General features: G+C 62.1%; 48 protein-coding genes and 2 tRNA genes (2 of these 50 cut by a window edge). 19 read left to right on the plus strand and 31 right to left on the minus strand.

Annotation, left to right across the window (positions count from 1 at the left end; genetic code table 11):
• The 5 genes from atpA to Q0X85_RS18350 form a co-directional block, all read right to left on the minus strand.
• Nucleotides 1-800: the 5' portion of a F0F1 ATP synthase subunit alpha gene (gene atpA, locus Q0X85_RS18330; RefSeq protein WP_297774441.1), read on the minus strand. 739 nt of this gene lie to the left of the window's left edge; the window shows 800 of its 1,539 coding nt (coding positions 1-800); its start codon is at nucleotides 798-800; the stop codon falls past the left edge of the window.
• The gene (locus Q0X85_RS18335; RefSeq protein ID WP_297774443.1) at nucleotides 801-1,367 is read right to left on the minus strand and encodes a F0F1 ATP synthase subunit delta; all 567 of its coding nucleotides are present in this window, start codon (nucleotides 1,365-1,367) and stop codon (nucleotides 801-803) included.
• Between the two features lie 308 nt (nucleotides 1,368-1,675).
• A complete protein-coding gene (locus Q0X85_RS18340) occupies nucleotides 1,676-2,338 on the minus strand; it encodes an NnrU family protein (protein WP_297774445.1) in 663 nt (220 codons plus the stop codon).
• Nucleotides 2,339-2,435: 97 nt separating this feature from the next.
• A complete protein-coding gene (locus tag Q0X85_RS18345; protein ID WP_297774446.1) occupies nucleotides 2,436-3,647 on the minus strand; it encodes an NnrS family protein in 1,212 nt (403 codons plus the stop codon).
• On the minus strand, nucleotides 3,644-4,339 hold the full coding sequence (locus Q0X85_RS18350; protein ID WP_297774447.1) for a 5-formyltetrahydrofolate cyclo-ligase: 696 nt from the start codon (nucleotides 4,337-4,339) through the stop codon (nucleotides 3,644-3,646). Before Q0X85_RS18350 ends, Q0X85_RS18345 begins: the two co-directional genes overlap by 4 nt.
• 114 nt (nucleotides 4,340-4,453) lie before the next feature.
• Here Q0X85_RS18350 and Q0X85_RS18355 point away from each other — a divergent pair, with 114 nt between their 5' ends.
• On the plus strand, nucleotides 4,454-4,864 hold the full coding sequence (locus tag Q0X85_RS18355; protein ID WP_297774448.1) for an Rrf2 family transcriptional regulator: 411 nt from the start codon (nucleotides 4,454-4,456) through the stop codon (nucleotides 4,862-4,864).
• Nucleotides 4,865-4,882: 18 nt separating this feature from the next.
• Here the strand turns inward: Q0X85_RS18355 and Q0X85_RS18360 are convergent, their stop codons facing one another.
• Nucleotides 4,883-5,623, minus strand: a complete 741-nt coding sequence (locus Q0X85_RS18360; protein WP_297774516.1) for a hypothetical protein — start codon at nucleotides 5,621-5,623, stop codon at nucleotides 4,883-4,885.
• A 63-nt stretch (nucleotides 5,624-5,686) separates the two neighbouring features.
• Here Q0X85_RS18360 and gloB point away from each other — a divergent pair, with 63 nt between their 5' ends.
• From gloB to Q0X85_RS18375, 3 genes are all read left to right on the plus strand, one after another.
• Nucleotides 5,687-6,454 carry a hydroxyacylglutathione hydrolase gene (gene gloB, locus Q0X85_RS18365; protein ID WP_297774450.1) on the plus strand — a complete coding sequence of 256 codons (768 nt, stop codon included), beginning with the start codon at nucleotides 5,687-5,689 and terminating at the stop codon, nucleotides 6,452-6,454.
• 154 nt (nucleotides 6,455-6,608) lie between these two features.
• Entirely contained in the window at nucleotides 6,609-8,945 is a 2,337-nt protein-coding gene (gene clpA / locus Q0X85_RS18370; protein ID WP_297774451.1) for an ATP-dependent Clp protease ATP-binding subunit ClpA, read from the plus strand.
• A 50-nt stretch (nucleotides 8,946-8,995) separates the two neighbouring features.
• On the plus strand, nucleotides 8,996-9,922 hold the full coding sequence (locus tag Q0X85_RS18375; RefSeq protein WP_297774453.1) for a M23 family metallopeptidase: 927 nt from the start codon (nucleotides 8,996-8,998) through the stop codon (nucleotides 9,920-9,922).
• Nucleotides 9,923-9,932: 10 nt separating this feature from the next.
• On the opposite strand, the gene Q0X85_RS18380 is transcribed toward Q0X85_RS18375, so the two are convergent.
• From Q0X85_RS18380 to Q0X85_RS18390, 3 genes are all read right to left on the minus strand, one after another.
• Nucleotides 9,933-11,954, minus strand: coding sequence for a peptidoglycan -binding protein (locus Q0X85_RS18380; RefSeq protein ID WP_297774455.1), 2,022 nt, complete (start codon nucleotides 11,952-11,954; stop codon nucleotides 9,933-9,935).
• Between the two features lie 2 nt (nucleotides 11,955-11,956).
• Nucleotides 11,957-13,186, minus strand: coding sequence for a biopolymer transporter ExbB (locus Q0X85_RS18385; RefSeq protein ID WP_297774457.1), 1,230 nt, complete (start codon nucleotides 13,184-13,186; stop codon nucleotides 11,957-11,959).
• Nucleotides 13,187-13,253: 67 nt separating this feature from the next.
• A complete protein-coding gene (locus Q0X85_RS18390; RefSeq protein ID WP_297774459.1) occupies nucleotides 13,254-13,778 on the minus strand; it encodes a gamma-glutamylcyclotransferase in 525 nt (174 codons plus the stop codon).
• 72 nt (nucleotides 13,779-13,850) lie between these two features.
• Here Q0X85_RS18390 and Q0X85_RS18395 point away from each other — a divergent pair, with 72 nt between their 5' ends.
• Nucleotides 13,851-14,852: a DUF2125 domain-containing protein gene (locus Q0X85_RS18395; RefSeq protein WP_297774461.1), complete on the plus strand. Its 1,002-nt coding sequence runs from the start codon at nucleotides 13,851-13,853 to the stop codon at nucleotides 14,850-14,852.
• A gap of 1 nt (nucleotide 14,853) precedes the next feature.
• On the opposite strand, the gene Q0X85_RS18400 is transcribed toward Q0X85_RS18395, so the two are convergent.
• Genes Q0X85_RS18400 through cobU form a run of 3 tightly spaced genes read right to left on the minus strand, consistent with a single transcriptional unit; the run spans nucleotide 14,854 to nucleotide 16,887 of the window.
• The gene (locus Q0X85_RS18400; protein ID WP_297774462.1) at nucleotides 14,854-15,738 is read right to left on the minus strand and encodes a glutathione S-transferase; all 885 of its coding nucleotides are present in this window, start codon (nucleotides 15,736-15,738) and stop codon (nucleotides 14,854-14,856) included.
• A 58-nt stretch (nucleotides 15,739-15,796) separates the two neighbouring features.
• Entirely contained in the window at nucleotides 15,797-16,369 is a 573-nt protein-coding gene (locus Q0X85_RS18405) for a histidine phosphatase family protein (RefSeq protein WP_297774463.1), read from the minus strand.
• On the minus strand, nucleotides 16,366-16,887 hold the full coding sequence (gene cobU / locus Q0X85_RS18410) for a bifunctional adenosylcobinamide kinase/adenosylcobinamide-phosphate guanylyltransferase (protein ID WP_297774464.1): 522 nt from the start codon (nucleotides 16,885-16,887) through the stop codon (nucleotides 16,366-16,368). The genes Q0X85_RS18405 and cobU overlap by 4 nt, the downstream gene beginning before the upstream one ends.
• Before the next feature lie 108 nt (nucleotides 16,888-16,995).
• Here cobU and Q0X85_RS18415 point away from each other — a divergent pair, with 108 nt between their 5' ends.
• From Q0X85_RS18415 to Q0X85_RS18440, 6 genes are all read left to right on the plus strand, one after another.
• Entirely contained in the window at nucleotides 16,996-17,874 is an 879-nt protein-coding gene (locus Q0X85_RS18415; RefSeq protein WP_297774466.1) for an RNA polymerase factor sigma-32, read from the plus strand.
• A complete protein-coding gene (locus tag Q0X85_RS18420) occupies nucleotides 17,871-18,641 on the plus strand; it encodes a ChaN family lipoprotein (RefSeq protein ID WP_297774467.1) in 771 nt (256 codons plus the stop codon). The genes Q0X85_RS18415 and Q0X85_RS18420 overlap by 4 nt, the downstream gene beginning before the upstream one ends.
• A gap of 66 nt (nucleotides 18,642-18,707) precedes the next feature.
• Nucleotides 18,708-19,901 carry a bifunctional phosphopantothenoylcysteine decarboxylase/phosphopantothenate--cysteine ligase CoaBC gene (gene coaBC / locus Q0X85_RS18425; RefSeq protein WP_297774469.1) on the plus strand — a complete coding sequence of 398 codons (1,194 nt, stop codon included), beginning with the start codon at nucleotides 18,708-18,710 and terminating at the stop codon, nucleotides 19,899-19,901.
• A 40-nt stretch (nucleotides 19,902-19,941) separates the two neighbouring features.
• Nucleotides 19,942-20,397: a dUTP diphosphatase gene (dut, locus tag Q0X85_RS18430; RefSeq protein WP_297774470.1), complete on the plus strand. Its 456-nt coding sequence runs from the start codon at nucleotides 19,942-19,944 to the stop codon at nucleotides 20,395-20,397.
• The gene (locus Q0X85_RS18435) at nucleotides 20,397-21,476 is read left to right on the plus strand and encodes a HesA/MoeB/ThiF family protein (protein ID WP_297774471.1); all 1,080 of its coding nucleotides are present in this window, start codon (nucleotides 20,397-20,399) and stop codon (nucleotides 21,474-21,476) included. The genes dut and Q0X85_RS18435 overlap by 1 nt, the downstream gene beginning before the upstream one ends.
• Nucleotides 21,454-23,466 (plus strand): M3 family metallopeptidase, encoded by a 2,013-nt coding sequence (locus Q0X85_RS18440; protein ID WP_297774472.1) that lies wholly within the window; start codon nucleotides 21,454-21,456, stop codon nucleotides 23,464-23,466. The genes Q0X85_RS18435 and Q0X85_RS18440 overlap by 23 nt, the downstream gene beginning before the upstream one ends.
• A 57-nt stretch (nucleotides 23,467-23,523) precedes the next feature.
• Here Q0X85_RS18440 and Q0X85_RS18445 read toward each other — a convergent pair whose 3' ends face one another.
• From Q0X85_RS18445 to Q0X85_RS18455, 3 genes are all read right to left on the minus strand, one after another.
• Nucleotides 23,524-25,020: a phosphomannomutase/phosphoglucomutase gene (locus Q0X85_RS18445; RefSeq protein ID WP_297774474.1), complete on the minus strand. Its 1,497-nt coding sequence runs from the start codon at nucleotides 25,018-25,020 to the stop codon at nucleotides 23,524-23,526.
• A gap of 97 nt (nucleotides 25,021-25,117) precedes the next feature.
• The gene (locus tag Q0X85_RS18450) at nucleotides 25,118-26,770 is read right to left on the minus strand and encodes a capsule biosynthesis protein (RefSeq protein ID WP_297774476.1); all 1,653 of its coding nucleotides are present in this window, start codon (nucleotides 26,768-26,770) and stop codon (nucleotides 25,118-25,120) included.
• Entirely contained in the window at nucleotides 26,748-27,407 is a 660-nt protein-coding gene (locus tag Q0X85_RS18455; RefSeq protein WP_297774477.1) for an ATP-binding cassette domain-containing protein, read from the minus strand. Before Q0X85_RS18455 ends, Q0X85_RS18450 begins: the two co-directional genes overlap by 23 nt.
• A 274-nt stretch (nucleotides 27,408-27,681) precedes the next feature.
• On the opposite strand from Q0X85_RS18455, the gene Q0X85_RS18460 reads away from it, so the two are divergent.
• The 6 genes from Q0X85_RS18460 to Q0X85_RS18485 all read left to right on the plus strand — a co-directional run bounded on the left by Q0X85_RS18460 (nucleotide 27,682) and on the right by Q0X85_RS18485 (nucleotide 31,796).
• Nucleotides 27,682-28,161 carry a UPF0262 family protein gene (locus Q0X85_RS18460; protein WP_297774479.1) on the plus strand — a complete coding sequence of 160 codons (480 nt, stop codon included), beginning with the start codon at nucleotides 27,682-27,684 and terminating at the stop codon, nucleotides 28,159-28,161.
• Nucleotides 28,162-28,164: 3 nt separating this feature from the next.
• Nucleotides 28,165-28,626 (plus strand): low molecular weight phosphatase family protein, encoded by a 462-nt coding sequence (locus tag Q0X85_RS18465; protein WP_297774481.1) that lies wholly within the window; start codon nucleotides 28,165-28,167, stop codon nucleotides 28,624-28,626.
• The gene (locus tag Q0X85_RS18470) at nucleotides 28,623-29,018 is read left to right on the plus strand and encodes a ketosteroid isomerase-related protein (protein ID WP_297774482.1); all 396 of its coding nucleotides are present in this window, start codon (nucleotides 28,623-28,625) and stop codon (nucleotides 29,016-29,018) included. Before Q0X85_RS18465 ends, Q0X85_RS18470 begins: the two co-directional genes overlap by 4 nt.
• A complete protein-coding gene (locus tag Q0X85_RS18475; RefSeq protein ID WP_297774484.1) occupies nucleotides 29,015-29,599 on the plus strand; it encodes a GNAT family N-acetyltransferase in 585 nt (194 codons plus the stop codon). The genes Q0X85_RS18470 and Q0X85_RS18475 overlap by 4 nt, the downstream gene beginning before the upstream one ends.
• Nucleotides 29,600-29,720: 121 nt before the next feature.
• Entirely contained in the window at nucleotides 29,721-30,644 is a 924-nt protein-coding gene (locus Q0X85_RS18480) for a lipid A-modifier LpxR family protein (protein WP_297774485.1), read from the plus strand.
• An 87-nt stretch (nucleotides 30,645-30,731) separates the two neighbouring features.
• Nucleotides 30,732-31,796, plus strand: a complete 1,065-nt coding sequence (locus Q0X85_RS18485) for a Hint domain-containing protein (RefSeq protein ID WP_297774487.1) — start codon at nucleotides 30,732-30,734, stop codon at nucleotides 31,794-31,796.
• Nucleotides 31,797-31,990: 194 nt separating this feature from the next.
• Here Q0X85_RS18485 and Q0X85_RS18490 read toward each other — a convergent pair whose 3' ends face one another.
• From Q0X85_RS18490 to Q0X85_RS18520, 7 genes are all read right to left on the minus strand, one after another.
• Nucleotides 31,991-32,602, minus strand: coding sequence for an extensin family protein (locus Q0X85_RS18490; protein WP_297774489.1), 612 nt, complete (start codon nucleotides 32,600-32,602; stop codon nucleotides 31,991-31,993).
• A complete protein-coding gene (locus Q0X85_RS18495; protein WP_297774490.1) occupies nucleotides 32,599-33,516 on the minus strand; it encodes a prephenate/arogenate dehydrogenase family protein in 918 nt (305 codons plus the stop codon). Before Q0X85_RS18495 ends, Q0X85_RS18490 begins: the two co-directional genes overlap by 4 nt.
• Complete coding sequence (gene hisC / locus Q0X85_RS18500; protein WP_297774491.1) at nucleotides 33,513-34,598, minus strand: histidinol-phosphate transaminase; 1,086 nt, start codon at nucleotides 34,596-34,598, stop codon at nucleotides 33,513-33,515. Before hisC ends, Q0X85_RS18495 begins: the two co-directional genes overlap by 4 nt.
• A gap of 116 nt (nucleotides 34,599-34,714) precedes the next feature.
• Entirely contained in the window at nucleotides 34,715-35,335 is a 621-nt protein-coding gene (rpsD, locus tag Q0X85_RS18505; RefSeq protein ID WP_297774493.1) for a 30S ribosomal protein S4, read from the minus strand.
• A 171-nt stretch (nucleotides 35,336-35,506) separates the two neighbouring features.
• A complete protein-coding gene (locus Q0X85_RS18510; RefSeq protein ID WP_297774494.1) occupies nucleotides 35,507-37,105 on the minus strand; it encodes a phosphoenolpyruvate carboxykinase in 1,599 nt (532 codons plus the stop codon).
• Nucleotides 37,106-37,323: 218 nt separating this feature from the next.
• Nucleotides 37,324-37,400: transfer RNA gene (locus Q0X85_RS18515), tRNA-Asp, on the minus strand.
• A gap of 130 nt (nucleotides 37,401-37,530) precedes the next feature.
• Nucleotides 37,531-37,607 (minus strand) — tRNA-Asp (locus tag Q0X85_RS18520).
• Between the two features lie 199 nt (nucleotides 37,608-37,806).
• Here Q0X85_RS18520 and Q0X85_RS18525 point away from each other — a divergent pair.
• Nucleotides 37,807-39,285 carry an ABC transporter substrate-binding protein gene (locus tag Q0X85_RS18525; protein ID WP_297774495.1) on the plus strand — a complete coding sequence of 493 codons (1,479 nt, stop codon included), beginning with the start codon at nucleotides 37,807-37,809 and terminating at the stop codon, nucleotides 39,283-39,285.
• Here the strand turns inward: Q0X85_RS18525 and Q0X85_RS18530 are convergent.
• The 5 genes from Q0X85_RS18530 to Q0X85_RS18550 all read right to left on the minus strand — a co-directional run bounded on the left by Q0X85_RS18530 (nucleotide 39,269) and on the right by Q0X85_RS18550 (nucleotide 49,356).
• Nucleotides 39,269-40,279 (minus strand): Ldh family oxidoreductase, encoded by a 1,011-nt coding sequence (locus Q0X85_RS18530; RefSeq protein ID WP_297774497.1) that lies wholly within the window; start codon nucleotides 40,277-40,279, stop codon nucleotides 39,269-39,271. The two genes, Q0X85_RS18525 and Q0X85_RS18530, sit on opposite strands and share 17 nt — an antisense overlap.
• A gap of 101 nt (nucleotides 40,280-40,380) precedes the next feature.
• Entirely contained in the window at nucleotides 40,381-41,064 is a 684-nt protein-coding gene (locus Q0X85_RS18535) for an ABC transporter ATP-binding protein (RefSeq protein ID WP_297774499.1), read from the minus strand.
• Entirely contained in the window at nucleotides 41,057-42,346 is a 1,290-nt protein-coding gene (locus tag Q0X85_RS18540) for a lipoprotein-releasing ABC transporter permease subunit (protein WP_297774501.1), read from the minus strand. The genes Q0X85_RS18535 and Q0X85_RS18540 overlap by 8 nt, the downstream gene beginning before the upstream one ends.
• A gap of 328 nt (nucleotides 42,347-42,674) precedes the next feature.
• The gene (gene proS / locus Q0X85_RS18545) at nucleotides 42,675-44,030 is read right to left on the minus strand and encodes a proline--tRNA ligase (protein ID WP_297774503.1); all 1,356 of its coding nucleotides are present in this window, start codon (nucleotides 44,028-44,030) and stop codon (nucleotides 42,675-42,677) included.
• 118 nt (nucleotides 44,031-44,148) lie between these two features.
• Nucleotides 44,149-49,356, minus strand: coding sequence for a calcium-binding protein (locus Q0X85_RS18550; protein WP_297774505.1), 5,208 nt, complete (start codon nucleotides 49,354-49,356; stop codon nucleotides 44,149-44,151).
• Between the two features lie 381 nt (nucleotides 49,357-49,737).
• Here Q0X85_RS18550 and Q0X85_RS18555 point away from each other — a divergent pair, with 381 nt between their 5' ends.
• Nucleotides 49,738-52,107 (plus strand): DUF6851 domain-containing protein, encoded by a 2,370-nt coding sequence (locus Q0X85_RS18555; RefSeq protein ID WP_297774506.1) that lies wholly within the window; start codon nucleotides 49,738-49,740, stop codon nucleotides 52,105-52,107.
• A gap of 261 nt (nucleotides 52,108-52,368) precedes the next feature.
• Here Q0X85_RS18555 and Q0X85_RS18560 read toward each other — a convergent pair whose 3' ends face one another.
• From Q0X85_RS18560 to Q0X85_RS18575, 4 genes are all read right to left on the minus strand, one after another.
• Nucleotides 52,369-54,471, minus strand: a complete 2,103-nt coding sequence (locus tag Q0X85_RS18560) for a N,N-dimethylformamidase beta subunit family domain-containing protein (RefSeq protein WP_297774507.1) — start codon at nucleotides 54,469-54,471, stop codon at nucleotides 52,369-52,371.
• 4 nt (nucleotides 54,472-54,475) lie between these two features.
• Nucleotides 54,476-55,771, minus strand: a complete 1,296-nt coding sequence (locus tag Q0X85_RS18565; protein WP_297774508.1) for a TRAP transporter large permease — start codon at nucleotides 55,769-55,771, stop codon at nucleotides 54,476-54,478.
• Nucleotides 55,768-56,250 carry a TRAP transporter small permease gene (locus Q0X85_RS18570; RefSeq protein ID WP_297774510.1) on the minus strand — a complete coding sequence of 161 codons (483 nt, stop codon included), beginning with the start codon at nucleotides 56,248-56,250 and terminating at the stop codon, nucleotides 55,768-55,770. Before Q0X85_RS18570 ends, Q0X85_RS18565 begins: the two co-directional genes overlap by 4 nt.
• A 70-nt stretch (nucleotides 56,251-56,320) precedes the next feature.
• A protein-coding gene (locus Q0X85_RS18575) for a TRAP transporter substrate-binding protein (protein WP_297774512.1) crosses the window boundary here: on the minus strand, nucleotides 56,321-57,277 show its 3' portion. It continues 42 nt past the right edge of the window; only the last 957 of its 999 coding nucleotides appear in the window; its start codon lies beyond the right edge, outside the window — the gene reads right to left on this strand; its stop codon occupies nucleotides 56,321-56,323.

Raw genomic sequence — 57,277 nt, forward strand, 5'->3', positions numbered from 1 at the left:
AGCGCGTGACGGCCATTGTCGCGGAAATGCTCTGCCATCGCGGTCGCCGAATAGGGCGCGAGGAACTGCATCGGCGCCGGGTCGGATGCGGTGGCGGCCACGACGATGGAATATTCGATGGCGCCGCTCTCTTCGAGCTTCTTCACCAGCTGTGCCACGGTCGAACGCTTTTGACCCACGGCCACGTAGACGCAATAGAGTTTCTTGCTCTCGTCGTCGCCTGCGGCCTCGTTGTAGATCTTCTGGTTGAGGATCGCGTCGAGCGCCACGGCGGTCTTGCCGGTCTGACGGTCGCCAATAATCAGCTCGCGCTGGCCACGGCCGATCGGGATCATCGCGTCCACCGACTTGAGGCCGGTCGCCATCGGCTCGTGCACCGATTTACGCGGGATGATGCCGGGGGCTTTCACATCGGCCAGACCACGGGTTTTCGTCTTGATCGGGCCCTTGCCGTCGAGCGGGTTGCCGAGGCCGTCCACGACGCGGCCCAACAGTTCGTCGCCGATTGGCACGTCGACGATGGACTTGGTGCGCTTGACGGTGTCGCCTTCCTTGATGTCACGGTCGGAACCGAAAATCACGACGCCGACATTGTCCGCCTCGAGGTTCAGCGCCATGCCCATGATCGAGCCCGGAAACTCGACAAGCTCACCGGCCTGAACATTGTCCAGCCCGTGAACCCGTGCGATCCCGTCACCCACTGAGAGAACCCGGCCAATCTCAGCGACTTCGGCGTCTTGGCCGAAATTCTTGATCTGGTCCTTCAGGATCGCAGAAATCTCTGCTGCTTGGATACCCATTTATCCGACCTCTTTCATTGCATTCTGGAGGGAATCGAGCTTGGAGCGGATCGACGTGTCGATCATCTTCGAGCCCATCTTGACGACAAGACCGCCGATGAGACTTTCATCAACGGTCGCATTTATTTTCACATCCTTGCCGACGCGCGCCTTGAGCGTCTTGGCCAATTTGTCGGCCTGTGCCTTGGTCAAGGCCTTGGCAGTGGTCACATTCGCGCTGACCTCGCCCTTATCTTCGGCGATCATCGCGTCGAGCTGCGCAATCATCTGCGGCAACACGAAAAGCCGCCGCTTTTGAGCCATGAGCGCCAGACCGTTCTGCAGTTCGGTGCAGAGTTGCATCTTTGTTGCCACGGCATTGATCGCAGCGCCCTGCTCGTTGCGGCTAAGCACCGGAGAGGCGATCACCGCCGCGAGATCGTCGCTCTCGTGCAGTGCTTGCGACAAGTCAGTGAGATTGGATTCGAGCTTGGCCAAACCCTTGGCCTCTTTCGAAAGCTCAAAAATCGCAGTGGCATAGCGCGCGGCAATGCCAGAAGAGATCGAAGCTGGTTCGGACACGTCCACCCTTCCGATAATCTGGCCCCGGTTCGTTCGAGGTGACGCAGGGTCACATCCGGGGGCGTTGATACACGATGAAACTCTCGAAACACCGAAATTCGGCTGGGGTGTAGCAGAGCCTTCCCGAGCGGGCAAGCCGCTTGAGAACTATTGTATACTATTGAATACCATACCTTTTCAACAGCTTACCCAAAGTGCGACGGAATGCGCGCCTTTTACAGCGCAAAAAACATCACGTTTTCTTACGAAATTGCGATTCCCCGCACGCACCCCACGCATATCGAGGCGGCAAAGACCATGACCGCGCCGCCTCATCAACCAAGCGGTGCGACACCAAAAACATAGGGATGCGCACCCAGCAAAAGCATGAAGAGCGCAACTCCAAGCGTCAACCGCAGGACAGCCACAAGAGGCCGGGCGGGCGATGGTCCCTGCGCGCGGACGGCCTTGTCGAGCCGCAGCCATTCGGCCCCCATTTCTCGCCGCTTGCGGCGATCAATGAGCACCCTGCCCAGCACCGCAAATCCTGCAAAACTGCCGAACAGGATAACATGCGCCAGGTCGCCATTCGGGATCATGTGGCCAAAGGCCCAAAGCGCCAGCGCAAGCAACATGGGATGCCGCGTGATGCGCACCAGTCCGGGACGTTCCGGGTCAAACAGGTGGTTGCGCGCCCCGCCAAATGAAAATGGATTGGGCCTGCCAATCGCCAGACCCAGGATCAGGCAGACCGCCAGCATCAGCGTCAGTGTCACGTGCGGCTGCCACGTTGCCCACCCCCAAACCGGCACAAAGGGCGCACGACCCGCCGCTGCGATCACCCAGCCCAGCACCGCCAGCGACAGCACTGAATAGGCCAGCGTAAACCCCCGTTGCCCCAGCCGGTCCACGAGGTGCGCCCTGACCGATGGCCGGACCGGCACCGAGTGGCTCAGGAAAAACACGCCAAACGCGACAATGAATTCGCCCCACCCCATACTCTCAGGCCACCGCTCGGCGCGCATTATGGCACGGCAGGGGCGGCCGGCGGCGGGGAGGAAGAAGGGGTGCGGTTTCAGACATGTCTTCCTCCGCTCACCCGGGTATTGTCTTGGCAGGACGCTGCCGCACCAAAAGCGGGCCGTAGAGTACAGCAAAGCCGCCAAAGCCCCCGATCCAGGCCGCACCAGAGGCCGCATGCAGCAAGTCTGCGTGCGCCGGCCAGATACCGGCCGCAAGACGCGCGATCACCGCCGCGAGAACCAGCAGGTAGAGTAGGGTCGTTCCCACCCCGGCCGTGAGAGTGCGGCCCGAATGTCCAAGGCTCGCCCGCGTCATCACCGCCAGCGTCATAAGCCCGGTGGCCCCCGCCATCCAGAGATGCTGTGCCGCAGCGGCCCCCATCAGACCGGGGCGCAACACCTCCAACCCCATACAGATCGCGCCGATGGGGACAAACGCATAGGCCACGTGCAGCACCACGACCAACGGCTCTGCAAAGGTGCGCTCACCGGCCCACCGCGCAAGCCGCACGACATGAAGGGCACCTGCCCCGATCAACGCTGCGCCCGTGACCTGTGCCATCGGGGCGGAAACCCATAGCAGACAGGTTGCCAGAAGCGCCAGAAGCGCCGCCTTGTCGAAGCGTTGCATAGGCGGCACCGGCAGCCGTCCGGCGCCACGCCGCGCCAGCCAGTTGCGGGTAAACGAGGGCACGATGCGCCCTCCTACGAGCGCGATCATCATGATCACTGCCCCCAGACCCAACCGAAGGCCATAGCCTTGCGCGGCATACTCCCCTTGCGCCGCCTCCCAATGAAACACGGCATTGCCGAGCGTGAACACAGCCAGCATCGCAAGCACCATGAGGTTGCGCCAATTCTTGCCCGCGACGATTTCGCGTAGCATCACAACGGCCAGAACCACAGGCATCGCCAGATCCAGAAAAGCCACCGCCACCGGCGGCACCCCAAAAGAGACCATGACCGCCACGCGCCCGATCAGCCAGAGCGCGGCCAACCCGCCCAATGGCCAGCCCAGAATCGGCAGGCGTCCCGTCCAGTTGGGCACGGCTGTCAGCAAGAAGCCCGCGATCACGGCCGAGAGGTAGCCAAACAGAAACTCATGCGCGTGCCAACTGATCGGATCGAACGCTGTGGGTAGCGTCACCATTCCTGACAACATCGGAATCCAGAGCGCCATGATCGCTGCGGCCCATACCCCCGCACCAAGGAAAAACGGCCGAAAGCCAAAACTCAGGAGCGCGGGCCCCCTCCATGCGCGCATCTGGGCTGCCGTGCTGCTCATGATTTGTTCCTTTCCGCACAAAGCCCTGTCTCGGTCAAAATGAAATCAAGCGGAATGTCGTGCGGCTGCGGATAGATCGTCTTGAGGCGGGCCGTGCTGAGCCCGATGCCGATCGTGGGCGGCTGCGGGGACAGCACGGCCAGCGTCCGGTCAAAATATCCCCCGCCATAGCCCAACCGAAAACAATCATCAGTCCAGCCGATGACAGGCGCGAGCGCGATGTCGGGGGACAGGCGGTCGGCCTCTTGTGGGGGGACAGGAATGTTCCAGTCGCCCCGCACCATCTGCGTTTCGGGCGTCCAGCGGCGAAAGACCAGAGGCGCGGCGCGGGTCTCAACCACCGGTAAGGCAATGATGACTCCATCTGCGTGCAGGTCCGCCAACAGCGGGCGCAGGTCCGGTTCGCCTTTGATTGGCCAGTAAGCGGACAGCACGCGTCCCGTTGCGCCGCCAAACCTACCCTGCAGAAAACTGCCAAGGCGATCAGACAGCGCGCGGCTGATCTCTTGCCGATCCGACACACTCAGCATGTCCCGCTCTGTCCTGAGAAATTCGCGCGTCGCCTTGCGCCATCTTGCAACGTCGCGCGCCTGTTCTTGATCGGTTGACAGCGGATCGAAATAGGCCGGGTTCACCTCCTGCGCCATGCAGGGCGGAGAGGCGTACCCACCGGGCTTGCGAGCTTCAGACATCATGCGTCCTTTCTGCCGCGCGAGGTGGATAAGATGGCCAGCCCCGCTTTGCATCTCGGTCTAGCCCTGCTAATAGGTATTGTAAATACCTATTAAAAAGGATCACCAGCGACCATGCGCCTCACCGCTTTCACCGATTTCGGCCTGCGTATGCTGATGCGCATGGCGAGCGCCCCCGAGCGGGCCTATTCCACCGCCGAGCTGGCCGAGGAATTCAACCTGTCGCGCAACCATCTCGCCAAGATCATGCAGAGCCTTTCAAAGGCAGGTTTGATCGAGACGCGGCGCGGCGGCGGCGGGGGTGCGGTGCTGGCCCACCCGCCAGAGGCCATCCGTCTCGGCGACATCGTCCGACATCTTGAGTCCGGGCAACCATTGGTCGCCTGTTTCTCGGCGGAGAGAAATGATTGCTCGCTCGATGGGCGCTGTCGGCTTAAGGCGCGTTTGCGGTCCGCCGAGAGGAGCTTTCTCGAAGACTTGAATCACAGCACGCTGGCCGATATCGCCCTTGCACCGACGCTTTGACGCGCGGCGCACGCACAATCAGACCGGCTTGGCCTCGGGCTGCGGACGCAAGACTCCCAACGGCTTGCGCACGGTGTCGCGCAACCCCGGCCCGCTCGGGGCCTGCACCCGCTTGGTCGCCTCGACCATCAGCACACCACCCGCAGCCACAAATGACAGCTTCGTGCCCATGCGCTCCCACATACCTGCGGTCTTACGCCAGAACGGGCGCTCTGACGGGGGCTGATATAGAGCGGTGGCGTGCCGCTCAGGCAGAAAGTTGTGTGTTTTCAACTGATTTTCGAGTTGTGTCTGACTGTATGGTCGTCCGTAGCCAAATGGCGTCCGATCGGATCGGGACCAGAGGCCAGCACGATTCGGCACGATGAAAAGCGCCGACCCGCCCGGTCCCAGAACCCTCAGGCACTCATCGAGCACCGCGCCAGGCAATTCCGATGTCTCCAACCCGTGCACCACGAGCAACTTGTCGACATGCCCGGTTTCCAGCGGCCACAGCGTCTCTTCGCACAGAACAGAGATATTCGGCATGCCCTGCGGCCAACCCACTACGCCTTGCGGTGCGGGCATCAACCCGATCACCCGGCGCGCATCGGCGAGATAAGGGCGCAGGAACGGGACGGCAAACCCATAGCCGACCACGGTCTGCCCCTGCGCCTCGGGCCAGAACGCCGCAACCTGAGCGCGCACAGTCTTTTGAACCGCGCGCCCCAAAGGGCTGCGGTAGTAGAAATTTCGCAGGTCCTGTACATCCAGATGCATTGCAGCCCGGTCCAAGATCGGTCACTCTCAACGTTAACATTAACCGACATTCGGGAGAATACCATGGTTTTGCAAATCGTTACCGTTCCCTGCCTGTCTGACAATTATGCATACCTCGCCCATGACCCCGGCACCGACGAAACCGCGGTGATCGACGTGCCTGAGGCCGGGCCAATCCTGCAAGCACTTGAAAAACAAGGCTGGACAGCATCCAAAGTCTTGCTCACTCACCACCATGCGGACCATGTGCAGGGCTTGGGGGATGTCTTGGCGCGCCATAGCGCACTCGTTGTCGGGGCGGCCGCCGACGCCCACCGTTTGCCCCCGCTCGATCAAGCAGTTGGCGAGGGTGATCAGGTGATGATCGGCACCGAAGCCGGACGGGTCATGGATGTGTCGGGGCATACCGTTGGCCATGTGGCGTTTTATTTTCCGCAAAGCGAGGTTATATTCACGGCAGACAGTCTAATGGCGCTTGGGTGTGGCCGGGTTTTCGAGGGCACCATGCCGCAAATGTTTGATAGCCTGAGCAAGATCGCCGCGCTGCCGCCGGAAACAACGATCTGTTCGGGTCACGAATATACCCGGAACAACGGTAAATTCGCCCTGACCGTTGACCCCGGCAACCCGGCTCTTATATCAAGGATGAAAGAGATCGATGCAGCCAGATCCGCCGGTGAGCCAACGGTGCCATCGACCCTGAAAGACGAACTGGCGACCAACCCGTTCCTGCGTGCGGCAGATGGGGCAATTCAGGCGCAGCTAGGAATGTCAGGGGCGTCTCCGGTTGAGGTCTTTGCAGAAATTCGCGCTCGGAAGGACGCCTTTTGAGAGTTGCGTGATCAAAAACGACGCCGGCATAACGAAAAGTGAGCCAGTTTGACGAAAAAATCCTTGAAGCGTGGCCGCGATCGACCAAACTTTAAGACTATGAGGCTAAGGTTCGTGGGCAGCCCGCCCCGGCCAAGATCAGAAGGAGCACAACGTGCCTTCATTCTCGAACACGCTTGAACAGGCAATTCACGCGGCTTTGGCGCTTGCCAACGCCCGCCAACATGAGTTCGCCACCCTTGAACATCTCTTACTCGCGCTCGTAGACGAGCCTGACGCCTCGCGCGTGATGAAAGCGTGCAGCGTGAATACCGAGGATCTGCGAACGACACTGGTAGAATTCATCGACGATGACCTGTCCAATCTCGTGACCGATATCGATGGATCCGAGGCCGTCCCGACAGCGGCATTTCAGCGGGTGATCCAGCGCGCGGCGATTCATGTTCAATCCTCCGGACGCACCGAGGTAACCGGCGCCAATGTGCTGGTCGCTATTTTTGCAGAGCGCGAGTCGAACGCGGCTTATTTTCTGCAAGAACAGGATATGACCCGCTATGATGCGGTGAATTTCATCGCGCATGGCGTCGCCAAGGACCCCGCCTATGGAGAATCAAGGCCGGTGTCGGGGGCGACGAACCTCGATGAAGAGGGAACCACCCATCACGCGGAGTCAGACGCCGTCGAAGCGGGCGACTCGGCCCTCGCGAAATATTGCGTGGATCTCAATGAAAAGGCACGCTCGGGTGACATCGACCCGCTGATCGGGCGCGACTCCGAGGTGGAGCGTTGCATTCAGGTTTTGTGTCGGCGCCGTAAAAACAACCCGCTTCTGGTAGGCGATCCCGGCGTTGGCAAGACTGCGATTGCAGAAGGTCTGGCGCATAAGATCGTGACCGGGGGGACACCGCGTGTGCTGTCGCGTACGACAATCTACTCGCTGGACATGGGCGCGCTGCTGGCCGGCACCCGGTATCGCGGTGACTTCGAGGAACGGCTAAAGGCGGTTGTGACCGAGTTGGAAAAACACCCCGACGCGGTGCTCTTCATCGACGAGATTCACACAGTGATCGGTGCCGGTGCAACATCGGGCGGAGCGATGGACGCGTCGAACCTGCTCAAGCCCGCACTTCAGGGTGGCAAGCTTCGGTGCATGGGATCGACCACGTACAAAGAATTCCGCCAGCACTTTGAAAAGGATCGCGCCTTGTCGCGCCGGTTCCAGAAGATCGACGTGGCGGAACCCACCGTTGAGGACGCGGTCAAGATCCTGAAGGGGCTGAAGCCGTATTTCGAGGATCATCACAGCGTCAAGTATACCAATGACGCCATTCGGACGGCCGTGGATCTTTCTGCGCGGTACATCAACGACCGCAAGTTGCCCGACAAGGCGATCGATGTGATCGACGAGGCAGGCGCGGCACAGCATCTCGTGGCCGCCTCCAAACGACGCAAGAGCATTGGCGTGAAGGAGATCGAAGCGGTGGTCGCGAAAATTGCGCGGATCCCGCCCAAGAACGTCTCCAAAAACGACGCCGAGGTGCTCAAGGATCTCGAAGGCGCGCTCAAGCGCGTTGTGTTTGGCCAGGACGATGCGATCGTGGCGCTCAGCTCGGCGATCAAGCTGGCACGCGCCGGCCTGCGCGAGCCGGAAAAGCCGATCGGCAACTATCTCTTTGCCGGACCCACGGGCGTCGGCAAAACCGAAGTGGCCAAACAGCTGGCAGATACGCTCGGGGTCGAGCTCATGCGCTTCGACATGTCGGAATACATGGAAAAACACGCCGTTTCACGCCTGATCGGGGCGCCTCCGGGCTATGTTGGTTTTGATCAGGGTGGCCTGCTGACCGATGGCATCGACCAGCACCCGCATTGCGTGCTGCTGCTTGACGAGATTGAGAAAGCGCATCCTGACGTCTTCAACATCCTGCTTCAGGTCATGGATCACGGCACCCTGACCGACCACAACGGTCGCAAGGTCGATTTCCGCAATGTCGTATTGATCATGACCTCCAACGCGGGCGCGACAGAGCAGGCGAAGTCGGCCATCGGCTTTGGCCGGGACCGCCGCGAAGGTGAGGACACCGCTGCGATCGAACGGACGTTCACGCCCGAGTTCCGCAATCGTCTGGATGCAGTCATTTCCTTTGGTCCGCTGCCGAAGTCGGTGATCCTCAAGGTCGTTGAAAAATTCGTGCTCCAGCTTGAGGCACAGTTGATGGATCGGGATGTCACGATTGAGTTGACCGAACCCGCCGCTGAATGGCTGGCTGAAAAAGGGTATGATGACAAGATGGGCGCGCGTCCGTTGGCGCGGGTCATTCAGGAGCACATCAAGAAGCCATTGGCCGAGGACCTGCTGTTCGGCAAGCTCGCGAAAGGTGGGTTGGTCCGTGTCGGCGTCAAGGATGGCAAGATCGACCTGAGTGTAGAGGGACCAGTCGCCCGTCGACTGACCGGCAAGAAGAAACCGCCCTTACTCACTGCCGAATGATACGGCACGGCGCTGCGTCGTTTGGGACTTGTCTGGTTGCGGTGGCCACAATGGCCACCGCAGAGGCGCCCAAGCTGGCTTTGCCGGTCGAGTGTACTATCGGACAGACCTGTTTTGTCGAAGACTACGTGGACGCGGATCCCGGCCCCGGACAACGTGACTATACATGCGGCCTCAAGAGCCGAAACGACCACCGGGGAACCGATTTCATGTTGCTCGGGTTCGAGGATATGGCACGCGGCGTGAATGTGATTGCGTCGGCGCCGGGCCGTGTATCGGCCACGCGGGACGGCATGGATGATGTTCCAGTGACCGAAAAAACCCGCGAGGCGATACGTGGCCGGGAATGCGGCAATGCGGTGCGGATTGATCACGGTGACGGTTGGCAAACCCTTTATTGCCATATGAAGAAGAACTCGCTGACAGTCGCCCAAGGCGATACCGTGGTATCGGGTGATATTTTGGGACAGATCGGCCTGAGCGGACTGACCAACGCACCTCACGTGCATCTTGGAGTTCTGCATGAAGGGCTGGTCGTTGATCCTTTCAACCCGACCGACCGTGATACATGTGGCCTGCCCAGCGGAGACAGCCTGTGGGAGAGCACATTTCCCTATGATCGCGCCGGTCTGTTCACAGCCGGGTTTTCCACTGCGGTCCCTACGTTTGACGCAGTCAAATCCGGCGCAGCCCGCGTGTCCAGCGCGCGGTCGGATCAACCGCTTGTGCTCTACGGTCATGTTTTCCACGCCGAGCCCGAGGATCACCTGATCCTCTCTGCCATCGGGCCGGACGGTGAGATATTCCGCAAGGAAGTCACGCTAGAAGACCCAAGCGCGCAACTCTATCGCGCTTATGGACGCAAGGCCCCCTCTGCCGGCTGGCCGGACGGGGCTTATCGCGGATATGTCAGGCTCATGCGCGACAACAAGGTGCTTGCCGTGCGCCACGCCGATATTACGGTCGGCGCACGCTGAACACCACAGGTTACCGCGTCGTCAGTTTCAACTCGATGCGCCGGTTTTGCGCCCGCGCCTCGGGCGTGTCAGCCGGGTTGACCGGCTGGTATTCACCATACCCGTTCGCCGAGAGCCGGTCTGGCGGAAACCCGAGAAAGCCAGTGAGATACCGCACCACCGACAAGGCCCGCGCCTGGCTGAGCGCCCAGTTATCGGCAAACCGTGCGCCTCCGATCAGTGGAACATTATCGGTATGGCCATCAACCTGGAGAATCCAGTCTATTCCCTCGGGGATCTCGTCAATGACATTGCGGAGGATATCGGCCACCTTGGCAATCTCCAATTTCCCCGCTCGTGACAATTGCGCCTCGCCGGGATCAAACAGCACTTCGGAGGAAAAGACAAAGCGATCACCGACGATCTGCACGCCCTCCTGCTGCCCCAGCACCTCGCGCAACCGACCAAAGAACTCCGAGCGGTATTTCTCCAGGTCTTCCTTTTCTTCCTCCAAGAGCCTTGCGCGCTCTTCTTCGGCGATCCGGCGCCGCCGCTCCTCTGCCGCGACACGGGCAAGGGCCGTATTGAGCTGGTTGCCCAATGATTGCAACTGCACTTCGGCCTCGGCTTCACGGGCCTCGGCCTCGTCGAGCAGTGCTTGCAGGCCGGAGAGTTGCTGGCGCAGGGCCGTCACCTGCTGATTAAGCAAGACCCGCTGCTTTTGCGCCTCGCTGACCGCCTCTTGTTCTTCGGCGAGTTCTTCGCGTGCCTTGGCCAAAAGTGTCGCACGCTCCTGCGCCTCGCTCAAGCGCGCCTCGGCCTTCGCCTCAGCAGCGCGACGGGCCGCCAGTGCCGCCATAAGGCGTTCGCGGACCTCTTCAGCATCGAGCGCGGCCCCCTCAAGCGCCCGGTTCTCGGCCATAGCCTGAGCCAGCCGATCCTCGCTCCTGCGCAATTGCACACGAGTGTCGGCAAGTTCCGCACGGGCTTCTTCCAAGGAACCAGAGGTCTGCGCAAGCTCTGCCCGCGTCTCTTCCAAAGAGCCCGAGGTTTCAGCAAGATCCGCACGTGTCCGTTGCAGCGTTCCCGAGGTTTCGGCCGCATCGGTGCGTGCATCGGCAAGCGCTGCCTCGAGACGTGCAATTTCCTCATCGCGTGCATCGGCCCCCTGCTCGGCGTCAAGCAGCGCCTGCGCCAATTGGCTATTGAGGTCCTCGCGCGCCGTTTCGGCAGCCGCGAGCATCGTCAGCGTTTCCTCCGCGCGTTTGCGCTGCTCCTCCAACGCCAGCGTCATGGACGAGAGTTCCGCATCGGCATCTTTCAACCGGTCTCGCAGCGCCTCTGCCGCCGCCGCTTCTGCCAGCCGCGCCTGTTCTTCCTCGCTCAATTGCGCTTCCAGGTTCGCAACCTCCTGAGACAAGGCGGCCTGCGCCTCGCCCGCTTCGGCATTGCGCTGCCGCAGATCTTCGGTCAATGCCTCCAGCGCGGCACTGCGCGCCGCCGCCAGACGGGCCGCTTCGGCCTGTGCGTCGACCTCATCTCGCAGGTCGGCAAGCGCCAGTTGCAATGCCTCCTGTTCGCCGATCAATTCGGCGCGCTCGCCTTCGAGGTCTTCGATCCGGCCCCGCGCCGTCTCGCGGTCTGACAAGAGCCCGGCAACCTGCTCCTCAAAGCTGGCGATCCGACCTTGCGCCGTCTCAAGATCCTCGGCCTGCGCAGCATTCTGCGCGCGAAGGCTGTCTATCAGGGCAGACTGTTCGGCCTGCCGCTCTCGCGCATCGCCCAAAGTCGCGGTCAGGGCACCGACACGATCCTGAAGACTGGCACTGCGATCCTGCTCCAACCCAAGGGCCCGCGACAAGGCTGCGACTTCGGAGGAGAGCGCATCAAGTTGCGTCGCCTGCCCGCTGATTTCTTCACGCAGCACGAATTGAACCATCATGAAAATCGTCAGAACGAACATCAGCACCAGCAAAAGACCGGTCATCGCGTCGACGAAGCCCGGCCAGATCGAGGCCTGAAGCCGTGCGCCCGTGCGCCGCGACAGCGACATGCTCAGCCCTCCCCGCCGCGATCCGGATCACGGCGCGGCACGACCTGACGTACCGTGCGCGGCGACGCATGGGGCCGCTCTTGCCCCAGCACCCGGGTCAATGCGGCCAAATCGGTGCGCAATTCGGTCATCGTCTCCTGCCGGCCGGCGCTGATCTCTTCGAGAATACGCAGCATTTGCACGTCGATAGAGCGCAGGCGCATGCGGCTTTCGGCATCAAGCCCTTCATTCGAGCTGACTTCACGGTTTTCCAATGTCGTGATCAGCCGTTCCTGCCCTTCGGCAAGCCGCATCAGCGCCACCTGTACCGGGTTTTGATCGCTCATCCGGTGGGTCAACCGTTCGATAGAGTCGGCCAGAACGCCCAGCTTCTGATCCACCATAGCGCGGCTCATGTCGGATTCACCGATCATGGTTTGAAGGCTTTCCATCTGCTCTGCCATGTGATCAAGCACATGGGCAACAGCCCCCTGCTCACTCTCGCCATCGCCGTCACCGCTGGCAAAGCCGACCCGCGTGATGGTGGACATCCACTCTTCCAGTTCACGGTAGAACCGGTTCTGCCCATGACCGGCAAACAGCTCCAGCAGACCGACGACAAGCGATCCGGCAAGACCGAGCAGTGACGAGGCGAAGGCAACACCCATGCCACCCAGTTGCGCCTCGAGCCCCGTCATCAGGCGGTTGAACACGGCAAGCCCCTCCTCGCCCTGCTGCGGGGCGAGGCTGCGGATTGTGTCAACTACGGCCGGAACGGTGGTGGCAAGCCCGTAGAACGTGCCGAGCAGCCCGAGAAAAATCAGCAGGCTGACAATGTAGCGCGTGATTTCGCGGGCCTCGTCGATGCGCTGCGCAACAGAATCGAGGATCGAGCGTGCCGAAGTCGATGCAATCTGCATCCGCTTGCCGCGCGAGCGCAGCATCGTTGCAAGGGGGGCCAGCATCGACGGCGGCGATGTGTGTTCGTGCCCCGGTGTCCCGCTCGCAAATCCCTCGATCCAGCGGGCCGAGCCGATGAGCTGAAGCACCTGCCAGAAGGTGGCGATCACACCGATGACGAACACGAAGAAGATGAAGCCGTTGAGCCATGGGTTTGCCTCGAACACCGGCAGCACGCGCGGAAGCGCCAGAAACGCCCCCAGACCGGTGAGCACAAGCACCACCAGCATCAGGACGATCTGGCGATAAGGATATGAAAACTGCGGCTCGACCTCACGGTCCGGCTGGTCCATCTGGACGCTCCCGACACTTGCATTTCTTGCGCCAACCCTACGCGGCTTGGACAGCCAAGCCAAGGTTTTATCCACAGATATGGCGCACCCTGCGCACCAGCCAATCCAGTTCCTTGTCCTGAAGGCCAAGTTGTTTGAGATGGTCCGCGGTATTGTAGAGATATTCGGTGTTCGGGCCACGACCGCCCACAGCGCGAGCAATGATCATGGCCTGCTCTTCAAGGTCCAGCCCGCCGCAATACTGCACATGGTCGGGATCAATGATGTAGGTCACGGCCTCGACGCGGCGACCATCGCTCAACTCGATCTCGAGCATGCGCTCGAGATAGGCCGAGGAAATCAACTCGCGGTCGCGCAGGTAGGTGAGCACGGTCTCGGCGTCTTTTGGATCAGCACGCAGCGCAACCCCGTGGCACTGCGCGTCAGATGATGCGTCCAGCGCCAGAACCAGACCGGGGGTTTCATCGGTACCCCTGTGATGGATGCTGCGCATGCAAAAGCTGCGATGATAGCCCGGCAGCCGCGCGATCACACGCTCCACGGCGTCAAAGCCGGGATTCCAGACCAATGACCCATAGCCGAACACCCACATCTTGATTGCCCCTGTTCCTTGCGCAATGCCCCCTATAAACACCTCTTGAGAGGCATGAAAGGGGCGCGCGCCATGAGATTTTTGCTAGCCGTCATCGTCATTGCGGTCCTTGGCTGGTCCGGCTACTGGTTTGTCGGGCAACGCGGATTGGAGCAGGGTTTTTCAACATGGTTCGAGGCGCGCCGCGCCGAAGGCTGGGTTGCAGAGACATCCAGGCTGAATGTGCAGGGTTTTCCCAACCGATTTGACACCGGGTTTACAGATCTGACGCTCGCCGACCCCGCCACCGGCCTCGCGTGGGAGGCTCCGTTTTTTCAGATCCTCGCGCTGAGCTATCAACCCAATCACGTCATCGCCGTCTGGCCGGACAGCCAGCTTATTGCAACACCACAGGATAAATTTCGCGTCGAAAGCCGCGACATGCGCGCCAGCCTTCGCATTGCGCCGAACACCAGCCTCGCCCCCGAACGCGCCACTCTGACGAGCGAGTCTTTGAAAATTACCCCTTTGGCGCGTCCAGATGAGCAAACCGCACTCACCACCTTGACCCTTGCCGCCGAACGGCAGCAAGGCACAGAGTACCGGCTTGGCCTCACCGCCGAGGGCCTGAGCCTGTCGCCGCCATGGCGCGCGTTGCTCGATCCAAAGGACACTCTGCCAACTCATATCTCCGGGCTGCATGCCGATCTGACAGTGTCCTTCGACAAGGTCTGGGACCGGAGCGCCATCGAGGTCGCCCGCCCGCAACCCACGGCAATCACGATCAAGCTGGCCGATGCCAGATGGGGCCAGTTGCACCTGCAGGGCGCAGGTGCGCTGACGGTCACACCAGAGGGCATTCCAGAGGGTGAAATCACGCTCAAAGCGCGCAACTGGCGTGAAATGCTGGACATCGCCGTGCAAACAGGCGCGGTACCCGATGGGATGCGCAAAACGCTTGAAAGCGGCCTCTCGCTTATGGCGCAAATGTCAGGCAATCCGAACACGCTGGATGTGCCTTTGACCTTTCGGCGCGGGCGCATCCTGCTTGGCCCCATCCCGGTTGGCCCGGCCCCTGTGCTGCGACTAAGGTAACTCAGGCCGCAACACCGTCCCGCATCGCCGTAAAGGCGGGCCATGCGTCGGGATCAGCGACGGTCTTGTCCCGGCAGAACGGGTTGCAAAATCCGAAAATGCGGCCCTCGCCTTCCATCAGGTCGGTGACCGGATCTCCGGAATAGGGACAGGCCTGATTCTCGGGCGTGCCGCTCTCGACCGCACGCGCCGGACGGGGCGCGGGACCAGGCCACGCCGTCACGTCAAACGGCTTGGCGTAGCGCGCAAGGCTGGCGCCGCGCACCAGCCCCATCGCCCGCCAACGCCTGAAGGCCGGATCACCAAGATGCGCGGCGACATAGGCGCGGGCCGCCTCGGAAACCGGCAGACCATAGCCCGCGATCCGCGCCGCCACCGGAGCAAAAAAGGCATCCACCGCGCCATAGTCCCCGCAGAGCCACGGACCGGGCGGCGCGCAGGTGGCGCGGGCATGATCCCAGAGCACCTCAAGCCGCGCGAGGTCGGCGTGGACCGCGTCGGAGGGCGCAAACCCCGAATAGGCGCGGCGCAGGTTCATCGGACACTCACCACGCAATGCCGCGAAACCCGAATGCATCTCGGCGGCCAGCGTGCGCGCAGTCGCACGGGCCCGCGGATCGGTGGGCCAAATGCCCGCCTCCGGGTGACGTGACGCCAATTCCTCGGCGATGGCCAGGCTCTCGGAAACAACGGCACCTTCGGGCGTGATCAGCGTGGGAACGGTTCTGGCCGGGGCCAGATCGGCCATCTGCTCGGCGACACTGGCCTCGGCTTTGAAATCGAGAATGCGTACCCTGTAGGGCAAGCCAAACCGATTGAACAGCAGCCAGGCGCGGAGCGACCAGGAGGAATAGGCGTAATCGCCAAGGATGAGATCATATGTCATGGCCAAAGGTTAGCGCCAGCGACACCGCGCACCTAGACAGATATTGTTGGACATCGCATCACGGAAGGTGATTGATCGTCTTGGCCTGCCAAGTCTCGTCAGCCCAATGCAATTCCGTGACAGACAGGTTGTCGATGCGCTGCGCGAACGCGTCGTAGGCCGCAACGCCAAGCGCAGCCTGAACTTGCGTCAGGATCGCACCCATGTGTGCAACCGCCACAATGTCCCGTCCCGGATGAGCCGCACGCAGGCGTGTCACCACACCCGAAACGCGGGTTGAGACCTCGTGCCAGCTTTCACCGCCGGGGGGGCGGATGTCGCCAGGCTGTTCCCAGAAGGCGCGTAGATGGGTCTGGTCAGGGATCGTGTCAAACCCCTGCAATTCCCAGTCACCGAAATGGATTTCGCGCAGGTCGCGCTCGTCACCGAGGCGAACGCGCGGCCCGGCAATGGCATCGGCAGTGGCGCGCGCGCGAATGAGATCGGAAGAGACCACCAAGGCCCCCTCGGGCAGATGCGCCGAGAGCCGCGCAAGCCGCGCGGTATCGCTCAGATCGGCGGGAATATCAGACCAGCCGACCATGGATTTGGCATGCGTGGGCCCGTGCCGTACCCAGAAAACGCGGCTCATGGCAGCGTGCCCCTGAGCACCATAGGCAACCCCGCGATGACATTCACAACCAGATCCGCCCGCGCCGCAAGCCTTTGGTTGAGGCGCCCCTGCGCGGTCTGGAACCGGCGCGCGAGCGCATTGTCAGGCACTACAGACAGCCCCACTTCGTTGGACACGACAACGACCGGTGCAGCGCAGGCGTCTAGTGCCGCCAAAAGCGCGACCTCGGCGCGTTCGAGATCGTTGTTGGACATTAGATGATTACTGAGCCACATTGTCGCACAATCGAGCAGCACAACCTCTGAGGCCGAAGCCGATGTTAGCGTCGGCGCAAGATCGCGCGGCGCCTCGACCGTACGCCACTCTGGGCCGCGCCGCGCCTTGTGCAGTTCAAGTTTCTCGCGCATTTCGGTGTCAAATGCCTCAGCAGTCGCGAGGTAGACCCTTGGACGTCCAGTTCTGGCCACAAGATCCTCGGCAAAAACCGATTTTCCCGAGGCCGCCCCTCCAAGCACGACTGTCAGCGGGGGCAACATGACTCCAAAACTCCCTTTATTGTGATCCGGATCGCGTCGCACTGCGTAGCACCCTTCGAAACGTTGAGAAAGACCACAACGGCACCAGATGCATGACAGGGGGATCACATGCCACTCGATGCACCGCAGCAAAGCAACATGTCCCGCACCGCCATGAAGGCGGAAATGCTGGACGCAGAAACCGAACTCAAACTCGCCTACGCTTGGCGGGATGAGCGCGACGAGGAGGCGTTGCATCGCTTGATCAACGCCTATATGCGCCTCGCGATCTCTATGGCGTCAAAGTTTCGTCGTTACGGTGCTCCCATGAATGACCTCATCCAGGAGGCAGGGCTTGGCCTCATGAAAGCCGCCGACAAGTTTGACCCCGACCGGGGCGTGCGCTTTTCGACCTATGCCGTGTGGTGGATCAAGGCCAGCATTCAGGATTACGTGATGCGCAACTGGTCTATGGTGCGCACCGGCTCCACCTCCTCGCAGAAGTCGCTCTTCTTCAACATGCGCCGCGTACAGGCGCGCATCGAGCGCGAAGCAATGGCCAATGGTGAGGAACTGGACGGCTATCAGCTGCGCGAGATGATCGCGCATGAGGTCGGTGTTCCCTTGCGTGATGTGGAAATGATGGAAGGCCGCTTGTCGGGCTCCGATTTCTCGCTCAACGCCACGCAATCGTCGGAAGATGAGGGGCGCGAGTGGATCGACACGATCGAGGATGAGGGCGCGCGCGGCGATGAGCTTGTCGAGAAGGATCACGATTTGCAGGCGCTGCGCGACTGGCTGGGCGATGCGATGAACAAGCTCAACGAGCGCGAACGCTTCATCGTCCGCGAACGCAAGCTGCGCGATGCGCCGCGCACGCTCGAAAGTCTTGGCGAGGAATTGAGCCTGTCCAAAGAGCGGGTGCGTCAGCTTGAGGCGGCGGCGTTCCAGAAAATGCGCAAGCATCTTGAAAAGCACGGCGGCGAGGTGCAGAACCTGCTCGTATGAGCCTGCGCGCCCTTGCCCTGACAGTCGGATTATGCGCCGCCCTTCCGGTGGCGGCGCAAGATGTGGCGATCCTGGGCGAAGTACATGACAATCCCGCGCATCACGCCGAACAAGCGGCGCAAGTCGCGCGGCTGCAACCTGCTGCCATCGTGTTCGAAATGTTGACCGAGGCACAGGCCGCGTTGGTGACGCCCGAATTGCGTGGCGATGCTGAGGCGATGGCCGAGGCCCTTGATTGGGCCGAGAGTGGCTGGCCCGATTTCTCCATGTATCACCCGATCTTCACCGCGGCCCCCGAGGCCGTGATTTATGGCGCATTGGTCCCGCGTCCCGTGGCGCGAGAGGTGTTCGACACCGGCCCGGTTGAGGCGTTCGGGGCAGAGGTCACGCGCTACGGCCTAGATCGCGATCTCGACCCGGCAGAGCAGGCCACCCGCGAGGCGATGCAGATGAGCGCGCATTGTGACGCACTGCCCGAGGACATACTGCCCGGCATGGTCGCGGTGCAACGCCTGCGCGATGCGGTGCTGGCGCGGGCGGTAGTGCAAGCAATCGACGAGACCGGCGGGCCGGTCGCGGTGATCACCGGCAACGGCCACGCCCGCCGCGACTGGGGCGTGCCTGCGGTGCTGGCCGAGGTGGCCCCGGATCTCGATATCTGGGTGCTGGGGCAGACCGAGGACGGTCGCCCGCTGGAGGGCGGGTTCGATGTGGTCAAAACCGCCCCCGCCGCCGAGCGCCCCGATCCCTGCGCCGCGTTTCAGTAACAGCCCGCGCCCTTGCACGCGCGCCGCACCCGCCCTACTGTCAGCGCGGCCCTGGAAGGAACGCCCATGCTCACCTCGAAACGGATTCTACTGATCATCGGCGGCGGCATCGCGGCGTTCAAATCGCTCGACCTCATCCGACGGCTGCGCGAACGCGGTGCAGAGGTGACGCCCGTGCTGACCCGGGCCGGCACCGAGTTCGTCACGCCCTTATCGGTCTCGGCACTGGCGGGGCGAAAGGTGTTTTCGGACCTCTTTGACCTGACCGACGAGGCCGAGATGGGGCATATCGAACTCAGCCGCTCGGCCGACCTGATTGTCGTGGCCCCGGCCACCGCCGACCTGATGGCCAGGATGGCGCAGGGTCATGCGGATGATCTGGCCTCGACGCTGCTGCTGGCCACCGACACGCCGGTGCTGCTGGCCCCGGCGATGAATGTGCGGATGTGGCAGCACGCGGCGACACAGCGCAATATCGAGACGCTTATGGCCGACGGCATCGGGTTTGTCGGTCCCAATGACGGCGACATGGCCTGCGGCGAGCACGGCCCGGGCCGCATGGCCGAGGTGCCCGAGATCCTCGCCGCAGTTGAGGCGGCGCTAGCAGATGGCCCGCTGCAGGGGCGGCGTGTGCTGGTCACGTCCGGCCCCACGCATGAGCCCATCGACCCGGTGCGCTATATCGCCAACCGATCCTCCGGCGCGCAGGGCACGGCGATAGCGCGGGCTTTGGCCGCGCTCGGGGCTGATGTGGTCTTTGTCACCGGCCCCGCCACCGTGCCGCCCCCCGAAGGCGTTGAGGTGATACGCGTCGAGACCGCACGCGAGATGCTGGCGGCGGTCGAGGGCGCGCTGCCCGCCGATGCCGCCGTCTTCGCCGCCGCCGTGGCCGATTGGCGCGTGACCAGTGAAAGCGACCGCAAGATGAAGAAGACCGACGGCGGGCTGCCGCTGCTGGAATTTGCCGAGAACCCGGACATTCTGGCGACGGTGAGCCAAATGACCGAGGGACGCCCGCCGCTGGTGGTGGGCTTTGCCGCCGAGACGCATGACGTGGTGGACCTTGCCACCGCCAAGCGCGCGCGGAAACGCTGTGACTGGATCGTCGCCAACGATGTGAGCGCCGGGACGGGCATCATGGGCGGGGCCGAGAATGCCGTGACGCTGATCACCGGAGAGGGCGCGGACAGCTGGCCACGCATGGGTAAGGATCAGGTCGCGCGGCAACTGGCCGAGCGAATCGCGCAGGCGCTGGCCTGAGGATTTTGGATATTTTTGGCAAGATGAAGAGAGGCCGTCCATGCTGACCGTCGCGTTTCAATGGGAGGAGGGGGCGGATCGCTCCCTGGGCCTGCCCGCCTATGAGACGGCTGGGGCCGCAGGGGCCGACCTGCGTGCGAACTTCCCGGATCGCGGCGTGGTGATGCTGGAGCCCGGCGCACGGGCGCTGGTGCCGACGGGGCTGCGGCTGATGGTGCCTGCGGGATACGAGGTGCAACTGCGCCCCCGCTCGGGGCTGGCGCTGAGATATGGGATCACCCTGCCCAATAGCCCCGGCACCATCGACAGTGACTATCGCGGCCCCCTCGGGGTAATCGTGATGAACGCGGGCGAGGAGCCGTTCGAGATCGAGCATGGCGCGCGGATCGCGCAGATGGTCGTGGCCCCGGTGGTGCAGGCGCGGTTCGAGGCGGTCGAGAGCCTGGAGGCCACCGCGCGTGGCGCGGGGGGCTTCGGCTCCACGGGGGAACGCTGATGCTGCTGGTTCTGGTGATGGCGGCGGTGCTCTGGGGCATCGGGGCGGCGATGGGCACGCCCCGGCGCCTGCGGTGGGCGATGATCGCGGGGCTCTGGGCTGCCGTCACGCTGGCGCATCTGGTCTTGCCCCTGGGTCACCCCATCCGGCTCGCCACCGGCGAGAGCGCGGCCCTGTGGCTGATGATCGGGGGCGCTGCTGTGCTGGTGCTGGTCTATCGTGCGGCGCTGCGCTGGTTGCGCACGCGGGCCGGGCGGCGCGAGACCGAGGCCGAGGCGGACACCAGCCCCAAGCCGCTCTTTTCTGAGGCGGAACTGGGCCGTTATGCCCGCCATATCGTGCTGCGCGAGATCGGCGGACCGGGGCAGAAGGCGCTCAAGCAGGCGCGTGTGCTGGTGATCGGCGCCGGAGGTCTCGGCTCTCCGGTGCTGTTGTATCTGGCGGCCGCCGGGGTGGGCACCATCGGGGTGATCGACGATGACGAGGTGGACAATTCCAACCTGCAACGACAAGTTATCCACCGCGATGCCGATATAAGTTTACCAAAAGTGCAATCGGCCATGGCCGCGATGCAGGCGCAGAACCCCTCTGTCGTGGTGCGCCCTTACCGGCGGCGGCTATCGCCCGAGATCGCCGAGGATCTTTTTGCCGACTACGATCTGATCCTCGACGGCACCGACAATTTCGAGACGCGCTATCTGGCCAATGCCGCTGCCGTGGCACAGGGCAAACCGCTGATTTCCGGCGCGCTGTCGCAATGGGAGGGGCAGTTGAGCGTGTTCGACCCCGCCCATGGCGCGCCCTGCTATCAATGCATCTTTCCCGAGGCCCCCGCACCCGGTCTTGCGCCGTCCTGTGCCGAGGCGGGCGTTCTTGGCCCCTTGCCCGGCGTGGTCGGCGCGATGATGGCCGCGGAGGCGGTGAAACTGATCACCGGGGCGGGGCAGTGCTTGCGCGGCGAGATGCTGATTTACGACGCGCTTTATGGCGAGAGCCGCAAGATCGCGCTCAACCGCCGCGCCGATTGCCCGATCTGCGGCGACAAAGGAGAAAGACATGACCAACCCGTTGCTGGCTGAGTGGGCCACGCCCTTCAACCTTGCCCCGTTCGACGCGATTTCGGACGAAGATTTCGCCCCCGCCTTTGACGCGGCGATGCAAGAGGCGCGAGCGGAGGTGGCGGCGATTGCAGACAATCCCGACGCGCCGACCTTCGCCAACACAATTGAGGCGCTGGAGGCGTCAGGCGACGCGCTCGACAAGGTGCTGTCGGTGTTCTTCACCGTGGCGGGCGCGGACAGCAACCCGAGGCGGCAGGAATTGCAGCGCGAGTTCGGCCCCAAGCTGGCCGCCTATTCCTCGGAGCTTTATGGCAACAAGCAGCTTTTCGCGCGGGTTGAGGCGGTCTGGCAGGCGCGCGAGACGCTCGACCTGACGGCAGAGCAGCAGCGCCTCCTGATGCTGACGCATCGCGCCTTTCGCCGGGCGGGTGCGGCGCTGACCGGCGAGCAGGACAAACGCATGCGCGCGATCATGGCACGGCTGGCAGAACTCGGCACGGCGTTCACACAGAATCTGCTGGCGGATGAAGCGGGCTGGCATATGGAACTCTCCGAGGCCGATCTGGAGGGGCTGCCGGAGTTCGTAATCCAGTCGGCGCGCGCGGCGGGGCAGGAAAAGGGGGCGGATGGTCCCGTGATCACGCTGTCGCGTTCGCTGATCGTGCCGTTCCTGCAATTCTCTCCGCGCCGCGATTTGCGCCGCCGCGCGTTTGAGGCCTGGACCTCGCGCGGGGCCATGGGCGGTGAGACCGACAACCGCGCCATCGCCGAGGAGATATTGCGTCTGCGGGCCGAGCGGGCGGCGCTTTTGGGCTACGAGAGCTTTGCCGCCTACAAGCTGGAAACCGAGATGGCCAAGACGCCAGAGGCTGTGCGCGATCTTCTAATGGCGGTGTGGGAGCCTGCCCGTGCGCAGGCCGAGGCCGATGCAGACAAGCTCACGACGATGATGCGCGAAGACGGGATCAACGGCGATCTGGAGCCGTGGGACTGGCGCTATTATTCCGAGAAGCGGCGGCAGGCCGAGCATGATCTGGATGAGGCCGCGCTCAAGCCGTATCTCTCGCTCGAGGCGATAATCGAGGCGGCGTTCGGCTGTGCCAACCGGCTGTTTGGCCTCGAATTCAAACCGCTCGATGTGGCGCTTTATCATCCCGATTGCCGCGCGTGGGAGGTGACACGGCAAGGGCGGCATGTGGCGGTCTTCATCGGGGACTATTTCGCGCGCGGCTCCAAACGCTCGGGCGCGTGGTGCTCGTCGATGCGCGGGCAGGCCAAACTGCCAAAGGTGCAGGGGCCGGTGGTGATCAATGTGTGCAATTTCGCCAAGGGCGATCCGGCGCTGCTGAGCTATGACGACGCGCGCACGCTGTTCCATGAGTTTGGCCACGCGCTGCATCACCTCTTGTCTGATGTGAGCTACGAGAGCCTGTCGGGCACCTCCGTGGCGCGCGATTTCGTGGAACTTCCGAGCCAGCTCTACGAGCACTGGCTGGAGGTGCCGGAGGTGCTGGAGCGCTACGCCACCCATGTCGAGACCGGCGACCCGATGCCGCCCGAGATGCTGGATCGACTGCTCAGGGCGACGACCTATGACATGGGGTTCCAGACGGTGGAATACGTGGCCTCGGCCCTGGTGGACCTGCGCTTGCACGAAGGCGCGCCCCCCGCGGACCTGATGGCGGCGCAGCGCAAAGTGCTGGATCAGTTGGAGCTGCCCCGTGCCATCGCCATGCGCCACGCGAGCCCGCATTTTGCGCATGTGTTCTCGGGCGACGGCTATTCCAGCGGCTATTACAGCTACATGTGGTCCGAGGTGATGGACGCCGATGCCTTTGCCAGCTTTGAGGAAGCGGGCGGCGCCTTCGACCCGGACCGGGCCGAGGCACTGGAGGCGTTCATCCTGTCCATGGGGGGATCAGAGGACCCCGAAACACTCTATCTGAAGTTTCGTGGCCAGATGCCGACGGTTGCGGCATTGCTCAGGGGACGTGGTCTGGCCGCCTGACAGACTGGCTGACGGGCACATCGCGCCAAACAGCCCCGGCTCAGGGCCGGGGCTGACTCAGATGGTCTGATCGTAGTCGCCAACACCCGGCTCGGTTCGGATCACCGCGTCGATATCGGCAAAGATCGCGCGCATCTCGGCCTCGCTGTCGCTGCTTTCGCAGACGACCACAAGGTTGGGTGTGTTCGACGAGGCGCGCACCAGACCCCAAGAGCCATTGTCGAGGATGACACGCGCGCCGTTCACCGTGACCACCTCCTTGATCGCACGACCCGCAACCGGCTCGCCCGCCTCATGCTTGGCGACCAGCCGTTCCACGATCCGGTCGAGCACCTGATATTTTTCGGTATCGGCGCACCAAGGGGACATGGTGGGCGTCGCGTAGGTCATCGGCAGGGCGCGCCGCAGGTCCGACATGGACATATCGGGATTGCGATCCATCAGTTTGCAGATTTCCACGGCAACGCGCATGCCGCAGTCATAGCCGCGGCCCACCGGCTCGGCGAGAAAATAGTGTCCAGATTTCTCGAAACCGGCGAGCGCACCCAGTTCCTTGACCCGGCGCTTCATGTGGCTGTGGCCGGTCTTCCAGTAATCCGCGGTGACGCCGTTCCTGATCAATTCGGGGTCCGAGGCGAAGAGCCCGGTCGATTTGACATCCGCCACGAAGGTCGAATTTGGGTAAATCTTCGACAGGTCCCGCGCCATGATGACACCCACCTTGTCGGCGAAAATCTCTTCGCCCTCGTCATCGACCACGCCGCAGCGGTCGCCGTCGCCATCGAAGCCAAGCGCGAAATCGGCCCCCGTGGCGCGCACGCTGTCGGCCATGTCATGCAGCATTTCCATGGCTTCGGGGTTGGGGTTGTAATGCGGAAAGGTATAGTCGAGCGTGTTATGCGAGGGGATCACCTCGACGCCGATGCGCTCGAACAACTCGGGCGCAAAAGCCGAGGCGGTGCCGTTGCCGGTGGCGCAGACCACGCGCAGCTTGCGGGTCATCCTGAAGTCACCGGCGAGATCGTCGAGATAAGCCTCGCGCACACCGGGAACGAATTCATAGGCACCACCGGGATGCGGCTGACCGCGCCCCTCCAGTACGATGCCCTTCAGCTCTGCCATCTCGTCGGGGCCATGCGTCAGGGGCCGCTCGAACCCCATCTTGACCCCGGTCCAGCCATTCGGGTTATGCGAGGCGGTGACCATCGCCACGGCGGGCACATCGAGGTGAAACTGCGCGAAATAGGCCATTGGCGACAGGCAGGGCCCGATATCCTTGACCGTGATCCCGGCCTGCATCAGCCCGAGGATGAGCGCATTCTTGATGCTGAGCGAATAGTCGCGATAGTCGTTGCCGACCGCGATCACCGGCTCAATCCCGCGCGCGCGGATCTGCGTGCCAAGGCCGAGGCCAAGCGCGGTGATGCCGGGCAGGTTGATCTGATCGGGATATTTCCAGCGCGCGTCATATTCGCGAAACCCGGTGGGCGCGATCATCGCGTCGCGCAGAAATTCCCATGTGTTGGGGGTAACGATCGGGAGCGGTTTGGTCATGGAAACTCTCTTGGCCAGTCAACTGAGGGGCGGATTGGTCTTTGGACCGATCCGGAAAGGCCACAGGATGCGCGCCTGTCCAGATCTAAGCAGACTATCAAGATGACACCTGTTCACGCAGAATAGAGGTTGTAAGCGAAATCATCAGGTAGATGCCCGAAAAGATCAGGAACGCCAGTATCGTATTCTCGAAAGCACGCGGATAAGAGGCGTCCTGCGACGGAAGGGGCCGAACGCTGACCGTGAGATAGCGCACCTGCTTGTTCGCCTCGATCTCGGACTGACGCTTGGCCTCGAGCGCGGATTGCAGTACAAGATCGGCCGTCGCAAGGTCGGCCTGTGCCATCTGAATCGCGGCGGTCTTGGACGCAAGCGAGCTTTCACCAGCGGTCGCCTCGGTCAGCCTGCTCTTCTGTTTGTCAAGTTCGGAGCGCAGTATCTCGATCTCACTTTCCAGCGCCTGGACCCGCGCGCGGTTGGGGCGCGCGTTGTTGTTCTGGATGTTGAGCGCAAGCTCTTTCTCCTGAAGTTGCAATTCGACTGTGCTGATCAGACTGCGAATACCTGCGATCTCGCCCTCGGGATCAAGAATGCTGTCCTCTTGCAACGAGACGAGATGCTCTTGCGCTGCACGACGGTCTGCCTTGGCCTGATCAAGGCTGTCGACCGCCGTGCTCACGGCATCCTGGCGTTTTTCCTGGCTGAGCTCGTCGACGCGCTCCTCGGCATATTTGATAAGACGCTGTGAAAAATCCGCGCTCACCTCGGGATTGGCGGTCGAGACCTCCATCCGGATCACACCCTCTGTCGGGTCGTAGCCGAGTTTGACATACTTGCTATAGAGCTTGTAGGCCGCCTCGTTCGAGGCATCGGGATCAAGCCGCTGGAGCGGGTCAATCCAAGGTTGGCTGAAATGCTCGCGAAAGCCCAATTCTTCGTCGAGGCGCAGCATCGCATCCTTGGACTCGAGATACTCCTGCGTGGCGATGGCATCTTGACCGGTGGCGAACTGGCTGGGCAGAAGGCCACCCAGGCCACCAGCACCACCGCCCCCGCCACCATCTGCCGACAATATGAGAAATGCGGATTTGGTGGCGTACATCGGCGTTGCGATGGCGTAGAAATAATACCCGACAAGCAGCGTTGGCAGCAATACGAAGGCCATGAGCCGCGAAAAGAGAAGCGCCAGTTTGCGTCGGCGGCGACGGCCGATATCGCGCTGAATCGCCATGATTTCCTGCGCGCGCCGATCGGCGGGGCTGACATCTGTGGAGGGTAATGTCTCGCGAGAAACGGGAACCGTCTGCGGCAGTTGCACACGTTGATCGGCCGCGCTTGCGCTCTCGGCCCCGTTGCCCTGCGCCGCCTCGCCATCATTGGCGACCAGTTCGAGAATGTTGGCACGCTGAAACGGATCGACGCCGCGCGCGCGCAACAGTCGCACCGCATCAAAATCAGAGGTCGGTGCGAGCCCGTGTTTCTGCGCCATGCGCCGTGCCATGCGCAGCTGACGCCCGGTCAGACCTTCGCGGCGGATCTCGTCTATGCTGGTTCCGGTGCCGGTCTCCCGACTTGAGGCAACCTGCCCCTCCTGCAAATTCTGTGCATCATTGGCGGGGCTGGCCGCCGGGCCCGATGACTGTTCGATGCCGTGCACCTGGTCATCGGCCTGCGCTGCCAGACGCGGCGAGAGCGGGCCCGTCGCGCTGCGCCGAATGCGAAATTTCCTAGCCTTGGGTTTCGTAGTCATAGAGCTCTTTTGCCTCTTCCAAGGAGTCGAACATATAGAGTTTTCCGCCCATCAGGACCGCTGCCGACCGCGCAAACTTTTCAAGCGTCTTTGGGTCGTGCGACACGATGATCACGGTGGTGGTGCGCAAACGTTCTTTCAGGATATCGCCGGCCTTGCGGTTGAACTCAACATCCGTGGACCCGGGCATGCCCTCGTCGATCAGATATATGTCGAAATCGAGCGCGAGCATCAACGCGAAGGTGAACCGCGCCCGCATGCCGGACGAATACGTGCCAAGCGGCTGGTCGAAATATTCACCAAGATTGCACAGCCAACGGCAATAGGCCTCGATATAATCCGGATCGAGACCATAAAGACGCGCGATGTAGCGCGAATTTTCGAGCGCGGACAGACGGCTTATCACACCGCCCATGAAGCCTAGGGGAAACGAAATGCGGCAGCCGCGACGGATCACGCCTTCATCCGGTTTTTCAAGGCCGGCCATCATATTGATCAATGTCGTCTTGCCGGTGCCGTTTGGCGCCAGAATGCCGAGGCTGTTGCCAAGATCCACACGGAACGACACATGGTCGAGAATGACCTTGCGCTGCGTCCCGGTCCAGAAGGACTTGCTGACATTCTCGAATTCGAGCATTTAATGGCCTCGGTGCAAATGCTTACCCGATATAACGGGACACTCTTAAGGTCGGCTTAGCCCATATCCGGTCATTATCGCCGATTTGAGAACAATGTGCCACTCGATCAAGGCAATATTATGATCGAAGGGACAAAAAGGCGTGGCAATTTCCCGGCAACCGTGGCCGGCAGGTGACGGGCGCGCCCGAAGCGTAGTGCGATAGATCGCGGCGATTGCCCAACGCGCGCCGCTGCGCTAGGGACGTAGAACGAGACGTTGCACGAGTGATGCCATGAGCCGAATTTCACATATCGAGTTGGATGATGCCAACCTGCCGCCCCCCACGCCCGAGATCGAGCAGGAGCGCAAGGTTGCGATGTACGATCTCATCGAGGAAAACAGTTTCGGTCTGCCCAAGCGCGATGATCGCGTTACGCCCGACGGCCCCTATCGCGTTGGGTTGGCGATCCGTGAAAAGCGTCTGGTCTTTGACATTCGCACTGAGGCCGATGAGCCTGCGGCAGAATTTCATTTGTCGCTCAGCCCGTTCCGGCAGGTGGTCAAGGATTACTGGGCCATTTGCGAAAGCTATTTCGACGCCGTCAAGAACATGCCGCCCAGCCAGATCGAGACCATCGACATGGCCCGGCGCGGGATTCACAACGAGGGGGCGCGGATACTGGCCGAGCGGCTTGAGGGTAAGGCTGAGATCGACAACGACACTGCGCGGCGTCTCTTCACGCTGATCTGCGTGTTGCACTTCGGGGGCTGATATATGCCCGACCCGCTGCCGCAGTCGGTGCTGTTCTGCTGCGACCACAACGCGGTCCGTTCGCCGATGGCGGAGGGAATAATGAAGAAATTTTATGGCTCCGATACCTATGTGCAATCTGTCGGCGTCAAGAATGATATGGAAATTGACGGGTTCAGCATCGCGGTATGCCGCGAAATCGGGGTCGAGCTCGAACGTCACCGCAGCCGAAGCTTTGACGAGATGGAGCAATGGGGCGACGATCTTTCATCGTTCGACCTGATCGTCGCCCTCAGCCCCGCGAGCCAGCGGCGGGCGCTCGAACTGACCCGCTTTTTTCATCTCGATGTCGTTTACTGGCCGATCATGGACCCTACCGGTCTTGCGCAGGAGCGCGAGGCGCGGCTTGTTGCCTATCGAAAGACCCGGGATCAGATCATCGGGCATTTGCAAGAGCGTTGGGGCCCACCCCGGGAGGAAAAATGAAAGAAACCGTCAAAGCCTATTTCGACGCGTTCAACCGCGGCGACGTACCCGGCATGCTGGCGTGTCTGAGCGAGGATGTGCGCCACTTCGTGAACGAAGGACAGGTGCGCGAGGGCAAGGATCTGTTCCGAGATTTTTGCGATCACATGAGCCATTGTTACCGCGAGGAACTGACCGATATGGTCATCTTCGAAGCAGAGGGGGGCACGCGCGCCGCGGCTGAATACGTGGTCAACGGCACCTATCTGGAGACCGACGAGGGTCTGCCCGAGGCCAACGGGCAGACCTACCGTTTACCTGCGGGATCTTTCTTTACCTTGCGCGACGGGCTCATCACGCGTGTTGTAACGTACTACAACCTTGCAGACTGGATGCGCCAGGTTTCCGCATGATCCGGGTCGAGCGGCTCACCGGCGACAGGCTTGCGCAGGCACTGCCGGGGGTGGCACGCCTGCGCATCGAGGTATTTCGTGCATTTCCATATCTCTATGACGGCGATGCCGCCTATGAAGAGAGTTACCTTCATGTCTACCGTGAGAGCGAAGATGCCATTCTGGTGGCGGCTTATGACGGTGACACCCTCGTGGGCGCGGCGACAGGCACCCCTATGGAGGACCACGCCGGTGATTTCGGGGCGGCCTTCGCGGGCACCGGACTTGCGCTGGAGCGGATCTTCTATTGCGCCGAAAGCGTGCTCTTGCCAGCCTATCGCGGTCAGGGTGTGGGCCATCGGTTCTTCGATCTGCGCGAGGCTCATGCACGGGCACTAGGACGCGATTACGCTGCATTCTGCTCGGTGATTCGGCCAAAGGACCACCCGGCGCGACCGCAAGGATACCAGCCGCTCGACGCCTTCTGGCATAAGCGCGGCTATACGCCGGTCGCGGGTGCGGTTGCATCGTTTGATTGGAAGGAGATCGGCGCGTCCGAGGAAACCGCCCATAAGCTTCAATTCTGGATGCGCGCGCTCTGACACGCGCACAGCATTGATTTCTTGCCACGCCCCAGCGGTTTCGTGAAAGTTTCGCTGGTCAATCAGAACCGTGATTGCTTATTTGGTGGTCGCCGGGGGGCGCAGCATGGGGACGTGACGGATGACACGTATTTTCGCCATCGCCGTCACGGCGATTCTCGGCATCACGGTATGGGTACAAGACGCGCAGGCCGAGGGGCGGCAGCGTCTTGGATATGGGTTGTTGTTCACCAACGATGTGCTCGGGGACACGCAGGACCGATGGCGCAGCGGATCGGTGACGTCAAGCCGCGTCTGGGGACCGGTCTGGCAGGGCCACGCGCCCGAGAGGTTCGGACAAATGCTGGAGTTCCGCTTTCACGGCGAGGTCATATCGCCGGAAAACCTCACCCGGCCCGCCGCCAATGACCGGCCTTACGCGGGCAATCTCGGTTTTGGCCTGCATACGCATTTCGAGCGCGCACGGATCGAATACGCCCTCGGCGCCGATCTGATCGTGACGGGATCGCAGACCGGTCTGGACGATTTCCAGGACTTTCTGCACGGTTTCCTTGGCGGGCGCGATGTGGGCCGCGCCGTACGCCGCAATCAGATCGACAATGACATTCGTCCCTCTGCCGTCTTCGAGGCGGCGCGCGCCTACGAGCTGGGATCGACGCGAATACGGCCTTTCGCCGAGGCGCGACTTGGGGTCGAAGACCTGATCCGTGCTGGCGCGGATATCATGATCGGCGGGATTGGCGTGGGCGAACTGCTTGTCCGCGACTCCGTCACCGGCCACCGCTACCGCGTGGTGCGGGCCGACCGTGCCGGAACCACGTTTTTGCTGGGCGGCGATATCGCCTATGTCGACGACAGCGATTACCTGCCCGCAAGCAGCGGCGTAACACTCAGCGAAGACCGCACGCGCCTGCGCGCGGGACTTCACTGGGAGAATCGTAAGGGAGCGGCACTTTTCTACGGTCTGACCTGGCTTGGCGAAGAATTCGAAGAGCAGCGCGAGGGGCAATTCCTCGGCTCTGTGCAGTTTCGGTTGCGGTTTTGACAAAAATGAAACGAGGGGCTTTTCAGACTGATTCGCCTTTGCTACCGTCGACCTAATAAAAAAACGAAGAGGCAGGCAGTCAGAGTTATGGGGACGGGCTTTAAAGGCACGTTCGTCATTTCCTGGTCGCAAATAGAGTTGGATGGAATGTCGACTGCACCCGTGCAGTCGCTTTCGGTGGGACAAACATGGTCCTGGCGGGGCGATGCCGTGCGCGTCGATGGCCCGAACGAGCTGTTGCGTCTGGAGATGGCGGAGGGGGAAAGCGTGAACCGCAAACGTGCGGCACGCATGGTGCGGCGCCTGGTGGGCGCCGCGACGAGCAACACGGATGATCTGCATCAGGTGACGGTCGAGGACCCGTTGATGGATCTCGGCTTTGTCGTCACAGACGGGTCACGCAGTTACACGGTTACGATCATCGAGGTGGGCCGCGGTGCGCCGCCTCTGCTGATGTTCCACGACGACATTCCGCCAAGAGCGCGCGAAATGTGGATCGTGCACCATTCGCTCGAAGGGATGCGCGGGGCGTCGACCGGGCCGGGGAGCGGCGGGGTGATCTGTTTCACCCCGGGCACGCGGATCGAAACCCCCGAAGGTCCGCGACTGGTAGAGGAACTGCGCGAGGGCGATCATGTGCAGACCCGCGACAGTGGCGCCGAAGAGATCCAATGGATCGGCAGCCGACGCATGACCGGTGCAAGGCTCTTTGCCATGCCAAAGTTGCGACCTATCCGGCTGCGTGCCGGGGCTCTGGGGGCGGATCGACCCGATGCCGAGCTATTGGTCAGCCCGGAGCACCGCCTCTTGGTGCGCGGCGATGTGGCCCGCGCCCTATTCAACACACCCGAAGTGCTGGTGATGGCCCGCGACCTGATCAACAACGACACGGTGTCGGTCGATCTGGCATCGCGCGAAGTCACCTATATTCACTTGTTGCTGCCACGGCATCAGATCATCTGGGCCAATGGCGTCGAAACCGAGAGTTTTCACCCCGCGAGCACGGCACTGTCGACGCTGGACGATGATGACCGTGCGCGGCTTTTGTCCATCAATCCCAATCTGGAATACGAGCCAAATCTCTACGGAGGCTACGCCCGACGATGCCTCAATGGGTCCGAAGCGGCGATACTCGCACATGAGGCCGCATAAAACACGACGTGCCTACATGTCCCGGCAGACGGCCCTGCAACCATCGCAGGTGCCATCAGGTTTGCGCTTGAGTTGCCTTAGAAGTAAACCGCGCCATTGACAGGCCGCGGCCCGGCGAGGACGCGGCCGCTTTCGGCGTCGTTCCGCGCCGGGTTTGCTGATTGAACGTCTGCATCAGGCCAGGTTTCACCAACTCAGCGGCAATACGGCCCGCCGCGATGCTTGGCCGTATCAAAATGAAAATGGTCGCGATGGTGACGGTCGGATTCAGGCCCAAGAACCGTCCCGAACGGGCCGCAGGCATCGCCATGAACCCGTCTGAGAATGCGCCCCTGATGGCCACGGTCCCAATCGCGGAGCACAGAGATTTCGGAGCCATCGTCAAGAAGCAGCGCCGAGATGTCTATGGCCTTGCCTCGTCCATGCTCCGAGATACGCGCGCCCGGCCTGTGATTACGGGTCCGGCAGACGTAGTGCGCGGCAACCCGTAACCCTTTGAGACCGCCCCCCATGCGCCCGACGGCGGTCTTGGCACTCTGATCCACCCAGTGGCCGACCGCGCGTGCCGTTGGGCAGTCGAGCGTGGCAGGCCGGCTCAGCCGCACGCCGTGCACCGCTTCCAGCCTGACGGCTTTTTCGACGCCGCAGCCGGCGAGCTTATTGGGCAGATAACCGGAGACCGATCCGACAAGTGCCGGATCGCCGCACAGCCCGCCACCCCGGCTCACCTCGTCGCCGTCGCCGCGTCCGCATGCCGACACGACAAGCGCCAGCCCCAGGCCAATGGCAAGAACCGCCCGCCTCATGATTTCTTTACCCGGCCAAAATCCGGCGCGTCGGTATCCTGCCCGGCCTCGATGATGCCCCGCCGGATGGCGCGGGTGCGGGTGAAATACGCGTGCAAATGGTCACCATCGCCGGTGCGAATAGCCCTCTGCAATGCAAACAACTCTTCGGTAAAGCGGCCCAGAATTTCCAATGTCGCCTCCTTGTTGTTCAAAAAAACGTCGCGCCACATGGTCGGGTCCGACGCCGCGATGCGGGTGAAATCCCGAAATCCGGCAGCCGAATACTTGATCACTTCGCTGTCGGTGACGCGGCGCAGGTCGTCGGCCACGCCCACCATCGTGTAGGCGATGAGATGCGGTGCATGGGATGTCACCGCAAGCACCAGATCATGATGCTCGGCATCCATCTCGTCGGTATAAGCGCCGAGTGCCTGCCAGAAACGCTCCAGCCGTCCCACCGCGCCGCGGTCGCTGCCCGCTTGCGGCACGATAAGACACCAGCGGTTGTCGAAAAGCTCGGCAAAGCCCGAGCGCGGCCCGGAATGTTCGGTCCCGGCCAGCGGATGCGCGGGGACGAAATGCACGCCGTCGGGCAGATGCGGCGCGACCGCCTCGATTACCGCCTTCTTTACCGAGCCCACATCGCTGACCGTGGCGCCGGGTTTCAGCACTGGGCCGATTTCCGTCGCGACGGCCCCCATCGCCCCCACCGGCACGCAGAGCACCACCAGATCGGCCCCTGTCGCGGCCTCGGCAGCGCTGTCGCAGACCCTGTCGCACAGGCCGATCTCGCGCGCGATGGCGCGGGTCTCGGGGCTGCGGGCATATCCCGTCACCTCACGCGCGACACCGGCGCGCTGGATCGCATGCCACATCGACGAGGCAATGAGCCCGAGCCCGATCAGGGCCACGCGGTCATAGATCACACTCATCGTGCACCGCCCTTGAACTGCCCCACGGCATGCGCCACCCGGCGGCAACTCGGTTCGTCACCGACCGTGATGCGCAGACAATTGGGCAGCTTGTACCCCGCCACCTGACGCACGATCAGCCCCTGCGATTTGAGATACTCGTCGCAGGCGCGCGCCTCTTCCGGGCTGCCGAACCGCGCGAGAATGAAATTCGCGGTCGATGTATCCGATGGCACGCCGTGCTCGGCAAGAGCCTCGGCCAGCCAGCCGCGCAGCCGCGCATTGTCTTCGCGGCAGCGCGTGGCCCAGGCCCGGTCGCGGACTGCGGCCTCTGCCGTGACCAGCGCGGCGTGGCTCAGGTTGAACGGTCCGCGTACGCGGTTGAGCACGTCGACAACGTGTTGCGGCCCATAGCCCCAGCCCACACGCAAGCCCCCGAGACCGTAGAGCTTGGAAAACGTGCGGGTCATCACGACATTCTCGCATGCCTCCACGAGTGCCGCGCCGCCATCATAGCCCTCGACATAGTCCGCATAAGCCCCGTCAACCACAAGAAGCGCCCGTTCGGGCAGCCCCTCGGCAAGACGGCGAAGCTCGGCTTCTCCAATCATCGTTCCGGTAGGATTGTTGGGATTGGCGAGAAAAACCAACCGTGTCGCATCGGTACAGGCCGCGAGGATCGCATCCACATCAGTAACCCTGTCGCGCTCGGGGACCTCCACGGGGGTCGCACCGTTCGCAAGAGTACTGATGCGATACATGGCAAAGCCGTGCTCGGTATGGATCACCTCGTCACCCGGCCCGGCATAGGCCTGACACAGAAAGGCGATGATCTCGTCACTGCCGACACCACAGACGATACGTTCTGCATCGAGCCCGTGAACCTCTGCGATAGCATTGCGCAATCCTGCATGATCGGTGGACGGGTAGCGATGCAACTCGTAGGCCGCCTTGCGAAACGCTTCCTTGGCGGCTTCTGACGGACCGAAGGGGTTCTCGTTCGAGCTGAGCTTGACCACGTTGGCCACGCCATCGATATGCGCCGCCCCCCCCTGATAAAGCGCGATCTCCATTACACCCGGCTGCGGCGCGATCTTGGTCATGTCATCCCTCTTCTCTCGCAGGTGGTTCTAGCTTTGACATCCCGCCTTGACCAGCATCAAAAGAAAAAGGCCGCGGCGGTTCCCCGTCGCGGCCTCTTCGCATATGGTCAGAACGCTTAGTTCTGGGCGTAGAATTCGATCACGAGGTTCGGTTCCATCATCACCGGATAGGGCACATCCGACAGGCCCGGCTGGCGCACGAAGGTGGCGACCATCTTGGAATGATCGGCGTCGATGTAATCGGGCACATCGCGCTCGGCAAGTTGGACGGCCTCAAGCAGCGCTGTCATCTGCTTCGACTTGTCGCGAACCTCGATCACATCGCCCTCTTTCACACGGTAGGAGGGGATGTTCACGCGCTTGCCATTCACCTTGACATGGCCGTGGTTCACGAACTGGCGTGCGGCGAACATCGTTGGCACGAACTTGGCGCGGTAAACGACGGCGTCGAGACGGCGCTCGAGCAGGCCGATCAAAAGCTCGCCGGTGTCACCGCGGACACGCTCGGCCTCGGCAAAGATGCGGCGGAACTGCTTTTCGGTCAGGTCGCCGTAGTAGCCCTTGAGCTTCTGCTTGGCGCGCAGCTGCAGGCCGAAGTCGGAAATTTTGGCCTTGCGGCGCTGACCGTGCTGGCCGGGGCCGTATTCGCGGCGATTTACCGGGGATTTCGGACGGCCCCAGATATTTTCGCCCATGCGGCGGTCGATCTTGTACTTGGCAGACGTGCGTTTGGTCACGGCTGATCTCCTTCTTTATGTGTCGAAGGGCGTTGTCCTTTGGATTGCTCCCGACAGGCATCCCCTCGCGGGGGCCACCAACACCAATGAAGTCGCGCTTATACAGGCACGTGTGAGGGTGTCAACAGGCCTGTTGGCGCAAGTCGTGATCCGCCCTGCCCGGCCATGAGGTTAGCCCAATGCCACGGCCTTGAGGTCATCGTCCACATGCGGCAGGTACTGCGCGAAGTTCTCGGCAAACATGCCAACCAGCTTGGTCGCCTGCCGGTCATAGGACGCCGGATCGTCCCAGGTGCGGCGGGGATCGAGCAGCACATCCGCAACCCCCGGAACCGCAACCGGCACGTCGAAGCCGAAATTCGGGTCCTTGCGGAATTCAACATCGTTGAGCGAGCCATCCAGCGCAGCGGTCAAGAGCGCCCGTGTGGCCTTGATCGGCATCCGCGAACCGGTCCCATAGGCTCCGCCCGTCCAACCGGAATTGACCAGCCAGCACGATGCGCCATGGCGCTCGATCTTCTGGCGCAGAAGATTGCCGTAAACCTCGGGACGGCGCGGCATGAAGGGCGCCCCGAAACAGGTTGAAAAGACCGGTTGCGGCTCGGTCAGGCCGCGCTCGGTTCCGGCCATCTTGGCGGTAAAACCAGACAGGAAGTGATACATCGCCTGCGCCGGTGTCAGCCGCGCAATCGGGGGCAGGACACCAAACGCATCGCAGGTCAGCATCACTACATTGCGCGGATGCCCCGCCTGCCCGGTCTCCGAGGCATTGGGAATATAATCTAGCGGATAGGCGCAGCGCATGTTCTCGGTGAGGCTCGAATCCTCGTAATCCAGTTCGCGCGTGTCTGCATCGTAGACCATGTTCTCGATCACCGTGCCGAACATTGAACAGGTGGCGTAGATCTCGGGCTCGGCCTCCGCGCTCAGATTGATGGTCTTGGCATAGCAACCGCCCTCGAAGTTGAACGTGCCCTTGTCCGACCAGCCATGCTCGTCGTCGCCCAGCAGTGTGCGTTCGGGATCAGCCGAAAGTGTGGTCTTGCCCGTGCCCGACAGGCCAAAGAACACGGCGGCATCTTCCGGGTCGTCCTTGGCGTGGTTGGCCGAGCAATGCATCGGCATGACATCCTTCTCGGGCAGCAGAAAGTTCATCAGGCCAAAGATCGACTTCTTGTTTTCACCGGCGTACTCGGTGTTGCCGATCAAGATCAGCTTGGCGTCGATGTTGACCGCGATCATTGTCTCGGACCGGCAGCCGTGCCGTTCGGGATCGGCCTTGAAACCGGGGCAGTTGATGACGGTATAGTCAGCCACGAAATGATCCAGCGCATCGCGGTCGGGACGGCGCAGCATGTGACGGATAAAGAGATTGTGCCACGCCAGCTCGTTGATGAGGCGCACGTTGATACTGTGTTCGGGATCGGCCCCGGCAACGAGATCCTGAACAAACATCTCACGCCCGGCCAGATAGTCCAGCATATCCTTGTGCAGCCGCTCAAACGGTTCCGGCTCCATCGCGGCGTTGTTTTCCCACCAGATCGCGTCGTCAGTCGTCGGGGTGCGCACGGTGAACTTGTCCTTGGGCGAGCGTCCGGTGAATTCGCCGGTACTCACCAGCAACGTGCCACCTTGCCCCAGCTCGCCCTCGCCTCGCCGAATGGCGGCAGACACAAGCGCTGGCTCCATCAGGTTATAATGCACGTGGCCCAGCCCCGAAATCCCCTGATCCTCGAGTCGAAAGCCCGGATTCACCCGTCCTGATGTCATGTCTCTCTCCCTTTTGGGCATGGCTGCCCGCTTTTGACTTGCGCCCACAAAAAACCGACTGTTGGTATCTGGTATTCCACGCCAGCATGGATTCGCAAGTCACGAATGGCGAGGTTTTTCCAAGTTAGCGCAATCACTTGGGCCAAGGCCAAGATGCTGCACCTGCAAACGCATGCCAGCGCACAGCAGCAGTCACGTTTGATATTGATTTGGGAAAGTGGCGCGGTTGACGGGGCTCGAACCCGCGACCCCCGGCGTGACAGGCCGGTACTCTAACCAGCTGAGCTACAACCGCGCGTGCACGGGTGCATAGGCGAGCCCCGCAGGCGCGTCAATCGCAAATTCAGGCGTTTGCGGCTTTCCCGTGACAAATGCCCCAAACACAAAGCCCCCGCCGAGGCGAGGGCCATTGGGTCTGCGATGAATGGCGCGGTTGACGGGACTCGAACCCGCGACCCCCGGCGTGACAGGCCGGTACTCTAACCAACTGAGCTACAACCGCCCGCAGTCACCCGGTCAGGCCGGGTGTGACGCGCTTCTATGCCGGGTCCGCGTGCCCGTCAAGCGCCCGCTTGAGTATTTTTAAACTTTCGCATCGCGTGGCGGCGATGGCGCAAATCGTGACCGCGATGCCGTGCGAAAGGTTTGATTTTCCGCACTGCTCTTGCCAAGGTCGTTGCGTCCCCCAAGGAGAGATGCCCATGCGGCCGGTTCTGCTATCCATCCTTTGGTTTCTTGTCGCCGGTCACGCCTTGGCCGAGCCAGCGGGTACGTTTCGCCACGCCCACAATGTCGGCTTCGGTGCGCAATCAAGCCTCGACCCGGCATCCAAGGGGCGCGTCTTGCAGATCATCGAAAAGATCCAGAGCCGCCTCGTGCGGCCCGGACCGGCAGGCAAGCCGGCGCCCGATCTGGCGACATCCTGGGCCCCGAACGAGAACGGCTCGGTCTGGACCTTTAAAATCCGCGAGGGCGTTCGCTTTCATGACGGTAGCGCGCTCGATGCCCGCGACGTGGCCTATTCGATCGCCCGCGTGATCGACCCCGAGTATGGCAGCCCGGCACGTGCCGCCGTCAGAATGATTGAAAGCGTAGAGGTCACCGGCCCGTTCACCGTGCGCATGCAGCTCGAATCTCCCTTTGCCGACCTGCCGCTGCAACTCATGGATCCTCGCCTGCGGATCATTCCCGACGGCTCGGGCGATACGGTCGCCAGTACGGGGGTCGGCACCGGCCCTTTCAAGGTAAAGAAGTTCGATCCCGACGGTATCACGGTTCTGACCGCCAACACATCGTATTGGGAAGGGCCACCCGGGCTGGCCCGAATCGAGGTCATAGGTGTCCCAAACGCACAGGCCCGGCTTCAGGCATTTCTCAGCGGCCAGCTCGATATGGAGCGCGGCATCGTGCCGATGTTGCGCCGCGCGCTCGACAAGTCGTTGCGTTATCAACTCCTGGAGATTCCAACCGGCAACTGGATGGGCCTTGCCTTTCGCACGGATATGGAGCCGTTCGATGATCCGCGCGTGCGCCGCGCGCTGCGCCTCGTGGTGGATCGCGACGAGATGCTGCAACTGGCACTCGATGGCGGCGGGGTCATCTCTTGCGATACCCCTGTGGCGCCCAATGACCAATACCGCGCCGAGATGGACTGCCCCGCGGACCCGGCCCACGCCCGCGCGCTGCTTGCCGAGGCTGGCTATCCCGATGGCATTGATGTCGATCTTTATGTCTCGGGGCTCGATCCAAGTTGGCCGGTGATTGGCGTCGCCTTTCAGGAGCAAGCATCGCAGGCAGGTATTCGTGTCAACCTGATCAATGCCGCGGCAGATGGCTATTGGTCGAACGTCTGGATGAAGAAAGAGGCCTTCAGCACCAGTTGGGGCGAGCGCCCGGCAGATCAGGCTCTGAACGAGGCGTTTCACTCGGACGCCAAGTGGAACGAAAGTCATTATGCAAACCCGCATTTCGATCATCTGTTGGAAACGGCGCGCGCCGAACTCGATTTCAAGAAGCGTCGCGCGCTTTACGTCAAGGCGCAGGACTACCTTGCCAAGACCTCAGGCACGCTGATCCCGTTTCACGTCACGCAACTTGTGGTTCTGTCCAACCGGGTGACCCATTTCGACCCGGTACCGAACGATGCGTTGCGATGGCACACCGTCACGGTTGTTGACTAAGAAGGTCGGCCCGCGGCCCCCCCGCGAGCGCGAGAACCTGTTGCCAGACCGCATCGGCCACCTCGACCGGATCGGCGGCGCGCTTGCCCTGCCCCGGCAGGCGGGCACCCTCGTCCTGCGTCGCCCCCTCGGCCACCTGCGCCAGCCGGTCAAAGAACGCACCCGAGACCTTCGGGTCCATCAGCAGGTAATACTGCCCCAGGTCATGCGGCGGCCCCTCGGGGGTCTTGAGCGGCTTGACGTCACGGCTCACCACCCCGCCCGTCATCCCTGCTGCCAGCAGCTCTGCCATCAGGCCAAAGCCCCAGCCCTTGGGCCCACCGATGCTCACCAGCGACCCGCCAAGCGCGGCGTCGGGGTCTGTGGTGGGCCGGCCCTCGACATCGACGGCCCAGCCGTCGGGGATAGGCTCGCCCGCGGCCTTGGCCATGGTGATCTTGCCCAATGCGACCACCGTCGTCGATTGATCGAACTGCATGGCAATCCCGCCCTGCCCGTCCGGCACCGAAAAGGCGACCGGGTTGGTGCCAATGACCCGCGTCTTGCCACCTGGGGCCGCCACGATGGGCGAAGCATTGGTCATCCCCAGCCCGATCAGGCCCCGGTCCGCGATCTGCTCGGTGAAATACCCCAGCGAGGTGCAGGTATGCGCATGCCCCACCGCAAGGCTCGCCACGCCGCAGGCGCGCGCCGCCTCCGCCGCACGGTCGATCCCCCGGGCAAAGGCGGGCTGCGCAAAGCCGAATTTCGCATCGACGACCACAGCACCCGGGCGCGGCTGCGTCACTTCGGGCTCCACATCGCCCTTGACGCGCCCGGTCTGCAATTGCTGGCAATAGCTTTCGAGGTAGTAGAGCCCGCAGATCCGGTTGCCGGTGCTTTCGGCCTTGCGCACCGCGCGTGCGACCTCCTCGGCGATCCACGGCTGCGCCCCATGCCGGATCAGCGCCGCGCAGGTCTGTGCCTCGATATCGTTCAGGGAAATATGCACCATGCCGCTCTCCGATCGGTTCAACGACAGCTATGGTGGTGCCGCGATCGCAGGTCAATTCAGACCTTCTGAATGCAGCTTCAGCTTTTGCGAAATGCTAGGGTTCAGCCCGGCACGATCCGCCCCTGATCAAGCTTCACGATCCGGTCCATTCGCGCCGCCAGATCAAGGTTATGCGTGGCAATCAGCGCCGACAGCCCGGTGCCCCGCACCAGCCCCGTCAGCGCCCCGAACACCTGGTCCGAGGTTCCGGGATCGAGATTGCCGGTCGGCTCATCGGCCAGCAGAACGCGCGGGCTATTGGCCAGCGCACGGCAGAACGCCACGCGCTGCTGTTCGCCGCCTGACATCGCGGAGGGGCGGTGCCCCGCACGCGCACCCACGCCGACCTGCTCCAGCAGCTCTTGCGCCCGCGCCTGCGCCGCCTTGCGCGCCACGCCATTGGCCAGCTGCGGCAGCACGATGTTTTCCAGTGCGCTGAACTCGGGCAGCAGATGGTGGAACTGATAGACGAAACCGACCTCCTGCCGCCGCATTGCCGTGCGCCGCCGGTCGCTCAGCCCGGTCATGTCCTCGCCGCCGATCTCGACCCGGCCCGCATCGGCCACATCCAAGAGCCCCGCGATATGCAGCAGCGTCGATTTGCCCGCCCCCGACGGCGCCACGAGCGCCACCATCTCGCCCTTCGCCAGCGTCAGGTCGGCACCGCCTAGAACCTGAACCTCGCCGGTCTGCCCCTTGTTATAGGTCTTCTCGATCCCCGTCAGCCGCAGCATCACGTCACTCATAGCGCAGCGCCTCCACCGGGTTCATCCGCGCCGCCCGCCGCGCCGGAAAGATCGTCACGACAAAGGACAGCCCCAGCGACAGTACCACCGCCGACAGCACATCGCCTGCCTGCAACTGCGCCGGCAGGTGATAGATGCCGCGTATCGACGGGTCCCAGACCTGCCCGCCCATCAGCACGTTCACGAAGCTGAAGATCGGATCGATATAGATCGCGAACAGGCACCCTAGGATCACCCCCGCCGCCGTGCCTATGAGGCCGGTAAAGGCGCCGCAGATGAAGAAGATGCGCAGCACCGAGCCCTCGCTCAGCCCCATGGTGCGCAATATGCCGATATCGCGCCCCTTGTTCTTGACCAGCATGATCAGCCCGGAGGTGATGTTCATCGCCGCGATCAGCACGAGGATCGATAGGATCACGAACATCACGTTATCCTCCACCTCCAGGGCGCGCAGGAACGACCCGCTCGAATCCTGCCATGTCCAGACCTGCGCGCGCTCACCCGCAGCACGCAACAGCGGCAAGGTCATGTCATCGACGTTTTCCGGGGCCTCGACCATGACCTCCAACTCATCCGCGCGCCCGTCGCGGTTGAAGAACGATTGCGCCTCGGCAAACGGCAGATAGACGCGCACCCGGTCGATGTCATAGCGCCCGGCGGTGAAGATATAGACCACCTCATAGGCATTGATGCGCGGGCTTGTGCCGAGCGGCGTCTTGACCCCGTTGGGCGAGATCAGCTTGATCCGCTCGCCCACCGTCACGCCCAGCTCCTGCGCCACACCCGAGCCGATGGCGATGCCCTCGCTGAACCGGGCGATATCGCCGCGCGATGTCTCGGGGTCGGCCACGCGCGGGATTGTGCGCAGATCCTCGGGCCTTATGCCAAAGACCTGCACCCCCGCGTTGCGGTCGCGCGCATTGGCCATCACCTGTCCCTTGACCAAGGGGGCCACGTGGGTGACATTTGGCACGTCTCGCACCCGCTCGGCCATCGCCTCATACGCCTCGATGGTGCGGTCAATCCGGCCCGTCTGCGCATCGACCGTGCCCGCATTGTAGATCGTCACATGCGCGTTGGCGCCGAGGATCGTATCGACAAACTCCGCTCGAAAGCCCGAGCGCACGGCAAGCGTCGCGATCAGCGCAAAGACCGCCAGCGTGATGCCGATGAGGCTGATCCAGGTCATCACGCTCACGCCTCCCTCGGCGCGCTTGGCACGCAGATAGCGCCAGGCGATCATCCACTCGAACGCGGCAAAGGGGGCGGGTGATCTGGCCATTCCAGCTCCTTGGTCAATCCGCGCGGACAGTGCGGTCTGCGGTTGGGGGCGTCAAGGTCATGCGGGCGGATTTGGCCTGGAGCGGACATTGGGGGGTCAGAAACAAGCCGCGCGGTGCCCGACCGCCGGGTGGGCGCAGCAACCTTGGTGGACCGCACTTTATGCCAGCCAAACACGTCCGCGCTTTCAATGGCTTGAAACGTTGCAAAAGCGCCCGCCCGAGGGGGCGGTCGGGCGCTGCGCGGCGGTGCCTGCGGCACCTTGATTCCGCGCATTGGTGCTGCACTTGAACGGCAGCTCCAGGCCACTTTCACCCCGACCCGATCTCTCAGAGCGCCGGGCGCAGCACATGCCCCGCATAAATCTGCGCCAACTTCTCCACCGCCGCTTCGGGCGGCAATTCCTCGCTCTCGCCGGTCCGCCGCGAGGTCAGTTCCACCACACCGTTCTTGAGGCCGCGCGGCCCCACCGTGATCCGCCACGGCAAACCGATCAGGTCCATCGTCGCGAACTTGCCCCCGGCCCTCTCGTCCCGGTCATCATAAAGTGGCTCCAGCCCAAGCGCCGTGAGGGAGGCATAAAGCGCCTCACAGGCGGCATCAGCCTCAGCGTCGCCCTGCTTGAGGTTGACGATCCCGGCATGGAACGGCGTCACGCCCTCGGGCCAGATAATCCCCTTGTCATCATGGCTCGCCTCGATGATCGCGCCCACGAGACGCGAGACTCCGATGCCGTGGCTGCCCATGTGGACCGGCACGGATTTGCCATCGGGGCCCTGCACCGTGGCCCCCATCGGCTCGGAATACTTGGTGCCGAAGTAAAAGATCTGCCCCACCTCGATGCCGCGCCGCGAGCGGCGGCGATCCTCGGGGATGGCGTTGAATTTCGCTTCGTCATGGGTCTCGTCGGTACGGGCATAAGGCGTGGTCCACTCCTTGACGATGGCCTCGCATTCGGCGCGGCTGTCGTAATCGACAACGCGCTCGCCCAGCTTCAGATCGGTGATCGCGCTGTCATAGAACACCTCCGACTCGCCGGTTTCGGCCAGCACAAGGAATTCATGCGTATCGTCGCCGCCAATCGGGCCGCTGTCGGCACGCATCGGGATGGCCTGCAAGCCCATTCGCTCATAGGTGCGCAGATAGCTGACCATGTGACGGTTATAGGCGTGCAGCGCGTCCTCTTTGGTGAGGTCGAAGTTATAGCCGTCCTTCATGAAGAACTCGCGCCCGCGCATCACGCCGAAGCGCGGCCGCACCTCGTCGCGGAATTTCCACTGGATATGGTAGAGCGTCAGCGGCAGATCCTTGTAACTGCCGACATGGCTTCGGAAAATATCGGTGATCAGCTCTTCGTTGGTGGGGCCATACAGCATGTCGCGCCCGTGCCGGTCGGTGATGCGCAGCATCTCGGCACCGTAATCGTCATAACGCCCGCTCTCGCGCCACAGGTCCGCCGATTGCAGCGTCGGCATCAGCATCGGCACATGGCCCGCGCGCACCTGCTCCTCGTGGACGATGTTTTCCAGCTTGCGCAGCACCTTGAACCCCAAGGGCAGCCAGGAATAAATCCCGGCGGTGGCCTGCTTGATCATCCCGGCCCGCAGCATCAGGCGGTGACTGGCGATCTGCGCCTCCGAGGGCGTTTCCTTGAGGACGGGCAGAAAATAACGGCTGAGACGCATGGGACGGGCACCTTTGGATCAATGCAGTTGGTCCTCCGACTACCTCACCCCCGCGTGCCCCGCAAGCGATCTGCGAAAAGCGGCGGGGCGGAAAATCCGCCACCGCCCTCCAGACCCATCAGATGAACGAGAAATCGTCGAGCGTGAGATTGGAGGCCGCCACGCCTTCGACCAGAACCAGGTGGCCATCGACGTTCAACTGGGCGCCCGCGCCGGTATCAGTGATTCCCAACGCGTCGAGAAAGCCCTGCAACCCGTTGCCGCCATTGTCGATATTAGTCTCACCGGTATCCGGATTCACGATCCGGATAACAAAGCCGTCGGTGCCGTCCTCGTAATCGGTGATGATATCCTCATCACCGTCTTTGAAGAAGTTGAAGACAAAATCATCCGCCCCCGTACCGCCAGTCATCGTGTCATCACCATCGCCACCATTGATGCGATCGTCTCCAGCCTCACCGAGTATCACGTCATTGCGCCCGCCACCGGCGAGAAAGTCATTGCCGGCGCCGCCACGGATCTCGTCATTGCCCTCTCCGCCGCCGACACTGTCATTCCCTGATCCCGCGTCGATCGTGTCACTGCCAGGACCACCGCCGATATCGTCATCTCCGCCGCCGCCACTGACCACATCGGACCCAAAACTCGCACCCATCGTGTCATTGCCTTCGCCGCCCGCAATATCATCATTGCCGGGGCCGCCATTGACTACATCGTTACCGGGGCCGCCATCCATGATGTCGTCATCCTGACCGCCACCCATGAAGTCGTCACCGGCGCCACCGAGCATTGTGTCATTGCCCGTTCCACCTCCCATGGTGTCATTGCCACCGTCGCCATTGACCGCGTCGTCACCTTCGGCCCCGGCAAGCGTGTCGTCACCGTCTCCACCGTTCAAAGTGTCGTCGCCCTCCTGTCCGAACACGCCGTCGTCACCATCAAACCCATCAATGGCGTCATCCCCCCCCTGCCCGATGAGCGTGTCGTCACCCGCGTCACCCTCAATAACGTCGTTTCCGGTAGTTCCAGTTTCCTGAAAGCCAGCCGCCGGCAAATTCCGCACCTGTGCCAGGCTGAGAACCTGGTCCGAGAAAGAAAAACTCTCGATACCCGCGACCGTATCCTCGCCCTCGGACGAGACCAGAACGAGGATGTCATTCCGGGTTCTGACGCGCATTTCAGCCGAGGACAGGTCGAAAAAGGCCGTATCCTGACCACCCCCGCCCAACAGGCTGTCATTACCAGCGCCTCCGTCGAGGCTGTCATCGCCTGACCCTCCGTCAAGGGTATCGTCGCCGTCCCCCCCATCGAGCACGTCGTCTCCGGCCGCGCCATCCAGGTCATCTTTCCCTGCTGCACCGGACAATTGGTTGTCCTCGTCATCGCCGATGAAAGTGTCGTCGCTATCGCCGCCAACGACGCGCTCGAAGCCCTCGAAATCGCCAGAGGCCGGCGTGTCGATATCAATCAGTTCGATCTGGAATGCGGCAAAACCCGGGTCCGCTCTCTCCGGCAGGGCACGCGTAACATCATCCGCGCTGTCGGATTGGTTCGGATCGGCCTCGAAAACGTCCTGGGGCGTCAGCGAAACACTATCAAAAACGCGCGTCTCCGTGCCATCGCTTTCATCGACACCGTCACCATCCAGATCCCGCTCCGCCCAGCGCGGCGACCGGTCAGTGAGCGTGCCGGTGTAGGACATCGCGCCGAGGTCCAAACTTATGGAACCATTCACCGTGCCAAAATCAAGCGTATCAAAACCGGTGCCACCATCGAGGCTCTTGACGCCTAGCCCGACGACAACCGTGTCATCATCCGCGCCGCCAGAGACCGTGTCATCGCCCGACCCGGTGATCAGGATATCGTCGCCGTCTCCGCCTTCGAGGCTGTCATCGCCCTTGCCTCCCGAAAGCATGTTGTCGCCCGCGTCGCCTATTAGCCGATCATCCCCTGCGCTGCCGACCACATTCTCGATTGAGACCAAGGTATCCGTGCCAAAGGCACCCGTCGCGATATTCGTGTTGAGATCGACGGTCACCGCCCCGAAACTGTCGGCGATGACCTCACCATCCTGCCCACCGGGCCGTGCCCAGGCATAGGATGCTGTATCGTTGTCCGCCCCGCCATCGAGACGGTCATTGCCCGGCCCGCCATGCAAGAGATCATCACCCGCACCGCCCTCGAGCGTATCGTTGCCCGCGCCGCCATAAAGCTTGTCCAGACCGTCGGCACCACGGATCGTGTCGCTACCACCACGGCCCAAAAGCTGCTCTGACTGACTGCTGCCATCGATCAGATCGTTGAATTCGGTTGCAATCAGGACTTCGAAATTCTCAAGCGTCATTCCGACCTGGTCGGCGTTGTTAACAGGTGCCCCCTTGAACGAGACCGCCGTGCCATCCGCAAGATCGACCTCGATGCGAGAACTGAAGCCGACGTCGAAGGAAATCGTGTCAAACCCATCGCCACCATCGGCATTGCCGAAAAAGCGTTCGATCTGCACGAAATCATTATCCCTCCCCATAAGGGCGGCATTTTCCCGTGTGGTGTCGTCGAAAACGGCAAAATCATTGCCAGCACCGCCGCGGAAGATACCCCCGCCGCCACCGTTGAAATTGCCGATGTCGTTTCCATCGCCCGCATGCACATCGGCAAATCCGTTTTCGCCATCGAACCGGTCATTGCCCGCCTGAAGAAAGAACACCGCCGTAGAAGAGCCGCCGGGCTCATAGATCGCGTGGTCGTCGAAATCTCCGAGCGAGATTTCCTCGACGCCTCTGGGCTTCAGGGAGAAAAAGACGTCGCGCGCATTGCGCAGGTCCTCGCCCTGAACGGTCGTCTTGTGCGCCCGCAGTGTCAGGGCAATCGCGCTCTCGACCTTGTAGTACCACCGTGCATCGCTCACCTCTTCAAGGCTGAGGCGATCAAAGCCGCTGCCTCCCTCGACCTGAAGCGACGTCGATCCGCCAGCAACCTCCTGAACGTGGATCAGGTCGTCCCCATCGCCGCCATTGATATCCTCGGTGCCGCCCGTGAAAATCTCGTCATCGCCGCCACCGCCGTGCAGCAGCTCAGCTTCCGGGGCACCGATGAGCGTATCGGCAAGATCAGAGCCCATGAACCCCTCGACCCCCTCGGTCGTATCCGTGGTGACCTCGTTGCCCGCCGTATCGAACCGGGTGATCCGGCCCGTTGCGGCGTCGATCCGGACCGGTCCGCTATCCTCGATCTCCTGCATGTAATCACGCAACTCTTGCAGGATGGAGGGATCGTCGCTCTGATCGTTTATGTCGAAACGGATGGTATTCGACGAGCTGGTGTAGGACACCAGATCAAAGCCGTCACCACCGATGTAGTGGTCGCTCACGCCTGATACTGCGGCGCTGCCCGAAATCATCACGTCAATATTGCCGGCACCCGCGTTGATGATGTCGGCACCTGCTCCACCAACGATGTAGTCGTCCTCGCCGCCCGCATCTATGATGTCGTCGCCACCGCGTCCGCTGATCACGTCGATGCCATCACCGGTAAAGATCGCATTCGGGCCATTGGTGCCGCGCACCTTATGGTCCTGATCCGGCGAGGCGACGACATTCTCGATGGAACTAAGCGTATCCTGCCCCTGACCAAAGGACGTGCCATCCGTGAGGTCAACCGTGAGCCGCGAGTTTGCCCCCCTGAGCACCTGAAACGTGTCCGTTCCCGAACCACCATTCGCCTCATCATCGCCTCGCCCCGGCAACAGCACGTCGTTGCCCGAGCCACCATTCAGCTGATCGTCATCGGTTGATCCGAAAATCCGGTCATCTCCACCCAGACCGTTGGCGACGAAAAAGCCGTTTACCTGCGTCCCGGTCGAGTTGAGGAACATCAGATCGTCCGCGACACCGTCCACGTCGCCATTCAGGATCGAGCCCCCGATCAGCGCGTTGTTGAGCTCTTCACCGGTAAAGGAAATATCCGTGAACACGACATGATCGGAATCCTGTAGAGACAAAAGCACGTCGATCCCGGTGTTGATCGGAGTTTGCGGCGCAAGATGACTGACGATGATATCATCCGTATCCGGGTCGCGGGCCAGCTCATACTCCGTGAAGCTCGCGCCGAAATAGAACAGGTCGTCACCACCCCCGCCCTCGAGAATGTCAGAGCCGGCACCGGCGATGATCACGTCGTTGCCGCCGCCGCCACGGATCGTATCGCTGCCGTCGAGCGCGTCGAGGATATCATCACCGCCATCACCTTCGAGCAGGTTCGCGATATCGTTTCCCCAACCGGTCGGGCCTTGATCGGCCTCGCCCACGACATCCCCGAAGAACCTGGATTCGACGACATCGAGAAACGGAACGCTCCCCAAACCGTCGACGACATACTCCAGCAACAGGTCCTGCAACGGCTGGATCAGTTCCGCGAAGGCATCAAGAAGACCGATTGAGGGAATAAGCGCCCCGATCGCCTCTTCGGTCGCGTCCAGGATACTGTCGAGCTTCAATGTCTCGATCACAAAATCGATGACCGGATTGACGATCAATCCGATGAGCGCGTCGACAGCGTTCAAAAGCGGCTGGATCGGTTCCAGCAGCTTTTCCGCGACCGAGAGTGGGGTTTTGAGGAAATCAAAAATCTTGCCGATCTCTTCAAAGTTGACCAGCTCGCCCAGTATGCTGTCGAAATCAATATCTTCGAGAACCTTCAGGAACGCATCGACCTCAGACTGCACCGAGTTGTAGAGCCCCTCGACACCTTCGATCTCGGCGTTCCGCGCGCCCATCTGTGCCTCGATGGCTGAATTCAAGGCGCCAAAGTCACCGCTCCAGGCTTCGCTGCCGCGTGTGGCCACCGCGATGGCATCCACAAAGCTGCCGGTCGCGGCCGAGGCAATTTCGAGTTGCCTCAGCCGAAGGTTCAGGGTGTCAGTGACGCCATCGATTGCCAAACCTGCGGCCGAGAGGCTGGTTTCCAGGTTATCGACGAACCCGCCATCCTCTTCCTGCTCGGCAGTGGATGTGTCGTCCTTGCCGCTGATCTCATCGAATTTTTCGTCGATCTTGGCGGCAGGAGGCCGGATGTTATCCAGAACCTCTTTCAGAGCCGTCACGGGCGTCTTGAGCGGAGACACGAACCCGACAACTGTCAAAAGGTTGTCAACGGTAAAGAGCGAGTCGTCGACCTCTTCCGCCGTATCGTCCGCAGTCTTGTACTTCTTGACCCCGAACTGCGCGGTCGAAACCAAGAACCTGACCTTTGCCGTGACGTCTTTAAGAGCCTCAATTCTTGGAATAGTCTCGTCAACATTCGCCCTGTAGGCGTTCAATTCAATACCCATAACATTCGTCCTTAAAATGCGACTTGAATGGCCGCAGCTTCGAAAAATTAAAAAAGTACTCGTTCACTAAAAATAAAAAAATATCACGAACAAGTGTACCAAAAAAAAGTGTCTGCGCCAAGAGAGCGATGTCAGGCCCTCAAGCGGAGACGCGCGGTGACCGCCCTTCGCATCCGGATTTCACACTATCCTTTCGGTCAGTTGTGCTACTAAAGCTCTGCTTTTATACCAATTTCATTGAAGCCTACACCTTCGATTAATTGACGCGCCAGAACGTGGCGCTTAGCGTGGCCGAATAGAATTTCTGACCCCAAGGGCGACGTGCTCATCGCGAAATCCCGATAAAAAATGTTCTAATACCTAGTATCAGAGGAACCACCCATGGAAAATTCCGAGCTGTCCATTGTCGCACAATGGAACGAACTCCAATTGGAAGCGGTACGAGAGGGAGGCGCTTCGCCTACTCCGACGACATACCAACTCCATCTTGCGAGTGCAGCCGTCTACGACACCTACGCCGCCCTGTCGCCTGACGCGTCGGGTCACTATTCCGAAATAGAAACAGCCCTTGAAAACACCCAAGCCAACAAGGCCGAGGCGATCAGCTATGCCGCCTATACAGTCCTGAGCCAGCTCTACCCGGAGAAGGAAGCGGATTTCGCCGCATTTCTGGAGGAGTTGGGATTTGATCCATCAAATTCGTCAAACGATCCCGACACAGCAGCCGGTCTGGGCAGGCTGGCCGTGCAGCGCGTCTTTGAAGCACGCGAGAATGACGGCTCGAACGCCGAGAACGGTTTTGCGGATACAACTGATTACCAGCCCGTAAACGAGTCCGACCCGACCTCGGACAGAGCCCCCGGAGGAGAGAGCTTCGACCCCAACCAATGGCAGCCGCTCCGCGTGCCCAACGGGACGCTGACCGACGAGAACGGCGTGCCAATCTTCGACAATGACAATCCCAGCACCTTCAACGACCAGCAGGCATTGACGCCCCATTGGGGCGAGGTCGACAGCTTTGCTCTCGCATCGGGTGATCAATTCCGTCCGCCCACACCGCCGCAATTGGGTGACACTTCGGAATATGTGGACGGCCTCGGGAATGTCACGACGAACGATCAGGCCTACCGCGATCAAATCAACGAGGTGATCGAATTCTCCGCTGAGCTGACCAATGAACAGAAGGTTGTCGCGGAATATTGGGCAGACGGTCCGCGCACCGAGTCGCCTCCGGGCCACTGGAACCAGATTGCGCAGGATCTTTCGCTTCGGGAAGGGCACGGCATAGACGAGGACGCCGAAATGTTCTTTGCGATGAATGCCGCCGTCTTCGATGCCGGGATCGCCACTTGGGAAGCGAAATACGAATACAACTACGTCCGTCCTCAATCCGCGATCCGCAACCTGTTCTTCGATCAGGAGATACAAGCTTGGGGTGGCCCAGATCAGGGGACGCAGACGATCCTCGGACAGCAATGGCAACCCTATCAGAATGTCACATTCGTGACACCGCCCTTCCCGGAGTTTGTATCCGGCCACTCGACATTCTCCATGGCCGCAGCCCGCACATTAGCCAGCTATCTCGGCACCGATGCCTTTTATGATGGCGAAACCCTGAGCAATTATGACCTTGACGGTGTCGAAGGCACGGATCTTCTGGGCCAGTTCGTGACAAGCGAGTTGATTTTCGAGGAATTCGGTGACGGCCCGCCCGTCGTTCTACAATGGGAGACCCTGACAGAAGCCGCCGAAGAGGCCGGCATTTCGCGCCTTTATGGCGGCATTCATATTCAGGACGGCAACCTGCGCGGGCTGGAAATCGGCGAAAGTGTCGCCGCCAACGCGGAACAGCGATGGAGTGCACTGTTCTCGAATGGGGGCGATGATTTCATCCTCACGGATGCCGAAGGCGGCCTGACCCTCGGCGGCGATGGCAATGACAGTATTTTCGGCGGTGACGGCAATGATCAGATCGAGGCCGGGGCGGGCAATGACCTGACCGGCGGCGGCGCTGGCAATGACGTCATGAATGGCGGTCACGGCGATGACATGATGGGCGGTGGCACCGGCAACGACACGCTCGATGGCGGCGATGGCAACGACATCATCGGTGCGGGCCAAGGCGATGACAGCGCCACAGGCGGTGAGGGCGACGACATCGTGAATGGCGGTCACGGCAATGACGATATCGACGGTGGTGCAGGCCTTGATACCATCGGGGGCGGCACCGGCGACGACGTGATCGCTGATGAAGCAGGCAACGACGATATTGGCGGCGGCGCGGGTCAGGATGTGATTGACGCGGGCGACGGCGACGACAGCGTTGGCGGCGGCGAAGGCAATGACGACATACTCGGCGGTGACGGCAACGACTTCCTCGCCGGTGGCGGCCGTGACGACACGATTGATGGCGGCGCGGGCGACGACTCGATCAATGGCGGCGACGGCGACGACGTGATGACCGGCGGCGCCGGCGCGGATGTCTTCGTCTTCAACGTCTTCAAGGCCGGCGATGAGGACGTGATCACCGACTTCGAGGACGGCGTCGACAGCTTCCTTATCCGGACCACCAACCTCGAAACCGGTGAGGTCAATATCGACAACGGCGGCAACGGCTTGCAAGGGTTCCTAGACGCGTTGGGGATCTCTGACACCGATGCCGGCGCACAGATGAATGTCGATGGTCACTCGGTTCTGATTGCAGATGCCGCAGCGTCCGACCTGACACTGGAAGATTTCCAGTTCATCTGATGACACAACGCAGGCTCGGGTGTTCTCCCGCAGCTCTTCGCCCTCCCTGTCGACAACCGGGAGGGCGCTTTGGTGTCTAAAGCAATTTCAGAAAAAGTTGATAGACCGTTTCGGTTCGAAATTGTGCAGAAGTTGGTGATGGCCCCGAGCACGCATCTAGGGAACGACAATCACATTGGACATTTCTGTCCAGTAGGTGAAACGTGAGCGGCGCGACCACCCTTCGGGATGCCCGCACTGCACATCCGCCACTCTTGATCGCTAGTCTGTTGCCAGCTTCCGACGCAGGTAGTTCTCCAACAGGCGCGAAATATCATTGTCAAAGTCATTCCACGGCAGGCTGCCGCAAAAGGTGATCGAGCCCACCGAAAAGACCGAGCCGCCCTCTGGCAGATCGAAATAGATCAGGTCGGCATGTTTGGCGTCTTCCTCCGGCCCGCCGGTCAGGTTCGTCAGGTGCGTCAGCTGCTCTTCGGGGACCAGCATGAAAGACCGGTTGTCGCCCGCGGAGCGTGCCAGCAGGACGTGGTTCTGTGGCGAGCCGATGCGGTGGTCGACATGGTCAAGCTCGAACCCCGCCGCGCCGTTGCCGCTGAACCCGTAATCGCCAAACAGATCCTCGGTCACACCCTCGAAGAGCCAGTCGAACGCCGGATCAAAGCACATCCGCTGATAAGGCGCGCCGTGAAACTCGCCCTGCGCGGCAAAGCCGATCCCCACCAGCGCCTGCGGCGCCCGTCCGCTGCGCCGCCAGAGGCCGCCATAAGTGCCATCGAAGGCGTTGTAATACTCGCCCGGCTCCGCCGCCCATGCACGAATGCCATCTTCGGCCCGGCGAATTTCGAGCAGGCTGTCATTCTCCACATGCCGCGCGATGCGCCAGTAGAATCCGTTGCCGCCCAGATACAGCAGATTGCCACCCGCATCCCGGTATCCGCGCAGCGCGTCCAGCGTCTCGGCGGTGTGGTATTCGGGGTGTGTGGTGGTGGTGACGGCCTTGTACCCCGCCAGAACATCCGCCCCCTCGGCATGCAACTCGTGGTCGGTGATAATGTCATAGCCGATGCCCTTGGCATGCAGCCAGCTGATCAGGTGGCTGTCGGCCGGGAAATGCCGCAGCCCCGAACAGCCCGTCCCCCCGAAGGTCAGAAATCCGGGCCGGAAATTGAACAGCGGCCGACGATGCGAGGCGTGGCAGATGCCCGACCCGTCGGAATGGGTATTGTAGGTCGAGAGGCCATAATCGCGATAGTCCGCCGGGTTATGCGGATAGGCCCCCCACTCGCGCATCTGCCCTTGCCAGGCGGGGTCGTAATCGGGTCGGGCATGATTGCCGTAGACCACATAGGTAAAGGTCGGGATCAGCACGCAGAGATCAGCGCGCCGCGTGCCCTTGGGCGGGCAGATATAGAACGGCAAGGCATCGCTGCCATGATCGCCCTCGATATGCATGACATAGACGCCCGACGGCATGTCCTCGGGGACGGTCAGGGTGAAATCGGTCTGCCAGCCGAAATCATAGATATCATCCTCGTGGAAATGGATCGCGCCATAGTGCTCGGGCTTGTGCCGCCAGCACATCTCGGAGGCATCCCATTGCGACCCGGTCATCGCACGGGTGGGAAAGTTGACAAGCGACAAGGCCGGTCCGGCCTGCGCGGGCACGCGGGCCGACGGGATCGCTGTCGCCAGATCCCAGGCCGCGATCGGCCCATCCGGGCCTGTGATGGCCGGCGCCTCGATCTTGCCGTTAAAGAAATCCGCCGCTTTCGTCCCGTTCAGGCATGCGGCAATCGCGATTGGGGCCCTGATCGCCTCGCGCGACAGCGCACCGCTAGCCTCATGCGTCTCGCGGCTGTGATGCCCCAGAACCGTCTGCACCAGCGTCGCGCGCCCCTCCGTCAGCCGCGCCTCGATCCGCGTCCAGCGATGCGGCGGCAGCGGCACCCGTGCCGTGACCCGGCCCTCGCCCACCGCGAAGAAAAGGCAGCCCGCCGCATCGAGCCCCAGGGTCAGCGGACCGCAGGACAGCACCGCCTGATCGCGTCCGTTGAGATGCGTGGGCTGGATCGTGGCGGACAGAGTGACGTCGCCCTGCGCGGGCAGCGTGATCGCCGCGTCACTATGGCCGTAAGAGCCGGGAAAGAACGGCTGATGCCGGGCGGGCAGGTCGCGCGGGGCAAACCATGCGCTGGCATCCTCTTCGATGAGCCCGGCGCCCGCCGGGTTCGGATCGGCGCAGATCGACCGCGCCAGCCGCGCGCGATACCGCCCGCCACCGGTCGACGAAACCTTGAAGGCGATCTCTTCGCCCGGCCGCGCCGAGAGGCGGTCGGTATAACCGGTCAGGGGAACTTCTTTCATGCGCTTACCTCAGTTGCGGGCCGTAGACGAGATCGGGCAGCCAGGTCACCCACCCCGAGAAAAAGACGAGAAGCAGGATCATCAGCATGTAGGGGATCAGCAGCGGCAGCACCCCGACCGAGATATCCTCGATGGTGATCCGGCTGATCCGTGCGGCGACAAAGAGGTTGACGCCGATGGGCGGGGTCAGGAACCCGATCTCGCAGGTCATCACGGTGAAGATGCCGAACACCACCGGGTCCACCCCGAGGCTGGTCACCAGCGGAAAGAACACGGCGGTGAAGATGATGATCTGCGGGATGCTCTCCAGCCACATGCCGACGAGGATATAGAATATCCCGATGAACAGCATGATCAGCCACGGATAGGCCGCGAGCCCCTGAAAGAGCGCGAGGATGTCGCTGGGGATATCGAAGATCGTGACCAGTTGCCCGAACGCCTTGGTGGAGCCGAGGATGAACAGCACCGTGCCGATGACGATGGCGGTGAATTTGAACGCGTGCAGCAGCTTGGCCCATGTCAGGCCGCGATAGACAAAGAGCCCGACGAACAGGCCATAAGCCACCGCAACCGCCGCCGCCTCGGACGGGGTAAAGATGCCGGCATAGATACCGCCCAAGATCAGGATCGGCGCGAAGACCGCCCATTTGCCATCCCATAACGCCCAGAGCAGCGGGCCCCAGCGAAACCGCTCCTCGGTGCCGCCATAACCGTTCTTCCAAGAGATGACAAAGACCACGACCATCAGCATCAGCCCCAGCACGAGGCCCGGCAGGATACCCGCCAGAAAGAGCCGCGGGATCGAGACATCCGTGACCAGCGCAAAGATGATCAGCAGGTTGGAAGGCGGGATCATGCTGCCGAGCGCCCCCGCCGAGGCGGCGATGGCCCCGGCAAAGCGCGAGCGATAGCCCTCTTTCTGCATCGCCGGAATGGTGATCGAGCCGATGGCGGCCGTGGTCGCCGGGCCGGACCCCGAAAGCGCGGCAAAGAACATGCAGGCCACCACCGTCACCAGACCCATTCCGCCCTTGTAGGCGCCGACGAGGCGTTTCGCGATGGTCACCAGTTTTTCCGACATGCCGCCCTGTTCCATCAACTGCCCCGCCAGAATGAAGAGCGGGATGGTCACCAGCGGGAACGGCTCGAACGCGGTCCAGGCCGCCTGCGCCATCAGGGTCAGGGGAATATCCGCGATCAGCAGGCCCGCGACCGTCGCCAGCCCGGCGGCGAAGGGAATAGGCACGCCGATGGCCATCGCAAAGACGAAGGCCGCGGCCATGACAAGGGGGCCATTCATAGCGGCAGATCCTTCCAGCCGTCACGCCCCCACCGCCAATAGACCTGAAGAATGCGAAACAGCATCAGGCCAAACGCCATCGGGATGATCATCTGCACCCATCGCTGCTCGATCCCGAGACCCGGGGTCATATAGGTGACGTTGAACAGAAGCTGCGTGTAGATCGTGGTCTGCACGATCATGAAGATCACGAACCCAGCCCACAGCGTATCGGCCAGTACGACAGACGCGACCTGCAAGGCGCGTGGCAGGCGGCTCACCAACAGGGTGATGCGGATATGCGCGCGCTCGCGCACCGCCATCGTCGCCCCGAGATAGACCGCGAAAATCATGCCGTAGACGGCGGTTTCCTCGGCCCAGGCGGCGGCGGTGGAGAAGAAATACCGCAAGATGACCTGAAGCAGAACAGACCCCACCACGACCGTCAGGCAGATGGTGCAGATCACCTCTTCGAAATATCTGTCTAGCTTGGACAGCATGCTCCCGCCTCCGCGCTGAAGGTGTCAAACGGCACGGGGGCGCGCGGCCCCCACGCGATGTTGTGCGATGTTACTCGGCCTCGGCGCGGATCGCCTCGACAAGGGCGATAAACTCCTCGCCCTTGTCGGCGGCATAGCGGTCCTGCACCCGCAAGCCGGCCTCGATAAAGCCGGAGCGGTCAAACTCGGCCGTTTCCATGCCGCCCTCACTGGTCAGGAATGCGCGGATTTCGTCGATCTGCTCTGCCATTGCCTTGCGGTGATAGACGCCGGCCTCGGCAGCCGCCCGCATCACCGCGTCGCGCTGCGCCTCATCGAGCTTGTTCATCACGCGGTCGCTGGCAAAAAGCGGCGAGAAATAGGTGAAATGCTCCAGCACGGTGAAATAGGGCATGATCTCGTAGAACTTCTGCGACTTGATGAAGGAGGTGCCGTTATCCGCCCCTTCCACCGTGCCGGTCTGGAGCGCGGTCGGCGTATCGGCCCAGGGCAGCGGGATGGGGGCTGCGCCGAATTCCTCGTAGGTGTCGATCATCACCTGGTTCTTGGGGACACGCACCTTGAGCCCCTCCATATCCTCGACCGAGGCGATCGGGCTGCGGGAATTGTAGAAATCGCGATCCCCGACAAAGCCGTAAGTCAGCAGATGCACGTTTGTCGCCGCCTGGAGCTGCGCGGCGAAATCGCGCCCGACCTCACCTTCGAGCACGCGGTACGCATGCTGCTTGTTCTGAAAGATATAGGGCAGAACGAACGCATCCATCAGCGGGAAATGCGGCGAGATGTTATTGCCGGTGATGACGAACATGTCCACCGTGCCAAGCTGCATCGCCTTGAACGCCTCGTCCTCGCCCATCAGCTGACCGCAGCAGCGCACCTTCACGTCGACGCTGCCTTCGGTATAGTCCTCGACCAGCTCCTCGAACTTGTCGGCAAGCACGGCATAGGTGCTGGTCTCGGAGGCCGCATAGCCGAGATTGATGGTGACATCTTGCGCCGTGGCCGTGCCCGCGACGAGGGTCAGGGC

This window comes from uncultured Roseovarius sp. (assembly GCF_947259555.1).
Classification (GTDB): domain Bacteria; phylum Pseudomonadota; class Alphaproteobacteria; order Rhodobacterales; family Rhodobacteraceae; genus Roseovarius.

Bases quoted from the DNA above. Each gene is read 5' to 3' on its own strand.
- Q0X85_RS18380 (WP_297774455.1), bottom strand. From the start codon at position 11,954: ATGTCGCTGTCGCGGCGCACGGGCGCACGGCTTCAGGCCTCGATCTGG.
- Q0X85_RS18440 (WP_297774472.1), top strand. From the start codon at position 21,454: ATGACCAACCCGTTGCTGGCTGAGTGGGCCACGCCCTTCAACCTTGCC.
- Q0X85_RS18395 (WP_297774461.1), top strand. From the start codon at position 13,851: ATGAGATTTTTGCTAGCCGTCATCGTCATTGCGGTCCTTGGCTGGTCC.
- Q0X85_RS18405 (WP_297774463.1), bottom strand. From the start codon at position 16,369: ATGAGCCGCGTTTTCTGGGTACGGCACGGGCCCACGCATGCCAAATCC.
- Q0X85_RS18475 (WP_297774484.1), top strand. From the start codon at position 29,015: ATGATCCGGGTCGAGCGGCTCACCGGCGACAGGCTTGCGCAGGCACTG.
- Q0X85_RS18485 (WP_297774487.1), top strand. From the start codon at position 30,732: ATGGGGACGGGCTTTAAAGGCACGTTCGTCATTTCCTGGTCGCAAATA.
- Q0X85_RS18495 (WP_297774490.1), bottom strand. From the start codon at position 33,516: ATGAGTGTGATCTATGACCGCGTGGCCCTGATCGGGCTCGGGCTCATT.
- Q0X85_RS18460 (WP_297774479.1), top strand. From the start codon at position 27,682: ATGAGCCGAATTTCACATATCGAGTTGGATGATGCCAACCTGCCGCCC.
- Q0X85_RS18565 (WP_297774508.1), bottom strand. From the start codon at position 55,771: ATGAATGGCCCCCTTGTCATGGCCGCGGCCTTCGTCTTTGCGATGGCC.
- coaBC (WP_297774469.1), top strand. From the start codon at position 18,708: ATGCTCACCTCGAAACGGATTCTACTGATCATCGGCGGCGGCATCGCG.
- hisC (WP_297774491.1), bottom strand. From the start codon at position 34,598: ATGACCAAGATCGCGCCGCAGCCGGGTGTAATGGAGATCGCGCTTTAT.
- gloB (WP_297774450.1), top strand. From the start codon at position 5,687: ATGGTTTTGCAAATCGTTACCGTTCCCTGCCTGTCTGACAATTATGCA.
- Q0X85_RS18560 (WP_297774507.1), bottom strand. From the start codon at position 54,471: ATGAAAGAAGTTCCCCTGACCGGTTATACCGACCGCCTCTCGGCGCGG.
- Q0X85_RS18390 (WP_297774459.1), bottom strand. From the start codon at position 13,778: ATGTGGGTGTTCGGCTATGGGTCATTGGTCTGGAATCCCGGCTTTGAC.
- Q0X85_RS18375 (WP_297774453.1), top strand. From the start codon at position 8,996: ATGGCCACCGCAGAGGCGCCCAAGCTGGCTTTGCCGGTCGAGTGTACT.
- Q0X85_RS18530 (WP_297774497.1), bottom strand. From the start codon at position 40,279: ATGGTGCATATTTCCCTGAACGATATCGAGGCACAGACCTGCGCGGCG.
- Q0X85_RS18340 (WP_297774445.1), bottom strand. From the start codon at position 2,338: ATGGGGTGGGGCGAATTCATTGTCGCGTTTGGCGTGTTTTTCCTGAGC.
- Q0X85_RS18490 (WP_297774489.1), bottom strand. From the start codon at position 32,602: ATGAGGCGGGCGGTTCTTGCCATTGGCCTGGGGCTGGCGCTTGTCGTG.
- Q0X85_RS18445 (WP_297774474.1), bottom strand. From the start codon at position 25,020: ATGACCAAACCGCTCCCGATCGTTACCCCCAACACATGGGAATTTCTG.
- dut (WP_297774470.1), top strand. From the start codon at position 19,942: ATGCTGACCGTCGCGTTTCAATGGGAGGAGGGGGCGGATCGCTCCCTG.
- Q0X85_RS18570 (WP_297774510.1), bottom strand. From the start codon at position 56,250: ATGCTGTCCAAGCTAGACAGATATTTCGAAGAGGTGATCTGCACCATC.
- Q0X85_RS18455 (WP_297774477.1), bottom strand. From the start codon at position 27,407: ATGCTCGAATTCGAGAATGTCAGCAAGTCCTTCTGGACCGGGACGCAG.
- Q0X85_RS18465 (WP_297774481.1), top strand. From the start codon at position 28,165: ATGCCCGACCCGCTGCCGCAGTCGGTGCTGTTCTGCTGCGACCACAAC.
- Q0X85_RS18355 (WP_297774448.1), top strand. From the start codon at position 4,454: ATGCGCCTCACCGCTTTCACCGATTTCGGCCTGCGTATGCTGATGCGC.
- Q0X85_RS18470 (WP_297774482.1), top strand. From the start codon at position 28,623: ATGAAAGAAACCGTCAAAGCCTATTTCGACGCGTTCAACCGCGGCGAC.
- cobU (WP_297774464.1), bottom strand. From the start codon at position 16,887: ATGTTGCCCCCGCTGACAGTCGTGCTTGGAGGGGCGGCCTCGGGAAAA.
- Q0X85_RS18525 (WP_297774495.1), top strand. From the start codon at position 37,807: ATGCGGCCGGTTCTGCTATCCATCCTTTGGTTTCTTGTCGCCGGTCAC.
- Q0X85_RS18420 (WP_297774467.1), top strand. From the start codon at position 17,871: ATGAGCCTGCGCGCCCTTGCCCTGACAGTCGGATTATGCGCCGCCCTT.
- Q0X85_RS18385 (WP_297774457.1), bottom strand. From the start codon at position 13,186: ATGGACCAGCCGGACCGTGAGGTCGAGCCGCAGTTTTCATATCCTTAT.
- Q0X85_RS18400 (WP_297774462.1), bottom strand. From the start codon at position 15,738: ATGACATATGATCTCATCCTTGGCGATTACGCCTATTCCTCCTGGTCG.
- Q0X85_RS18550 (WP_297774505.1), bottom strand. From the start codon at position 49,356: ATGGGTATTGAATTGAACGCCTACAGGGCGAATGTTGACGAGACTATT.
- Q0X85_RS18510 (WP_297774494.1), bottom strand. From the start codon at position 37,105: ATGACATCAGGACGGGTGAATCCGGGCTTTCGACTCGAGGATCAGGGG.
- Q0X85_RS18555 (WP_297774506.1), top strand. From the start codon at position 49,738: ATGGAAAATTCCGAGCTGTCCATTGTCGCACAATGGAACGAACTCCAA.
- Q0X85_RS18345 (WP_297774446.1), bottom strand. From the start codon at position 3,647: ATGAGCAGCACGGCAGCCCAGATGCGCGCATGGAGGGGGCCCGCGCTC.
- Q0X85_RS18350 (WP_297774447.1), bottom strand. From the start codon at position 4,339: ATGTCTGAAGCTCGCAAGCCCGGTGGGTACGCCTCTCCGCCCTGCATG.
- Q0X85_RS18450 (WP_297774476.1), bottom strand. From the start codon at position 26,770: ATGACTACGAAACCCAAGGCTAGGAAATTTCGCATTCGGCGCAGCGCG.
- proS (WP_297774503.1), bottom strand. From the start codon at position 44,030: ATGCGTCTCAGCCGTTATTTTCTGCCCGTCCTCAAGGAAACGCCCTCG.
- Q0X85_RS18435 (WP_297774471.1), top strand. From the start codon at position 20,397: ATGCTGCTGGTTCTGGTGATGGCGGCGGTGCTCTGGGGCATCGGGGCG.
- Q0X85_RS18535 (WP_297774499.1), bottom strand. From the start codon at position 41,064: ATGAGTGACGTGATGCTGCGGCTGACGGGGATCGAGAAGACCTATAAC.
- Q0X85_RS18415 (WP_297774466.1), top strand. From the start codon at position 16,996: ATGCCACTCGATGCACCGCAGCAAAGCAACATGTCCCGCACCGCCATG.
- Q0X85_RS18360 (WP_297774516.1), bottom strand. From the start codon at position 5,623: ATGCATCTGGATGTACAGGACCTGCGAAATTTCTACTACCGCAGCCCT.
- Q0X85_RS18480 (WP_297774485.1), top strand. From the start codon at position 29,721: ATGACACGTATTTTCGCCATCGCCGTCACGGCGATTCTCGGCATCACG.
- Q0X85_RS18540 (WP_297774501.1), bottom strand. From the start codon at position 42,346: ATGGCCAGATCACCCGCCCCCTTTGCCGCGTTCGAGTGGATGATCGCC.